Genomic DNA, 55,809 nt, shown 5'->3' with positions numbered 1-55,809 from the left:
CAGCAATGGCTGGAAGTCACCTGCTGAATTTGAAACCAACTGTCAGGAAAATATTTTTGTGGCTTAACTCACTGTCCAGAAAAGTGTGGCAGGATAACTTTTAAGATAAACGGAATCCGGTAAAAAAGTAAACAATAAAATGTATATCATTTTAATATTGAAATATAATCTTTAACCGACCTTTTTTATCTTAAATCTCAACCTTTTCCATCTGCTCCCTAACACTCTCCGCAGTAACTCTAAAAGGCAATTCAATATGCCGATTCAGCTTACCTTCTTCCGCCATTTTATATACAGTTCTAGGCTTAACATTCAAACAAAATGCAGCCTCATCAGCCCTTAACAGATGCTTGCGACTCACCATTTCATAAGGAGATAAATCATACTTCTTTTCTGACTTGATGGTCGGCAGCACAATCTGAAACCCTTCAATACTTTTAGGCGTGCAACGCTCATTGCAACCCAAACAATGCAGAATAGGCCAGTTGCAGACCCAGTAAGCACGAGCTGGGTTGGAACACCCGAGGCGTTCATAAACGTCTTGCTCAATAACTCCGTTGTACTGATCAAATCCATCAGCCAGCATTTTACGTAATGTGCGGCAAAGCGTGCTGTTCATAATTTATCCTCTTGTTTATCGCAAAGATAAAACTTTGAAAAACCGTATCCTCGAACCCATACACGCCATCTTTTATCAGGCCCTAAAATTGGATCACTGCCGATCATGCCTCGAGTCCAACCGTTTGGCCCTTTGACAGATATATGCTGTCGTGCGCGAAAAGCCGGTTTCGGCTCCGGCTTGGCCATTTCCAGATTAAGATGGCTTATTATTAATTCACTGAGCTGCTCAGGACTCAAAAAACTGTATTTCTCGCCGTCTTCACAATGCCAAATCCTATCTATACGGACTCGGTAAAATCCTTTTTTGCCTCCGGCTGTTTGCCATTGTTCAGAAGGGAAAATTTCGATCTTCTGCCCTGTATCCTGCTCTGTGTGGCATAAAATATGTGCTATTTTTTTCTGTTCCATCGGGACACTCAACTTGAGAAAATTTGTAATACTGCCGAGGCTTGGGCTTTAAACATTTTGTCACATTTATCACAGGGCACGGTTACTGCGCATCGTCTACAGGCTTCGGTTTTAATGGCCTGGAACACGTCTTCGCTTTTGTCCTGATCAGCTAGGGCCTGTTTTATGCGTTTAATCTGTCCGGCCATGTTTCCGGGGTAATTTCCGTTCAGGACCATGTAGACAGTTGAGCGGTTAAGCTGTGGACTTCTGCGGCAGAACTTATGTACCGTGCCGTATTTATCAACTATGGCCTGTCTCAGCCCGTCTAGCTCCTGCCCCATGTTTATGACTGCGGGGTAGGATCAATGCCGCGCTTCTGGCAGCGGGTAACCATGTCATTAATGAGCACTTGCATGTGGCCTTGCTTCCTGATCCACTGGAACCGCTCGACACCGAACTGAGTTTTGCAACGGGTATCAAGCCCGGACAGTTTCCAGCCAAGCATCTTGGCCAGAGCCAGCGCATACCGTTTTTGCGGTCCAAGCGGATCACGAACATCTAGCTTGATAAACTCGCCCTGATAACCTTTGCCTTTTTGCTGTGTAGGCGTTGGTTTGGCCGTCTTGGACGGGGTAGGCTTCCAGCCATATTTTTCAATATAGAGATTGAGCAGGTCTGCAAGCTGAGCAATAGATAGTTTTGTTGAGCTGCTTTTGCCAAAACGAGAACTAAGCAGTGCCCGATATGCTTCATCGTCTATACCAAGCTGCTTACGGGCAATTGCCGCTTTTTGAATAAGCTGTTTTTTGCGGTCGTATGTCATTTTGTAATCCCTATTCGGCTGCTCATCAGGCCGAAGCCGCCACGCTCCGGCGACAGCCCCGCAGGGCTGTTTCGCATTTTATACTGCCGCTATATCAAGCGGGATAGCTTGCCATTTACTTTCAATTCCTGTGCGATGGTAGAAGCGGATGTACTTTTTGCTACACAACACGCTTAAGGAATCTCTGACGGCCTTCATGGCCCGTTGCCAACGGTCATCATTAATCTCAAACTTGAGTAGAGACATGACTTTATATGTACTTATGTTACCCTCTTTATCGACATCAAAGGCGGCATTAACAATGGTCTTAACTTCTGTCCTGCCATCCTTTGTCCAGTCGATTAAACACACGTCAATGAGTGACTTTGCAACCTGCAACCGCTCGTCAAAAGTGACTGATTCGTTTACGGCAATTGCAACTTTCTTTTTGCCATCATACGAAGTGATTTGAGCATTACCTTTCTTGCCACCGACTTTTGCGTCATACTTCTCAAAGGCCATTTCCATGAGAGCATAAAAGTCTCCCATTGTTTCCGTCTTAAAATCTTTGATTTCCTGCTGTACCTGAAACGCCCGTTCCAAAATGGTATTCACCGTTTCATCTTTTAATTTGTCGTATTCAGATACATGCTCAATACGTACAAGACGGCCCATACTGTCTTCCATGTATCCTTCTGGCACTGTCATTTCTCCCATCTTAATTCTCCATCCTTGCGCCAAGCTCCGCCGCGATCTGGCCCGAGTCTATTGGTGGTGAAAACAAACTGACTGGAATATGCTGCTCAATTTCTTCCATGTGCAAAGCGCAGCCTTCCAAATTGTTTATAATCACCTTCAGTTTATTAAATTTCTCTTCCGGCATCCCTTGAGAAAGACAACGCAATTCAAAAACACAATGCCTAACTTTTGAGCCAACCGGACTTGCTGCTGGTTCAGCTTTTTTACAAGTGTTCATGCTACCTCCTGATTGTTTTCAAACCGATCCAAAATGGCTCGGCAGTTTTTGATTATTTTGTTTTGTGTTGCTGGAGCGTATGGGTCTCCAAGCATAAAAAGTTTTATAAGCTCACAAGCAGCTTTTTTCTCAGATTCAAAGGGATTATGCGGCTTACGTGGCATCAATGGGGTTTCATCAGTTTGCTGGGCTTTCGCAGTGGCTCTATACAGAATGATGTTTTTATCCCGGCCATGCTGTTTGATGTATTCATTGCCAACCAAAAAACGAAACCATTTACAGATGTGAGAATATGTAGCCCCGGATCTTCGCGCGATGTCATGGGTTGAAAAACCGGGCTTTGCTGCTTTAATAGCTCGCCAAGCAGCTTTTAATATCAGGGCATCCTTACCTGTTAGGGCATTCTCGTTGTATGAATATTCCCCGCGACCTTTCCGTATTAATTCACCCGATTTGCATAGGTCCTTGCAGCGGCCACGGATCAGATTGCGTAGCTTTTCAGTATCCACACTTAATGCTTCATAAATCATGGCATACGAAAATATCCGGCCGCCACTTCCAAGAGTCCGGCAAAGGTCTCGTAGAGCCTCCATACTAATCTCGCTCATCACCGCCTCCAGCTGAGTGTTTTGTGTGATACATCCGCAACCATTTTAACATTGACCATGTCAGTTTCACGGGCCTTTGCTGCTTTTTCCAGTCCTGAAAGAATAGTCCATACAAGCCTGAAATCACCGTCAGCTTTTTTAACAATCAGAGAACACGCTGCGGCTTCTATATCCAGTCCGGCCGCATCAGAGGCCAAAATCGCTACGTCTTCCTCAGCGACTGGGGCAAAGTCTACAACCTGCTTTACACGGCTCCATATGCGGCGACGTTCACCCAGAAGGCCATGCAGTTCACGCTCACCGATAAGCACAATGGGTGATCCTGTTTCGTCATGGATATCGCGCAAGTCTTCCACTCTATCTATGTGCAGACGATCAGCTTCATCGATAAAAAAGGTTTGAGGTTCATCCCCTAAGCGTTCGATTATTTTGCTTTTACAAGCCGCCGCTGACCGAGCCGGTGCAAGGTTCATTTTTCCGGCTAGAGCTTGCATAAATGAGTTCTGAGTCCAGCCCTGCATTACACGCAGAAATATTCCGCCGTTACGGGCCTGATATGTTAGGGTCGTTTCTGTTTTACCTCGCCCGGCCTGACCGTAGACCAGAGCAAACCCTTGTTCCCCGTTGTCTACGCTTTCCAGTGTGCCTATGGCGTTCTGAAACCGTGTAACGTTTGAGGTCTCAATGAAAACATCACGTTTCATCGTTTAAGCTCCTGTTTTAATTAGTTGCCTGTTTCCGGGCATAAAATTTCTTGCGCTGCTCACACCGGGCCGCAATATACTGATATTCATCGGTAGTTTCGTAATAGCCCATCCATTCCTGATCGGGTTCACGTAAAGTGATTCCTTTCTGGTATGAAATGGTGAAAAGGTATTCATACTTGTCTTGTTCACTTAAAATGTCGGATTTCTCAGCCGGAGGCGTATATGCCGGAGCGTTCTTTTGAGCCTCAAGAGCTTTAGCCTTTACAGCTTCAATGGAAGTAACCTTGGCTTGAGTAAGAGGCTTAATCTCGGTGACAGTGTTGGAAGTTTCTTTTTTAACTTCCAGCTCTTTCATGCGCTGCGCCTGATCATACATTGCGGATTCAAGCACCGTTTTTGTGTAGCTGGCTGCATCTTTTTCTTGTTGTTTTCTGAAAGTTACAGCCTTTTTAAATTCGTTCTGGTGGGTTTCATCACCTAGCAAATTAGCGGCAGGATGAATTTTTGCAGTTTTGGATGCGGTGCAAAGGTATTCGCCGTCACGGTAGACCATGATCTGGCTGAGGTCGTGCATGTCGTATCTGACCTGAACTTCATGAGTGCGGCTGTAAAGTTCCGGTGCATAATAACGTTCTCCGAAAAGCCGGATGCCTTCACGTGTGATTTTGCGGACCTTTTTAACCATCATCAGGTGGCGCAATTCTCGTTCATCAATTCCGGGGCCGCGTCCTGCAAGCATCAGTTCGGCGGGGCATTTTCCCTTAAGGTGTCCACGCTGAGGGCGGTTGATATATTCATCAATCCAGCGTGCAACGGCTACGTGTGTTTCTTCCATTGTCAGAGGGCGTCCGCCCACGGCTTCATATGCTTTGCGGTGCATAGCTTCACCACGATTCAGGCGCGGAGGCTTGGCGTCAATGCAGTTACCAACGTATGACGGTACCCATTGTTCTAAGTCATGGAGAGTCCCGAAGAACCGTTCAATGGTCTTGCTTTGACCATGATATGGCCATGCGAAAATAGTGTTTATTCCGAGTTCTTTAAACAGGCCACCGACTCCGGTTTGACGAAAATCAACACCGTTGAAATATTGACTCCTGAATGCGCGGCCGTTGTCGAGGTATGCGATTTTTGGGAACATGCCGAGAGTTAAACAGGCACGGCGGAAAGAGGCGGCAATTGACTGAGTGTCTTCTGTAGGCATGATCTCCCAGCCTAACGGGCAATTAGAGGCCATGTCGTACCACATAACCAGTTCCATACGCTGACCTTTGCCAGTCCACGGATTCAGAGTTTCAAAGTTCAGAACGTGGCCGTCAGCTATCATGATGTCACCGACTTCAATCAAGCTGTAATCGCGTTCAATGAAAAATGCGGCTTTGTCGTTCCAAGCTTTCTTGCCTTCTCTGGTGTACACCCAGTCACCGAAATTTGTTTCCTTCCATGACTCCAGTTTGCGGCGCATGGTTTTGTCACAAGGCACATCTGTTATTCCAGATGCTTGCATAATGGCAGTGGCTGTCCGCATCGCGCTTGATATGGTAGGATTGTTAGGAGAAAGGACCGCCCGCAATAAAATATCCATATGCTCATCTGTCATTACAGAACGCTGACGGTTTTGTTCCCCGCGCTGATCTGCCAGCACGACAACTGTTTTATTATTGCGAAGTTGAACCTTCCAGCGTTCAATCGTCTGCCAAGAAATTTTTGATCCTAAAGTCTCTAATAATCGGGGCCATGCACCACCCTTATATGCGAGGATGAAATCAGTTCTGGCTTCGGCTTTCGAACCTCTTTTGGCTTGCGATAACCAATCTGTGTAGAGCTGTAGAAGGTCCGCCTTGGCCAGAGCTTTGGTACGTTTGTTGTCGTTTAGGTCAGCAAGGGATGGCCCCGTGGTGGGGATTGATGAAACGTTACAAGTGTTAGTTGCTTCGTGCCGCAAAATTGCGGTTTTAACTGATTCAGGAAGACTATCGAAAGCATACTCTTTACCACCGCCTTTGCCGGAGCGAGCACGAGAGGCCCAGCTTTCGCGCTTGGCTCTGCGTGTAACAGTCATAACCGTTACGTCTATGCTGTCTGCTATTTCTGCGGTGGTGTAGAATTTGTTCATGATGTCTTCTTGCTAGTTATGATGTTTGTTCAGTCTTCATTTCTTCAGGTAAACTCAAAATATTTTCAGGGCATCCAAGATCTCTTAACGCCCCTAAAACCTTTTTATTATTAGCTCCGCCGTGGATTGTTCGGCTCACAACAGAATGGCCTTTGATTCCAGCCTTAATAGCAATGTCTGCTTGTCGTATTCCGTGAAAATCCATCCACTCTTTAATCGGCCAAGGATTGCGATCTCGTCCGGCCCCTACACTGGCGAAGGGGTTCGCAACTGCATTCATAAATCTGCCTCCAATTGCTTTTTCTTTTTCTGTGCTTTCTTAGTAGCGAGAACGACGGCGCCGTAATCCCTAAGTTTTTTATCTTTTTCGGTCATAATTTCCACGCCGAATGCTCGTAATAGCGGCCCTAATGGGCTTAAGTCTTCAGTTGCCATGCAGAAGGCTACAAAAGCGTTAAGGCTTGGTGGGTGTTCCCGATCTTCCGGGGCAAGCCACTTTGCAAGTGTATCCGTCTTGACGCTCTTGGCGTTCCCACGGCTCAACTTAACCCCGGAGGATCGAGAAATGTCGGTCATACGATCAGCAATTAGATCGCGGGATAGGTCGTGGTTTTCGGCGGTTCTGTTCATAGCAGAGCGGATCATGGGCATCAGACTGGCTAAAGTAGCGGCCATTTTCTGATATTCCATTTCCTGATTCTCTTCATGAAAAAGTGTAAACTGCTGCACTTTTTTCACCGTCTTTCCTGCTCCTTTTTACCGTCCAAACTGTATCGTTGACCGTTCACATTAGGGGGTGCTAATCTAGTGTTGTGTGTGACTGAATTATGTGCCGCCCATGAGTTCTTTTTAACCCCAAAATTGCGTTAAAGTTTAATTTTGTGATATTCTGTATTAATTACATTATTATCAATAGGTTATATAATTGCTCTGGGTGTTAATGTTTATGTTAAACTTAACACTAGAAACTTTAACTCTTATGAGTATTGGCGATAGAATTAAGAAAGTGAGGGGTAAAATCTCTCAAAAAGAGTTTTCTAGCACGATTGGTGTTGCTCAGAATACTTTGGGCAATTACGAAAGAAGTGAGAGGACTCCTAATGCAGATGTAATCGTCACAATAGCCAAAGAATTCAACGTTTCCTTTGATTGGTTGCTTCTGGGAGAAGGACCAATGTTCTATGATTCAAGGCATGAAGATTACTTGAAAAGTAAAACATCTCATCAGGTAGTAATTGAAGACGGACAAACCTTTTTTGACGGTTGCATTCAATGTGAACAACTCGAAGAAGAGTTGAAAGCAGAGCGAGCTTTAATACGTACTTTGTATGAGGAAAACCGAGAGCTGCTTAAAGAAAACGGAAATTTGCGGGTAGAACTGGAACGAATGAAGGCAAGAGCCACTCCAGACGAAGATAAGCCCAATGAAGCCCATCGAAATGTTGGATAAATAAAAAGATAACGGGCAAAGGTAAACTTTTACATTTGCCCGTTTAATTATAGCTATTACAATAGACTATGCAATACTCATGTGTGTGATTGGAATTTAATTTTTAGAATAAGCAATGCCTTTTGGAGGAATATATGGATGAAAAATTTTTATTAAGTCCCACTTTTTATCTTGCATGCATCGGTGCAGGGGCTTGGATTCCTCAGGGAATAAGATTATATCAGGAGTATTTAGCAAAGCCGCAATTAACATTGCGTGCTAAAAAAATAACAGTTGGGCATTGTCTTTATGGGCCAACTATAAAAATAAATACTGCATTGTTGAGTGAAAAAAACCCTACTACAATTGTAAATGTGAAAGCTATTGTAAAACATGAAAACAAACAAGAATCTATATTTGAATGGTCGACGATTTCTAATGGGGTTGAAGATAGTACTACTCACAGTTTAGGAGGAGTAACTGTAAAAAGGTCTTCTTCAGAGGCTTTAATGTTACATTTACCCTTGAATTTTACACAGGTTCAATCATTAGAATTTTTGGGCGAAGATATTCTTAAAAAAAGTGAAGAAACCATACAGCCTTTCTTTGATAAATTTGCAAGAGCTCAAAGGAATAACAGTAAATTTATTGAAGACTTTGATATAAATATTAAGAATATGCCTGAATGGTCTAATTTAGAGGATCTTGTGTCGGATATGTTTATTTGGAATGTTGGAAAGTATGAGCTGGATTTGCATATTACAGCTTTGGGTCGTAAAATAAAATATTCTCCACTAAAATATACATTCGAAATTACTAAAAGTAATGAAGAGGACTTAAAAACAAATAATATGGTGTCCTTAGATACAGTTAAAGAAAATTTGAAATTAACACTTAACCCTTCATATTTAGGGCAGTATAAAAACTTTTATTGGTCAACCCTAGCCTTAAAAGAAGATTAATCATTTGCCCTAATTTTTTTTCTCATTTTGAATGTCCAAAACAAAGGGCATTTAGTCAATTTTCTCATTTTGACTAAATGCCCTAAAATTTAATTCGTCTCATCCTAAACCCCGCATTATACCTATATTCGTCCTATATATGTCCTATTGAAACCCCGTCTTTCTTAGTTTCTCATCTTGGCTGTCCACCTACACTTGCCACCACAAAACCTTTACAAATCTTCTATTTATTCTGAATTCATGCACACTCGGACATATGCAACCTATTTCATGTCCGTAGTTATTGATAATTACTATAAAAATTTAGGAAACGAAAAACAACTTATCGGACTTGAGATGGCATTCAGGTAACTCAAGATAGCTAACTATCTCCAATTCGATCTTCTTTAGCTTTTAACTGAATCTTCTTCTTAGGACTCAGAGACATGACTTCAACGGCACAAGAATATTATCCACCAAATGGTTCTGATACCAATTATGATCGGCATCAAAAAGATGCTGATACCGATCACTTGAAAAGGCTTATGCGCCGTGACATTACCACCTTTTATAATACCCTCTCCGGAACCGGCAGGAGGATACTTGCTGCACTTATTAAATCTGCTCCAGCAATGGATGAGCCGTATTCTCTTGTCATATCCAGTCTTCAGCACACAGCAAAATGCAGTAAACTAAGTGTATTGCGGACTATACCCAAAGGTGAAAAAGCTGGACTTTTTAATAGAGAAATCAATCATTCTGGCCGTAGACACGGGTCTGTAATCATTCTTTACAAGGAACGCTGTGAATACTTTATAAGCCTGTTTAAACATGAATACGGGTTACTGACTGATACCAATCATGATTGGTATCAAAGTCCAAATGTTACCAATGCTGATCGGTATCAAACAGACTTTGGTAACAGGCAGAGCCAAAGCTCAATAATTAACACTGCTGCGCAGGCTATGCTGAATTCATCAGATAAAGCTGATGCTTTATTTTCTCGTTTATCCGATCAGGGAAAACGAGTGTTCGGTATCATCTGCTCATGCTCAAAACAAGCTGCACAAAACGAAATAAGTCTTGTAATTCAGTCTATTGCCAGAGAAGCTGCTTGCAGTGAAGTCACAGTTCGCAGGGTGATCAAACACGGCCATGACACTGGAATATACTCTAAAAATATTCACAATCGCGGCCCCCGCTTTGGTATTATTCTGCAACTTAACCATGAACCTTTTGCTCGTATTCAGGAACTCCTGAAAGCATTTCCACCGCAACCTGATACCAATGCTGATCGGTATCAGGCGAGTGTTACCACAGGTGACTGGTATCATGACCGTAATGATACCGATCTTGATACCAAAGGTGATCGGTATCATGTTACCAATGCCGGATCATGTTCAAAACAGCCTGTTATCCCTTGCCTTTCAAGCTTTAACACAAATTCAAAGAACTCATTTGATACCAAAGGTGATCGGTATCAGGATACCCTCTTATTAGATAGACAGATAAAAAATCTATCTAACTCTGAAGAATCTGAAGAGGAACGCTGGGCGCGCCGGTTATTATCAATCAGCACTGATGACTTCCAAATTCTCTGGCCCCGGCTCTACGAAAAAAGATTCGGTCCTGATCAGATCCGCCAGATCGTCGAACACCGGCTTTCATTCGGTGAAACAATCCTCGACATCGAAGAATCTTTGCACGCAGCACGCTGGGAACTAGAAAATGGAACCTTCCCGGAAGCCCGTAAAGGAATCTGCAATTATCTATTCGCAACTCTGAGATCAAAGGGAACATGGCGCAGACCTACCGGGTTTTTAACTCCAAATGAGCAAGCTCTAGCAAATGCAAAGAAGGCCGACAAAACCCGTGCTGAGCTGAAAAACATTGAAAAGCAGAAAATGGAGAAAGCCGAACAGGATCTACAAAATCAAGATTTTGAAAGCTGGCTTAACTCGCTGAGTGATTTTGAGATTGAGTCCATTGACTCAAAGTGCCACCTGAATCTCAACAGTGAAACCGCAAAACGCGGCTGGCGCAAAACTTACTGGACCAAAAACATCCAGAAGGACGCAGCTTGAAAAGTCTCGTCCTGACTCTTTTCTTCTGCCATACCGTGGCAATTATTTTCCTGATTCACAAGGCTGGCTACCGTGTTAATTTCACCGACTCCATGCCCCATGGCATTTACCAGATTGTTCCCGGCAAGCTGGCTAAAGGTGATCCGGTTACTTTCAGCCTTCGTGAAGACAATCCATATTTTCAAATTTCGCTTGATCGCAAATATCTAGGACTAAACACAAACAGTCCTCTCCTAAAAATCCTGATTGGAACCGCAGGCGACAATATAAAAATTTCAAGCACGGGCGTGTCTGTGAACAACATGTTGCTTCCATTGAGCAGACAGAAAGACTCTGCCAGATGTGGAAGAAGACTTCCCGCTCTACTTCATTCTACCATTATCCCCTCTGCAAAAGGGCTAGCGATGTCCACTTACACCGAAAATAGCTTCGACGGTCGTTACTTCGGACTGGTGGACGTGAACCAAAGGCAGAAGGTCATTCCCGTCTTCACCTTTAATCCGGAGGATAAAATTATCATGGAATACTCCTGCCCAAAATGTGGATGCAAATTAGCCTACTTAACACCAACCAGTGAAATAGAATCCCGCTGGATTTGCAACGGCTATCCAGCTTGTGACTATTGGACATCAACACCCGAAGATATGGTTGAAAACGTTACTGATGCCGCTCAAACATTTTAAAAATATAACCATTTAACCAAGGAGTAAGAAATGACCGAACAAACCGAAATCAAAAAACTCCTGAACGAACAGGCGCACCAAATCGACAAAGATTTATCGGAAAATCCAGGTGCGGCTATCGAAATTGATCAGGAATTAGCGGAACATATGGGAGCTTTTGAGGAAAACTCTATTTCCCTTGAAGAAGCCGAAGACGCTTCTTTTGATCCGTTTGACGCTGAAAAAGCCCCTGAACCGGAGGATTAAAACCATGGCAAACTCTAAAACACCATACTATCAAAAATTCGCCGAAGATATCATTGAGAAATTAAAAGAAGGCACTGCACCTTGGCAACGACCGTGGAAACCGGGCGAGTATCAGCCGGCCTTCAACCCTGTTTCCGGAACCGTCTATCGTGGCATTAATCAAGTCATGCTTGGAACAGACGGACTGAACGACCCTAGATTCATGACCTACAAACAAGCGGAATCTCAGGGCTGGCAGGTTAGCAAGGGTTCCAAATCTCGGACTATTGTCTTCTGGCAAATGTCACAGATTAATGTGGTTAAAGATGAGAAAAATAAGCCAGTTCGTGATGAAGAAGGAAAAGTACAGACTGAACAAGTTCAATTGTCAAAACCGATATTGCGCTTTTCCAATGTATTCCACGCCAGCCAGATTGACGGAATACCAGAATGGGAAGGCCGAGAAATATCATGGAATCCGGACGAACGAGCTGAATCCATTATGAAAAAATCCGGTGCGAGCATAACTCATGATCAGCGCAACCGGGCCTTTTATCGGCTATCAACCGATGATATTCACCTCCCGCCGCATTCGGCCTTTGAAAGCTCTGATAAGTATTACAGCACAGCCTTGCACGAACTCGGACACTGGACAGGCCATGAATCAAGGCTGGACCGTGAATTCGGTCCTTTCGGATCAGAAATATATGCCAAGGAAGAGTTACGCGCTGAAATCTCTAGCTGGATGCTCAGCTCAGAGCTTGGGCTGGGCCATGATCCGGATCAGCACCTCAGTTACGTGGAGAACAGGGTTAAAGTCCTTGAAAAAGATCCCTTTGAAATTGTCCTGGCCTGCCAGAGTGCGGATAAAACAAAGAACTATACTCTGGACTTTGACGGAAAACCCAACTCTAAGGATGGAACCTACAAAGGATATCTTGACGGCCACCCTGCCGGTCATCCAGAACCACAAAACCGGTCTCAAAGCGAACTGGAAAGCTGAAGGTCATACTCTTACCGATCAACAAAAAACAGAGTTAAAGGCTCAAGCCGCCCAGACAAGGCTGGAAAGGGAAAAAGCAATTAAGGAACAGTATACAAACGCTGCCGCTCTTTCAAAAGAGAAATGGGATGGAATTATTAAATCGGCAAATAAGCAGCATCCTTACCTCAGCAAAAAAGGAGTTCTGGGATACGGACTCAAAGAGGACAAGTTTGGCAATCTAGTTATTCCCGGCAAAGATACGGAGGGAAATATCCGCACTCTTCAAACGATCTCACCGAGCGGTAAATTCTTTGAAAAGAATGCTCAGAAAGCCGGAACATTCCATATCATTGATCCAGAAAATAAGCTCAAAAATGGTAGTCCAATTCTCATCGCCGAAGGCTATGCCACCGCCGCCAGCGTTCACATGGCAACTGGTTATCCAGTAGCTTCCGCCTTTGATGCCTCAAATCTTGAGCCAGTCGCAAAAGCACTGCATGAGAAGTACCCGCAAAGCAAAATCATGCTCATGGCGGACAATGATTACCATCTTATGGAAAATGTAGGTGTGAAAAAAGCTGAAGCCGCAGCAAAAGGCGTAGACGGGATCGTCTTGATTCCAAAGTTCTCGGAGCAGGAGCGCAGCCAAAAGCTAACTGACTTTAATGATCTGCATAAATCGCGCGGTTTGGATGCGGTAAAGGAACAACTATCCGGAATACTCAAAACAACTAAAAAAAATATCCAGAATAAATCATTAGCTTCGGCAATGGCAATGTAATTTAACAAGCGGGATCTGAGGGGGGCCGCTTAAACATAAGAGAGAATATTATGAAAAAAGATGAACAGAGCAACACACTTGAGAACCCTGCATTGGCAATCAAGGGCGGTCATGAATTAGTCATATGTGAAGATTGCGGAGAAGAACTTGTTTTTTCAATGCAGGATAACTACTATCAATTTACGCTAATACTTTGCACAAAGCTTAGGCCTTTATTTCACAGGTAATCTTAGTCATATAAACAGTAGTAACCAATGTTTACCGAATCAAATATACTCATATACAGATGTGTGACTCCCCTTCACTGCGGAGCAATCGAAGCTGGAGAAGGCATTGACTTTTCAGTCGCCCGCGAACAATTCACCAATTTTCCGATTATCCCGGCCACATCGTTAAAAGGAGTCTGGCGTGACATCTGCCAACGTACTGAAGAATGGAAAGACGAAGTCGCAGCGGCATTCGGCTCGGACTCACAAGAAGTGGGCAAAAATAACTCTGGCCTACTCGGCTTTGTGGATGCCCAGATTCTGTACTTACCAGTCAGATTAAGCGTGCGAACTTTCTTCCTGATAACCTGCCCTCTCCAGATAAGCAGGTTCAATGATGCCAGAGAAAAAAAAGGACTCTCTACCTATGCCATTAAAGAACAATGCGAAAACGATATAATAATCTCAGAAACACTGTGCGACATTTCAAAAATCTACCTTGAAGATATCAAACTGAATGCAAAACATAAAACCCTCACACTGCCCACAGATGGAGTTCCAGCCCATTTAACACCTAGACTGGCTCTAGTATCTGACAATAAATTCGAGTGGTTTGCTTCTAACGCTATGGCAATCCACGCTCATAACAAACTCAGTGTAACAAAAAAATCTGAAAACCTCTGGTACGAAGAATTGGTTCCTGCAGAAAGCATCTTTTTCGGTCAACTGCTGGAAAGCCCTCCATACAAAGCAAAAGAAGGTGATACTGCCGGAAAGTACTCATCTAAATTAATCACAACAGCCCCCCCCTTCTTCCAAATTGGCAGAAACTACTCCACCGGCCACGGACTGATGCAAATAACTGTTGTAACTCAGGACGAAAGCTACAAGGATGATTAGTAAAGAAAATATTTTGGAAAACACCCTCCGCCAGCGCAAGACCAATCTCAATATCGCAAACGAGTCTTATATCAAATTACAAAAAAAAAGACCTCCACCTGGAAAAGATTTAGCTGAACTTCAATTCAAAATTTGGGGGGAATATCCCTGTCTGCATTACTTTTTTAAAACGCAAGAAGGTGACAAAATACGACTGGCATCATTCAGAGATGAGAATACGGGCAAGTATAGTCGTGATCTCGAGATTGATTTTTCAGAGCCTGGAATAGAATTTAATACGTATCTTGCATGTCGAAATAAATAGCAAAGGCCGCCCAGCTTGGATATCAGCCAAAAAAACAACAGCATACTAAGTAACCAATCTTCGACATAACAACTTTAAAAATCAAAATTATTAAACATATACGAATTGTATACTCCTTAATTTTGTCGCATACATTACGCCAAACTAAAGGAGATACTATATATGAGACTAAATTACGCAATAGAAATGTTCTTACAACACTGCCAACTAGAGAGAAACCTTTCTAAGCTAACTATAAAAGCATATGGAAAAGACCTAGATCAATTTATAGATAGATCATCTAAACATCATAGTTGTGTTCAAGACATACATAAAGAATTTCTTAGAGAATTTATTAAATACCTATCATCAAAATATAAACCTAGAAGTATTAAAAGAAAAATTGCAACACTTAAGTCTTTTTTTACTTTCCTTGAGCGTGAAGATATTATTAATACAACTCCATTTAGAAAAATACATTTAAAATTGAATAGGTCAAAAGATTTACCTAAAACAATACGAAAATCATCTCTAAATAGAATCATTAAATATGCATATTTGGAAAAAAATAAATATTTATCTGAAAGTAGAGGATACAGAGAAGCAACACGAGACATAGCAGTGATAGAACTTTTATTCTCAACAGGAATAAGAGTATCTGAACTATGCAACATTACATTTAATGAAATAGATTTAACAAATAATGTGCTTAAGATACATGGAAAAGGAAAAAAAGAAAGAATAATACCACTATGTGAAAAAAAATCATTAGCCATTTTAAAAGAGTATGCTCACCTTTATGAAGAATACTTGCCTTATTCTGCATCATTTTTTCTAAATAGAGACTGTCTGCCCCTTTCAGACCAATCGGTCCGCAGAATAATCAATAAATATTGTACCATTGCAGGAGTGACCGAACATATTACACCGCATATGTTTAGACATTCCATTGCGACCATGCTTCTTGAAAACGGTGTAGACATAAGAAACATACAAACATTACTGTGACATAGTTCACTTGCTGTTACAGAAATATACACTCATGTCAGCCTTTCATCGCAACGCAGTATCCTTACTTTAAAGCATCCAAGAAAAAACATTTGCTAGTAGAGACATATCGATAACTGAGAATTATAGATGGATATTAACGAGCTTCGGTTGTTGGTCGATAAGACAAAAGCGTCTGCTGAAAAAATAAGTGTTTTACTCATTTTTTCACATATCAAAGACTGCTCTGACATCGAATCATTGACGAAAGTTAGTTTTGCTGAACGTTGCTACAACGATTTTCAAATCGATGAATTCAAAAATGCGTTAATTGAGTTCGGATTTCATGTAAAAACATATCGGTCTGAGGCTGAATTTTTGAAAGACACCGTTCTTGGATTAAAAAATCAAAATTTTCGGGAATACAAAATTGCGCTCTATCTTGGACTTGGAGGAATTGGACCTGCAAAAAGAGTAATGATCCCAAGTTATTGCAAGTTTGCTGGAATACCTTGCTGCAATACACCCGCGTCAGGAATGGTGATGAGTTGGCATAGATTCTTTCAAACACAGATACTTAAGGCTGCAGGCATACCACACCCTAACTTATGGGAATATCACTTTGCATCTGGATGGAGGACAAATTCTAACCCCGAAGATGGTACGAAAATAATCGTTAAATCCGCTTATGAATGTTGTTCAGTGGGAGTTACAGAGAACTCCGTAAGATATGTAGATAGTTCACTAGAAAAGTATGTCTATTCAATTTCCAAAGAGATATCTCAGCCAATAGTCGTTCAAGAGTTTATTTCAGGAAAAGAATGCTACCAACCAATCCTAGAGGTTCAAGAATTGCACTTACCAACTCCAATTGAGGTTCGTCCTAACATTAAGAAATTCCCAAAAAGAAACTTTTTACTCCCCACAGACCACGAAACAAGTGATGGAATTCTGTACTCTGCTCCCAACGACTTAAACATTGAAGTAATAAAACGTTTACAAAGAACAGCGCGAAAAATTCATTCCTTACTAGAACTGTCTGTCGTCTCGAGGATTGATTTTCGTATAACCGAAGATGGAACTCCGTATGTTTTTGACATTGCTGAAAATCCTGGCCTGAATAGATTTACTAGTGCTTTTCCAAAATCTTTCATGCTTGAAGGAATTGAGTATACCGACCTTTTAGGGGCGATAATTGGCGCAAACTTGTGGCGTGAAAACATTATGGCTATTCATGAATCCGCCAAAAGAATAAGTTAGGTAGATAAAAACCATACTGTAGGCTTGGCCACCTGCTATCTCCCTGAGGAGGGAAACTAAACAAATATTCGTCCCAGCGAGAGAGTAAATCCTCACATTGATATGGCTCATTCCAAAAGTCAGCTAACATTTCATGCCTGCGAAGATAAAGCTTAACGTCTGTGTAGGGAATTTTTCTGGCAAGTTTAAGCATCTCGCGCCACTCAGCTTTGGCGTCATATTCTGAGTGAAGACTAGCTTTTATCGGACAAAGTGATGATTTAAGCAAGTAGGTTGGGTAGAACTCAACTTTGTCTTTTTGCTTAAGGCGTCGTAATTCCTTTTCAATTTCATGTACTGCTTCAGTCTTCTTATTAGCTAAAGCCAAATACACGCTTAGCGCATTTACAGAAAAGGATAAATCCTCTGAATTACCTAGAGCATGAAGCATTTCTCTCTGTTCGTCTGCTGCCTCCATCGCTGAAATTTCTTTAGCTCGGAATCGTTGAGCAATATAATTGGTATCAGTCAAACTTGATGAACTGTGGATCGTGGCAGAAAATCGAACATAACTATTTCGGGCAAGCTTTGTGTGTTTTGCTGCTTCTGAGTAGTCGCCCAGTTCCGCGTAGCTTGCACCCAAATTTGACTTGCATTTAAAGTACTCAGCAGCATGCTTAGGCCAATCATCCCCCTCGTTAGGTCCAAAAAATTGACTAGCACTTTTGATATGGGTAAGGGCCGTTTTTGTTGAAAAATAAGCATCAGCTCCACCGTCTAAAATCATCATCCAATACAGCCAATATTCGTCTTTTGTTTCATCCCATTTTTGCTGAATATTTCCCGCAAGTTGATTGTGAAATTGCATAATCTTCATCCTGTCTCCAGTAAGGGCAAGGGGATATAACATGCCAAATCTTGCTCGGTTAGCCACGTCATCTTCTTGCAATTCGAGAGCTGTTTCAAGTATCTGCTCTAAATATATAAGCGCAGTTTTACGTTTATCAACTTCTCGTGATTCAACCATCCAACGTGCTTGCAAAGTAGCTAATTCAAGGGCAATGAGTCTTGGGATTTTTGTAGGTGCACTTTCTATTTTTTCAATAGCATACGAAAACTTGCCATTCTTTGCTAATCTTAACGCTTTTTCTACAATTAAAGTAATACCTTCAAGACCATATTGATATATTTCTTTTTTAAATACATTAATTGTTGAACTACTTTTCATTTGTAATTCTTCTTTTAGCCAAGCAGAAAAAAGATACGATTTGCTCAAAGAGGTATCATTGCTCTTTTGAGCGGTAACAAAGCGTAATGCATAATTATGAGGTGCGGTATTTTTTATACACAGTAAATGTTTTTCATATATATCTTGTTTTTGATGGTTGCTCTCAGGCGTAAAATATTTACGGTATACATCATGAGCAAATTTACAAAAGTCATCTTGAAATGAAATAAACCTATTTTCTTTAACTATATCACAGCACTCTTCAAACCTGTCGCAAACTTCTTCGACGATACATCTTAACTCTTTTGTTTTACACTCACCTCCCATTATTGCGATTGTATTCAAGAAATAGAATACAGAATCAGCTTCTTGGCTCATAGTGTCTATTTTATAATCTAATATACATCTGATGATTCGATTATCATTATTCTTTGATTTATTTAAATAGTTTGATTTCTGATCATCGCTTAAGCTTCCAATAAGTTTGATCAATTCAAGATGAGGACCAATAAGGTTATAAAGCTTGATAGCTTGTATATCTGTAAGACTATCCCATCCCGTAAGCTCTAGAAAAACATCCCGAAAATTATCTTTTGTGCAGGGGGCAATGGTATACTCCTGATGAACCCTTAACCTATATATTCTTTCAATAGCTTTCGGGAAAAATGGCGGAGATTGGGTTGGCCTTCGTTGAATCATCAGAAGTCTTAGATTCTTAAACATCGGTGAGACCGTTTCATACTTGCGTGACAACAAAGCCCAAACAAACTCTAAAGAACTCTCATCAAACCATTGAATATCATCAAGAACGAGTAGAACTTTACCCTTTCTTCCTTTGCGAATTAAATTGTAAACGATTGGTTGAATGTCTTCGTTAAGTGAAAACAAGTTGCGTCTTTCAGCAAAACGAAACAACTGGTAAAACCAGCTTGATAGATAATAAATGAAAGCAAATTTATTTAGGACAGAGGCTGGAGGTTTTAGGCTAAAGAATTCATCGATCCCCATCCTGATTGAGGAAGTCATATTTTTAAAGGGATAGTATTTTTCCCTAGATCTAGCAGGATTCCCAGTAAGTACAAAAACTTTTCCATGCTCTTTTTGCCAAATGTCAGCACATATTTTTCCTAATTCACTTTTACCACATCCGCTGAGGCCTTCAAGCAGAACATGTTTCTGACGATCGTTACGCCAAAGCGTCCCCATGATCCTTTTAGGTAAATGAGCATTGCCTGTCAGCGAGAGCACTTTTGAAGGTGAAGCCATCTATAATTCTCAGTTATTTTATAGTTTTAATTTGCATAAAAATCACTTTATAACCATTTTAATGAAAACAATAACTCTTATGTTATCAAAAAAACAACGTCAATAACTTTTAAAAAACTTAGTAAGAAATATTGCAAATACTATTCTTAGAGTTTTGAAGGAAAGCTACCCATCATGGACGGAGCTTTATACCGCGTTCCGGTAATTGACGGAAAACCAAACTTTAAGGATGGAACCTACAAAGGATATCTTGACGGCCACCCTGCCGGATTCATCCAGAACCACAAAACCGGTCTCAAAGCGAACTGGAAAGCTGAAGGTCATACTCTTACCGATCAACAAAAAACAGAGTTAAAGGCTCAAGCCGCCCAGACAAGGCTGGAAAGGGAAAAAGCAATTAAGGAACAGTATACAAACGCTGCCGCTCTTTCAAAAGAGAAATGGGATGGAATTATTAAATCGGCAAATAAGCAGCATCCTTACCTCAGCAAAAAAGGAGTTCCGGGATACGGACTCAAAGAGGACAAGTTTGGCAATCTAGTTATTCCCGGCAAAGATGTGGATGGAAATATCCGCACTCTTCAAACGATCTCACCAAACGGTAAATTCTTTGAAAAAAATGCGCAGAAAGCCGGAACATTCCATGTCATTGATCCAGAAAATAAACTCAAAAATGGTAGCCCGATTCTCATAGCCGAAGGATATGCCACCGCCGCCAGCGTTCACATGGCAACAGCTCATCCCGTAGCTTCCGCCTTTGATGCCTCCAACCTTGAGCCGGTCGCAAAGGCTCTGCATGAGAAGTACCCGCAAAGTAAACTCATGCTCATGGCGGACAATGATTATCATCTTATGGAAAATGTGGGTGTGAAAAAAGCTGAAGCCGCAGCAAAAGGAGTAGACGGAATAGTCTTGATTCCAAAATTCTCAGAACAGGAACGCACCCAAAAGCTAACTGACTTTAATGATCTACATAAATCCAGGGGGTTGGATGAAGTAAAGGAACAACTCTCCGGAATATTCAAAACACCTAAAAAAAATATCCAGAAAAAAGCTTCAACTCCGGCAATGGCAATGTAATTTAACAAGCGGGATCTGAGGGGGGCCGCTTGGAAATGTTATATTTGATAATCCAAATATAAAAATTTTACATTAACATTTGTTTCTCCTGTGAATGTCAGGGTAGCAACTTAACCATGTGTCCACAATCTTGTAGCAGGATCACACACTAAGAGACTTTTTTTTTAGTATAGTTCGAATCGTCAAATCTCTTTCTTCTCGTAAAGCTAATGATGAGGATGTGGAACGTTCATGGAAATAAAGATACTGTGGAATATAGACTGGTTTTTTTGCCAACTCCACTATAGGCACCATAATCGCGTAGTCTTCGCATTCGGACACCCACTCTTTACCATTTTTAAAAGAATCTTGAGGTATAGATTTAAAGAGTTTCCTAGTGAAAGATCGCAAGTGAATCCATACTTCCCCTCCGAAGTGTGAACGTGGGGCATCAAACTCTGGAGAATAAACTTTTAAAGGTTTGTCTGGGCGATACATCGCCCCCAAAATAACATCATGTCCTTGCTGTTGCTTTTCTTGAATTAACAGACTTGTATTCCTATCTATAAGTGCATCGTCTAAGTCTAATATTGCCACCAGAGTATCGTTATTGACACAAATTTGATTTATCGCAAAAATAGTATTTTGAATATGCCCAAGTCGTGCTGTGTTACAAACAAGAGTTGCTCTTTTCAATCGTGAAACTTCTCTACGCAAGTTATTTTGATGCTCTATGGGCGAAGCATCATCGATTAGAATCACTCCAAAATATTGATCCCTCTGCATTAAAAGGCTAGAAATACACCTATTCACTTTGTGTAATGGAGTGTTTCGTCCTCTTAAAAGGAAAACAAGCTTCTCACTTCTCACTGGATATTTCCAATCCTCTATGCTTCCTTTAACGTCCCATTGTCCATATTGTAACGAAGGAACAAAACCTTGTGAGATAAGATCTCGTACTTTCACATAAAAGTTATTGTCGATTTTACAATTGTTATTAGGGTGTACATAAAAGGTTCTGGGAGAACCACCACGAAGACATCTGAAGCCATCTGTTTGTTGGTAGCGTTGGATAGACCGATACCACGACAGCCTTAAATGCCCATTTTCGATATCATTTGGAAAGGGTCTATTTGCTTTCAACCGATCCAAGTCAAACAATCCACAACGGACCTCTGGCACGTAGTCTCCCGGTAAAGCATCATATATTTTATCTTGAGAATCGGGGGAGTGGGGAATATTAAAGCCAATTCCAAAAACGTCGCTCGACTGAAGTGCGTCAATCATTTCAAAAAGATAGTCGTGACAAAAATCACGTCGTCCTACCAAGATATCGACATCACACTGTAATAAATATCGGGATTTGACTTGGTCAAATCCCCAGAGTTGGGGGGTGACAGGAACCTGCATGGAGTTATGCGTTTTGTCACAGGCAAGATTGAACCATCTTTTGTTTACATCTGAAACACTGGTACAATCTTGAGGTGCAATCAAAAAACGGTCAACAATTCCAGCCCGACAGAGTCTTTTTACTTCAGATATAAGCTTGGAGTAGTTACTTTTATCATACGCTCTAAGATAAGGACCAGAAAATGGATCAATTAGTATTATTTTTTCATCAAAATTTGCAGGAATTTCAAGCTGTGAAACGATATGCGAGACTTGATTGTAAATAATATTTGCATCCATAGAGCACACTTTTATCATTAAGGTGACGTCTGTTTCTCTATTTTTATGTAGTAAATTTGTTTTTATTTTGCATTTCTTCCATATCATCTTGATATGATTTTCAATTAATTCTTTGTAAAATTCTTCAAAACCAATTAACTTACTTAAGATTTCAATTTGCCTTTCTTTTGTATAACGTCTTTTTAGTTCCCTTGAAGACAAATTCAATGCTGAAATTGCATACATTCTGGCAGCAACATCTCTAAAGTACGAAACATCCATTTCAGATATAGAAACCCCAATGTCAATGTAGATCAAACTACCATCATAAATCCTTCTAAAATTTGAACGAGATATGTTTGTGCATACAAATTTTTTATTTAAAAATTCTTTTAAAATATAAAGAGACTCTTTGATTGTTATATCAATTACTGGAAATGACTTTTGATATGTGTATATTGCAATCCATTTATTATTTTTTTTTACAAAATTAACATCGGGCAATATTTTTGATTCATGGCATTTATTACTTATGTACTCTACATCCTCATCACTTATGGACCATGGATAAAAATGCTTTTCTACTTGTGTGCCTTGGCGAACAACAACACCTTCACAGCCAAAGCCAAGAATTTCATTAACTTCGTTTTTTAAGGAGATCCACAACTTCGCAGCTTGAAACAATTGTTCCCTATATTGTTTTGCGAGCCCATTTTGCTTACATGCAATCGTCACTGAGCCTTGTAACGTATAATCCGCGTAATACCCGTCATCGACGATGCTCCCATCTTCAGGATGAAAAATCAGTAAGCTGGTAACAAGCCAATGGTCTTCTGCGCTTTTAATCTCAGGATAACGCCATCCAGCGGAAGGGGATACGAGTAAATTGCAAGAGGGAATTTCATTACTTGCTGTCCCCTGAGCCATTTTTTTAAGTAAATTTATCAAGAACGAGGATTTTTTCAAAGAATTGGTTGCAGGATTATTACACGCCAGTAATTTGCCATGTTTAACAAGCCTATTCCCACCTAAAACATACTTTGAATCATTTTTCCTTGCAGCGTCTCGCATTGCAATAAGTGAATTTTTGAAGGAAAGTCTGTCATCTGCATCAAGTCTAGCAACCCATCTAACATTAGAAAATTCAGTTTCTACATAATCTAATATAGCATTTCGAGCACTGGCAGCAGAACCACAGTGAGCACTTACGACGAGCGCATCAATTCTGTTAATTAAATCTGCACAACAATCAAACCAATCGTCAGAGGATGAATCATCCAATATAATTACTGGAAATTGCTCTGTTTGATTCAATATGCTTTGCAAACAGCGTTGAATTGAATCTGCATTATTGTGAACTGTAACTCCTACAATTAAGTCTGCATCATCAAATTTAATTTGTTGCGGACATCGGCGCACGTTAATGTTTCTTGGCGTTAGCCGTTTGCGCATAGTAATAGGCTCTTCGGGATTAAAAAGAGTCATAATAAAAATACCACATTTATTTTTTTGTTTGCCAATCCTGATATAATTTAACCCAGCTTGGAGATATCAATTCTTCGGTTAGTGGAAGCAACAGTTTTGAAGGAATATGGTGACCATCAAGAAATCGTCCGCAAAGAGAGCAAGCCCATTCTAAGATATCTTTCATATCATCATCAAATGTTGGTATTTTATTTCTTCCGCATTGTTTTTTTGCAATTCGATCAATTCCTCCAGAAATTGCACAAGGATAATATCCCATAGGAGTTAAGCCCATTCCGCATAATTTCATGATCTGACAGCCGTTTACATATGAATTGTTTGAATATTGTCCAAAGTCTCGAGGAGCCCAACTAAAAGGTCTAAATTTTAATTTTTCCTGTGGGGTTTTCTTTGAATTTTCAATGTATATATCACTGGGCAGGCTATTGAGTTGTTTCTGTACATAGCTTCCATGTCCATTCGTTACAACTTCGATACTTACATTTCCCCGTCCCATAGAATCTCTATATTTTATAATTTTCTTCACTATGCTTACAAAATGAGGATGTAATGTAGGTTCTCCACCTAAGATGCGAATGCGTTTCCAATGAATATTTTGAATCAATGAATCTGACACAAAATTATCAATCATCGCTAAGCTTATATCAAGATTTTCAGGGGCCTTATTGATAGATCTATTACAATTCAGACATCTCAAATTGCAACGGTAAGTAATGTCAATCTCTATACAATCCCTACTTCTTTTATACTGAGGTCCGAAAACAAATGTCGGATATTTTTTTACACGTAAGGACCGGTATACCTTTTTAACTTTATACCATTGATTTTCAACTTGCTTAAATCTCATTATAAAAGGCTTAGGAGGAAAACCACCGAGAGTTTGTTTTTTATTTATCATAAGTTGTTATTTCCTGTTTTGGTACCCCAAACAACTTTTCAGCTCGAGAAAAGAAATTCCTCTGAATAGTACCGCTCATATCTTCTCTGTAAATTTCCCAAAAGGATCTTAATCCACTTATTTTGTTGCTATTTCGAAATGAGCTTAGTTGATTGCCGTTTGTTGTTAAGTACCATGTAGCTGACCAAGATCCTGTATATGATATTTTGCATTGTGGATGCCGAATAACTCTAATGGCTAAATCTCTATCATTTAAACTAGCCAAACCTTCACGAAAATCACCTACTAGAAATAGTAACTCTACGCTAATAAATGTATTTGACCCCTGCCATCCTGGATTTCCAACCAAAAAGTCACTTTCATTTAGCGAAGTAATAATGTCACGCTCGACAGGAACGCCATCTTTCACAATTCTGAGACCTGAAACAATAACGTTTGAATCATTTTTTTGGGCAGAAGTGAGGTTTAAATACAGATGATTATTATCCCAGCTGTCATCATCATCTAACAATGCGACATACTCAGCATTTATGTTTTCCCTCAAGAAAAGAAGACCAGAATTCCATGCCCCTGCTACACCAACGGCCCTTGTGTTCGTTAAAAAAAACACAGGGATATTTGGGAGCAAATTTTTAATTTTTGCACAGATTTCTGGATCAAACCGTTTCCCATCACACACGATAACTACAGCTTCTGGTTTTACTGATTGGCATTGGATAGATGGTATGGCTCTTTTCAAAAGCTTATCACTTCGCCCTAACGTTGCTACTAGGACACAACACCTAATCCGAGAATTTGACAAAACCTCCCCCCCATTTTGTACAACACAACTCTTCAAGAATGGCATGTTAGCTTCATAATATAACTTTTAAACAAAAATTTAAAATATTGTGGAATTAATTATTGATTATTTTCAATAAAAACACAAACTATAACCATGAGTAATAACTTGATAAGTGAAGTACTCTATAAACAACGGACACCGTGCGATAGTTTAATATCAGATCATGCAAAAGACACTCTCATGAACAATCAAGTGAAGCTCTACCTTTTATATACAACACTACCGCCCAAACTCCTTCGCAACGACTCTCCGCCCCCGACAAATCTCATTACCCGTAACCTTAACATTCGGACCTAACACCCTTTTTGCGAGCCTTGTAGCCACCTGAGCTGCACGGGGGTCGTTCACACTGAAGAAAAGCTTATCTCCATTATCTTTGACCATGCCACCACTTTTCAATGTGTAGAGAACATTGCCAGATGAATCCACACGCCAAGTCATTTTATCCAGAAGGCGTTTATCAGTCTCGGGAGTCCTCTTCTTTTCCTCAGCTTGAAGCTGAAGCATCTTAGCTATGGAAATCAACTTGCGCTTATCCTTCCAAGCTAAACTGGAATCCACACGGAACTGACTTTGTTTCAATTTCCAATTTGGTGCTGAAGGATCTGCTTTTACAAACTCAGCCTGCGGTGTGCTTTCAATAGGTTCCTTCTTGGAACGTAAGACCTGCAAAGCAACTTCATCTCCGTTTTCGGCCTTCCATTTCAAAAAATCATTCCAACGATTAAAAGGAGTTTGTTTTCGAAGTTCTGCCCTTCTTTCAGCAATCTCTGTCTTAATCCCCGCAAGATTTTCAGCTTTTTTGCCGGTAGCTATGGCCAACAACTTACTCCGGTCCTTAAGGGTCAGTTTGCGGTCGTTCTTAATAGCTTTAATCTTGTTACCCCAAAAGTCTGCTGCGCGGTTCCAACGTTCATCCTGTTCGAGCTTGATTTCCTCATAAGCCTTCTTTCTGCCGTCTATGGCCTCACAATACTGAGAATAAAGCTCTCCCCGCTTTTTATGAAGCGGACGCGACACATACCTTTCCTTCTCATCTTTGCTCTGGATAGTTGCAATAGGCTTTTGATATTGACCGAGCTTAGCTTCAAGCTTTCCCTTGGTAAAATTCCGATCCAATCTACTGGCTTTAACGGCAGTGCTGGAATGCCTATCTTTTATGATACAACCATTACCTCTAGCTTTGACCTCAATTCCGATCTGCGCCAAAGATTTATGGAAATTATGCCAGTTCTGCGCGTTATCCAATGACTCAAGAATAAACTCTTTACGCTCCTTCACATAGGAATCAAAAGACTGCTGTCCGGAATGCGCTTCATATGTTTCAGCCCTATCATTATTACGTTTTGGCTCCAGATTTTTTTGCCGGCCATTATCAAACTTCAAACCGAATTTCAGTTCCAACTCACGGTGCAACCGGTCACGTTTGAAATAGTCCCGGTAAGGCTCATGCCTAGTGAGAGTTTCAGGATGAATCATATTGTAAGCAATGTGCATGTGAAGATTGTTAGTATTTTTATGAACTCCACAATGGCGCTGGTGTTCTTCGAATCCTAGAACCTTAGCAAATTCCTTTTCAATTTCCTTACACTTCTCTGGAGTTAATAAAGCCTCATCTTCCGGCCTAAAGGACACAATCAGGTGATAAGTCTTTTCTTTCCTCGTGCGCTGATTCAAATCCTGAGTATCCAAAACTTCCTGAATGGCCAGTTGATAATTCTCTCCTGCCCAGCAGCCATCATTCCAAGAATAAAGAGTCTTCTCCCCTTTGTTCTTGGCATCAGCAATATAATCGGCCAATCGCCGATAATTATCATTCTGAGGTTTACAGGAAATCCTTCGGCTAATCATAAACTCATCACCTTCTCGCACAATTCCTTCTGTCGCTGCCGTAGATCTTTAAGCAACTTCTCAACATCAAGCCGATGTTTGTCATCATCAAGAATCCACATCTTGAGCAGCCCACCCAAACGAGCAAGGTCTGCATTAATTTTTAACAATTCCCGGCGTGCCTGCTGATCCTCACGGCTCTTGATTTCGTGGCCTAAGGTCAGACGTTTTATGAGTTCAGAGGCAGAAAGACTGCATTGTTGGGATTTCGCCTTAATCTCGCAGTATTCCGATTCTGAAACATATGATTTAATAACTCTCTTTTTGGACGGCATTGTACTTCCCGGATTCAGAATTGATACCCTTCCAAAGTAAGTTTACCGCATGAGTAATATATGATTTAGGAAGCTGAACCAAAGAATCGATGTTCATCTGCTGGCAAAGATTGCCCAGTAGTTCAATACGCGAAGATTTACCGCAATGAGCCCAGTAATCAAGCAGCCCGTTAACGGGAGATAGATCCTTTTCTGAACACACATCAACGCCAACAAATCTAGTAGGTACGACTGTTGTGCAAAGGATGACGTAAGACCAGGCACTCTCCAAAGCCAAAACATCCATTTCATAAAAATCAGGAACCCTGACGGCAGCTTCAACCAGCCTTTTGCCGTCCTCCCAACTTATATTTTCAAGATAACACCAGTAACGGACAAAACCTTCTAACGATTTCAAGGCTTCCGGCTTTGCCTTAAAAATTTTAAGTTTCGCCTCCACCTGTGGAATTTTCAATCTAGACTCCATAGAATTAAAGGCATCTAGAAATTTAATTTTCCACTCCATCGCTTTATTCCCGGTGAAGCCCATAGCGAGCAAAGAAAAACCATCACGAGTCATGTTAAAGGCAGGCTCTTTTCGTATGGCTCCATTAGGTCCAGGAACATCGCGGAACGTAGGCTCAAAATTGAGCTCACGATAATCATCTGGGATTTCCAACTCATTAATATCTCGAAGAACTTTCTTGTGCTGCTTTCCAAAAAGTTCAGCCACTACAATAGAAGAAACCATAGGCTGACTATCTTTCAAAACCAATTCAACAACCACTCTTAATTCTCTGTTTTCACTACTCTTTTTATTCATCACTTATACTCCGTGTTAAAATTTTTGATACAGGTCCAATTTATGGACTGTCCTTAATTTCAGCAGAATCTTACGTTGAGCCGCAGGTGAATAAGTCAACCTCAGCCACAGGCTGGGCAGGACGTAAGGTCGTCCACTTTGAAAAAGTGGAGCTACCTTACCTGTCCTGCCTCCGGACTCCGCAAGAGTATAAGCGATTTATAGAGATTTTTGCAATTTATTTAATTATTCTCGTTAGTTCTCGTTAAGACTTGTAGATTCTTGTAAAGTCTCGTTAATTCTTGTTGAGTCTTTAAAAGTCATGAAAAATCTCGCTAGCTCGAGTATTTTTTATTAAAAAAAACAAAGTCAAATAAATATCAGGGAACAGAGTTTAAAGGCTATTCTAAACAAGACATATACAAAAAGGCAAAAGAGGAGTAACTTTGCGGCAATGATGAAGTGAATCAAAAAAGGTAAGAATATCAGCCATAATATATTCTATAAACACACAATTTACAAGTAAATTTTATATGTAATGCATGGAACCATCCCCCGGATTGTCAGTGTGGGTGGGGAGGAGAAGGACATTTAGGACGTAACTATTCAGGGACCTACGATAAAGATTTAACGCATCCCCCTATTTATACCAAGTTTTATGAAGCCTTCATTTATCCAAATTCCAAATGCCCTGTTTGTGGAGCTCTCGTATTTTATTATAAGTCTCCATGTGGTGGCACGGTCTTATTCGATGAACTGGGACCGCCTTGGCCAAAACATCCGTGTTCAATACAGCCTTCTGAATTTAATAAAAAACCTTTTCCTGTTAGTACACTCGAAAGATGCACCAGCAAAGAATCATGGTCTTCGGAAGGCTGGGAGCCTTTTATTGATATTAAATGCGATAAAAGAGTCCAGTATTATAGTTTAACAGGATTTTTCAAAAACCGTGAAGTTAGCTTTTGTGTTCCGCAAAACATTGTGGGGGAATTCAGTCATGAAGAGCTCAAAAAAGGACTGTGATTTATAAAACCAGTAAAGACTACTCTGTACAAAGTTGCTATTAATTGTGGCTTTAACGACATAGAAATAGGTGTTGACACGACCTACACCGGTCCCCATGACAAAACCAAAAACCGTTTTTTTGAACAAAGTCTTAAAGTCGCGCATATTAAAAATATTACTTTAAAAACAACATGCCTATCTTGCGGAAAAAAAGTTAACTACAGTGAAAAAAAATTAAAAAAACTATTCACAGAATCAACAAAAATTCATGTAATTTTTAGTACATTAAAAAAGCGACAATGCTCCAAATGTAAAAAATGCAATTTAAAAGTTAATTTTTAAAAAAACGATCAAATAATAAAAAGTAGCCTAAGATGATAACATACTTCTAGGATTCTTAAATATAAACACATATAGTTATATAAACCAACGTTCTAAAACAAGTCATCTTTTACACCAATACTTTGAAGCAAAGCCGAATACTGATCAGGGTCTTCTTGAATTTTTGTGATAATCTGCCGAGCTACGGTAATCATTTCTGGAACGTCAACAGGTGAAGCTCCACGTTCAAAAACCCCACATAAATGTGAATATTCATTATTTACGCGATCCATAAAAAGAGTAGGAAGCCTATCGTCTCCAAAAAATTTCAACAGCTTATCATCTCCTTCTACTCCGTTAGGATATTTATAGTAGAGATAAATTTCCAAAAACTTTCTAGCGTTATTCCCAAAGTTATAAAAATCTTGAAAATTACTATCGCTTACAGATTCAACAACTGCACAGTTATAAATTTTATGAAATAGATAATTAAATTCAGTGACATACCTCTTTAAATAACCTGGCATTGGTGACAATATACTAGAATTTCCCCAGCGTTCAATCAGGAAGAATTCCCGTATTTTTATTCTATTGGGTTTCTTTCCTTGATAATCCTGCGAAATTCTTTTTAAATATTTCAAAAAATCAAGACTATGAGTAGATATAAACAACTGCTTGTAGTTTTTGGACTTAACAATTTCAGAATTAATCAAAATGTACACAAAAAAAATGTGATTTGCATCCAGACTGGAGATGGGATCGTCCACCCAGATGATGGGATGGTTACCCTTAGTTTCAATATCCTCAAGTTTTGCCATAAAATAACAAAAAGCAATCAGACTACATTCCCCCTCGCTCAGGTGAAACGCTTTTTTGTTGTTACGCGTTATTTCAAATCTATACCCAGAAGACGCATCCTCAGAAGTATCTTCAATAGCCTTAAGAGAAAGAGATTGGTGTCCGAAAAAACTGTTTAAATAATAGTTTACTCGATCGGCACCTTTACTTTCATCTTTTAATTGAGCTTTAAGTTCATTAATTTTTCCCCGCTTAACATTCATTTCTGTTTGACCGATACTCTTGTTTGTCTCCGCCTTATCTTTTGCCTTTTTTAGCTCCTCAAGAGTTATACACTCATCGGCATATTTTATATCTGTAACGAATTTAAAAACATCATGAAGGCGGAGAGCGATGCGAGCTTCTGACTGCTTTTTCCCTAACTCTGAAGTAATAAGATCCGACTCCTTTCTCATCTCTTCGTAGGAATCTCGAATCGCGTTCAAATCTTGTTCAATTGATATCGTATTATCAAATATTAACGGCGTAAAAATATCTTTTTTGCGTTTTTCAAGCTGAAGCTTCATAGAATCAAAAGTCGCACAGTAAGTAGCAGAACAGGTCGCAAATTGTTCTAACAGTCTATTCAGCCCATCAGCAAAACTGGTATAAAAAAATGTGTTCCTGATCTTAAGTAGGTTGGGAGCTCGCCTTTTTTCGTTTTCAATAGCTAAAAGAACTTCATCAATTTCATTATCCAACTCTTTTGATTCTTGGTTAAAATGTTTATCTAATTTACCCCAAAGTCCTTCCCAATGCTCGGCGGGGTGTACGCTACCACAAAAAGCACATTGATCTCTTTCGCCTTCATGATACTTTCGTCCCGAATCAATCCATTTTGCGAGATCAATGTCCTCTAACCATTCTTGAACTTGATCAGATGCCTGTATCTTTTTTTCGACTAATTCCTTGGCCTTTAAAGCGATATCTGAATATTTAAGTTTAAAAGCTGCAGATTCTTTGATCTCATCTTTAGGTTCTTCTTTAAGAAGATCATGGTATTTATTGGCCTCATCATCAGAAAGAGGGATATATGAATCCTTGTTTACTGCAGCAATATCCGTTTCCAGCTTTGGCGTATTATAATTAGCAGAACCGTAAATTTTATTATGTTTAATTCCAGTGCCGTCTTTGACGGCCTTATCTCGCAGCTTACCCTTTAACTCTTTAGACTTATTATCATATGCTTTTTTCGCACATTCAAAAGTATTTTTTGTGACAATAAATTGACCGGCCAATCCTGATTTTTTATCTTCACTTCCAAGTTCAACCTCAATTTTTCCAATATCTTCCTCAAGTTTAGCATTATCCTCACCTAAAATAGCAAATGAACTGATGGCCTGAGTTCATCAACAATGAAACGAAGATTATCTTTCACAAAATCTTCGTTAAAAACACGAACAACATGATCATGCCCGTTCAACGAATCTTGTGTAACACTGCTGCCATCATCAAAGCTTAACTGAAATTGGGGAGAATTATATTTGTCCGAAATCGAACCTGTTTCTAAAGCTCGAATTATTCGTGACAAAGTCGTCTTGCCCGAATAATTGCGCCCATACAAAATATTGATCTCTTTAAACTCAGCAATGTTATTGCCATCATCTCTCACAGATGATGCCCAACAGAAATCTTGGAAGACCGCCATACTTTTTATCGTATCAATTCTCTTTATCGCCCCACTCATATCAGCTCCCGGTATTTATCGAATACCGACTACATCCATTAATTTGCTGTAACTATTCACGACATCATACTTTACGTTTTTAGGATTAATTGTCCGATTAATTTCCTCAAAAAACTTGCGGGCGCATTTGATTCTTGTTTTCTCTATTTCCCGTAATTCCATAGTGGACATTGAACCTTTCGTTTCAGCCACAAAGTAGACATGCTTTACAGCCCCTTCCTTAAATGAAATAGCCCAGTCTGGGTTATAATTTCCTACAGGGGTTGGAATTGAAAAACCATTAGGCAATTTTGCGTAAACAACAACTTCTTTACTGGTATCCAGCTCATTTACAAAATCTCGCTCTACCTTAGAATCAGTTATAGCGTAATCATAAATGTGATGTTTAAGCGGAGTTCCAGCTTTGCTGAAATCCTGGTTACTTTGTCCGAGAGTAAAAATGTCCATATCATGAGTTTCAGAAGTAGCATCATAGCTTAACCGTTCAATAACTGCGGTTGCCTTTTGTTCGCGGATGAGCCGGGTGGACTCCGCAATAAAACTTTCAGGATTAACTTTGAATAAATCAAAAACTGGCTTTCTGATTTTGCCCAAAATATTTGCCACAGTTCCTCTGGTCAGTTGCGCATTTTCAGAGATTTTACCAATCAAGTCATACTTTACAGCAGAATGAATAGACTTCGTATTTTGTTCCGTTGCCGTTTCACTAATTTTGAAACTTTCACCTGATTTAATTTTATCAGAGCTAACTTCCTCAATCTGTTCCCCCTTCTGTATGACATACTGCAAAGGAGCAACTTGTAGAGTTTCATTCAAAACATTTACGCACTTATCCACCAATTCAGAACTGTCAAAATGAACACTGTACACAGCTTTTCGGTTAATCCTGTTCCAAAGCTCTTTAAACTCTTTTTTATCAAAATTAGCATTCAAAGAATTTGTTTTAGGAGCTCGACCATTTTCTGGTTGCGGCACCCCTGCATCACTGAAAACACTATCTATTAATTGGAAAATTTGATCGCTAAATGGCTGCAAATCTTCGGGTAAATGGGCAAACTCGTTGCGGTTCACTGAATCACGGTATTTCTGCGAAATTTGTTTTTTACGGTCAACATAACCATTTTGAATCAAATAAAATTCAATACCTTCTGCCATATCTTGCGTCACTTCAACCTCGCCTGAAGGGGTTAGCATGATTTTACCGGTGAAGTATTTTATATCAGCAACACGTGGTCTTTCCGAAAGAGAATCGCTAATATCTTTTTGTAGTGCAGTTACAAAATCCTTATAGCTTTCACTAGCCACAACCGTCAGGACGTTGGTTTGATGCACTGTCTCCGGCGCATCCTGTCTCTCACCAAACTGATTGACTGCAATACGAAGTCCGCGCCCAACTTCTTGCCGGCGAGAAATAGTATTATCACTATGCTTGAGGGTACAGATGACAAATACATTTGGATTATCCCAACCTTCTCGAAGGGCAGAATGGGAAAAAATAAATCGCGTTGGCTCTGGAAAAGACAAAAGCCTTTCTTTATCCTTAAGTATTAAATCATATGCGCTTTTATCTGTACTTTCATTTTTCTCGACCTTCGAAGCTTTTAAAGCATCAACCATTTTTCCGTTATTATCTTTAGAAAAATAGCCCTTATGAGTGCTTTCTACGAAAATATTATCAAGATATTCTTTATAGTCATCGCGCATCAACAAATCACATTTTAATTCTGCAACCGCCTCTGCGTATTCCTCCTCAAAAACTTTCGCATATTCGCCACCTTCATGCCCTGCCTCAGTGTATAATCTATACTTTGCTACTTCATCGATAAAAAATAGCGTTAGAACCTTAATCCCTTGTTGGAAAAGAACTTGCTCTTTTTCCAAATGGGCTCTGATAGCTTCCCTTATCTGGATACGACGACGCATTGCTTCATCGACATCACCGGTAGCTTCTCCCGCATACAATTTATGCCCGTTTGTGAATTCAACCATATCTGTAATGGCATCAATGTCAGCTATAACAAAATCCTTATACTGTTCAAGGCCGCCTGAAATATCATGGAGGTTGCTTCCTTTGACCAATCGCTGCATCGACCGCTTAATTCCGGAGTTGTGCTTTATCTCCACGTCAATTCTGGCAACAGGAGTTTGCTTGGAAATTTCAATCGACTCCAAATAGAGATAGGCATTTGTTCCAGGCAGTCCTTTTACAGAGATACCACGAACAGAAATCTTTTTTACAAGCTTTTGATTATAAGCATCCAAAGCATCCAGACGGTGAATCCTATTGTGCTGGGCCTTATGTGTAGCGGAGTAGCGAAGAACAAAAAGTGGAGCGAACTCTTTTAGTGAATCTAAAGTCTTTTCCCCTCCCATCTTTTGAGGTTCATCAAGGATTAAAATGGGTTTGTTGGCTTTAATTACATCAATAGGTTTGCGACTCTGAAAACCATCCAGCTCTTCATAAATGCGGCGATTATCTTTTCCGCGAGCATTAAATGCCTGCACATTAATCACCATCACGTTAATTCCAGCATCTGAAGAATAACTTTCGAGCTTCTCTAGTTGTTTAGAATCATAAATAAAGAATTTAGCTTTTTTGTGGTAGCTTTCTTGAAAGTGATCTGCTGTGATATCAAAAGATTTGAGCACACCTTCACGGATAGCAATACTTGGAACGACTATAATAAATTTGGTCCAGCCGAACCTTTTATTCATCTCAAAAATAGTTTTAATATAGCAGTATGTCTTTCCGGTTCCGGTTTCCATTTCGATATCTAAATGATATTTGCAAATGGCCAGAGCTTTTTTGGTATATGCAGGATCTATCTTTAGCGCATTTTTCTTTAAGGTTTTAAACTCCTTTAAAGAATTACTCTGTGGCAAATTTTGAGAACGCTGAACAGCTTGAATATTTTCCAAAAACTGGTTTTCAGTTAAGACTAAATCATCATTTTTAAATCCTGTTTCACCGATATCAAGCTGATGCCCAGGGTCAATCCGGTAATTCAATCCCATAGCGTAAGGTTGCCCTTTAAAGCAATCTACAACGGCTTCTACTGCCCGCGTCTGGTAAGCCTGTTTTTTAAATTTCAACTTCATGATGAGCCTCCCAGTCCTGCTGTGCTTCTTCCAGTTGTTTTTTCAGTTCTTCTTTGGAAGGAAGATAAAGCTGATACTGTGATGCATAAATATTGGATTCTTTCGGTAATGTGAGTTCAACTAATCCGTCGCTCTTACTATGACAAAGTAAAATTCCAATAGTTGGTTTTTCATCAGCAAGCTTCACATGGCGATCAAAATAATTCACGTACATCTGCATCTGTCCCAAGTCTTGATGAGTCAATCTTTCACGTTTTAAGTCAATCACGACATAACAACGCAATAGGCGATTGTAGAACACCAAATCAACATAGAAATGATCGTCATCAAAGGTAAACCTCTTCTGCCGGGCTTCAAAAAGAAATCCTTTTCCCAGCTCTAAGAGAAAATGCTCGATCTTATTAATAATTGCTGTTTCCAAATCATGTTCGGAATAACTAAAATTTTCTTCTAGTCCTAAAAATTCCAACACATATGGACTTTTTAAAACATCTTTAGGAGAGCTTACAAGCTGGCCTTCTTCTGAAAGCTCTCTAACTTTTTCTTTATCTCTACTCAAAGCTAATCTCTCATAAAAACTAGAATTGATTTGCCGCTTCAGCTCTCGGAGACTCCAGCTATTTTCAATTGCTTCAATTTCATAAAATTTTCGTTCATCGCTGGATTTAATAGTCAAAAGCACAACATAGTGGGACCAGCTTAAATGGAAACTCATTGATAATGTTTGCCAAAGATTACAACCATCAACCCCATCTATAGAAAACAACCCATACAAAGTTTGGGTTGTTTGAGATTTAGCAGACTCTGTCTGTTGAATCTTTTCTGAAGAGCTAAGAGATGTAACAGACAGCGTCTGTTGAATCTTTGCATAGGCCTGATAAAATTCTCTGAATTTTCGTAAATTGGTAGGGGACATACCCTTAATACCTAATTTAACAAGTCTTTCAGATAAAGACTCAATCAATCTCTTTCCATACAAATCAGCCCGTTCTGCACCACCGTTTTCAAATTCCACAATATACCAGCCGAACAACCAATTGCGCACGACCAACGCAATATCAACGGAACGCGCGACCTGACTCTGCATAGCGGATTGAGTTTTCTCAAACAGCCCAACCACATCATCAAAGCCAACTTTCATAATTGTTTTATTTTCTGTGGTGTTACCCGGTTTATTATTTTCATGCTTTTCGAGGGTCATATAGTCTTCACTTCTGTATGGGGCGACATAAGTTTAAAAATCTGCTCCACATTAATCTTAACGCTATCACCTTTAAAACCAGAATCACGGAACACAATTCGTAAAGGTTTATATTCCGCCAACTCCTTGCAAAAGTCTTCGGTAATTTCGCCATTATTCGCAAAGCATGCTGCTAAAGAATTTTCATCCACAAAAAACACGTCCAGCCCGGCAACAATTTCTTTTTTAATCGGCAGAGAAAGATCAACACCCCAATCAAGAAGCACCTGAAAAAGTAAGTCTTCCTCGCTACGTCCAGCTTTAATGTTGTCAGTCATTGCTGCAATTAAATCTTGCCTCATTGCATCAGGAGAATAATAGACATCAGCCATATTGCTGCTGTCTACTTTCAAAACACGAAAGCCAATATCAAGATCAGTTGCGTCTGGATTTTCGTCTTTTATCTTTGCTCCGGCACGGCGAATACGTTCTTTGGAAATTTCGGCAATTGTTTCATAACCAGCTTTAAAAGCTTCAGATTTTTCATCACACTCTTCGGGGAGCTGGACCATAACGAATTTACGGTTGCCCTTGTCTTCTGCGTTTAGTTGCATAACAGCTTGAGCAGTTACACTAGAGCCTGCAAAAAAATCAAGAATAAGATCGTCGCCATTACAAACTTGAGGAATAAGAACCGTTAATAATGAAAGAGGTTTCGAATAGTCAAAAATATTACCTCCCAGAACTTGCTGTATCTGCCTTGTCGCTTCTGTGTTTAGCCCAACTTTGTCACTCATCAATGTTGAAAACGGATTGTGCGTACTTTTAAGTTCATTTTTAAACCGCTTTTGCATTGGCCTTCTGGATATATCTTCTGGAAAAATGACTCTACCTTCTGCAATCATTTTCTCCATTGATTTTGGGATAAAAGCCCAAACTCGATTAGGATTGTATGGGTAAATGCTTCCAGTTGAAGGGTCTACTAAATTGTAAGCTTGATTCGGACGCATTGATGCGGTCATTCCAACAGTTAAATTGTCCGGAATCCATGGACCTCGGGGGTCATTATCTGGGTTTGAATATTTTTTAAAATCTTTCTCGTTACCAGTAAAACCTTCCAACTGTCCTTTTTGGTAGCAAATGACATAGTCTTGATCTGATGACACATTATTATCAGCCATTGCAGAAGAAACTCGCCTTTTCCAAACGAATTCAGCTATAAAATTAGTTATCCCAAAAATTTCATCACAAATTTTACGCAAATTATGCACTTCATTATCATCAATACTAATAAAAATGGCCCCATCATCTTTCAGTAAATTCTTAGCAAGCTTAAGCCGTGAATACATCATACTCAGCCAATCAGAATGAAACCGCCCATTGCTTTCCGTATTGGCAATTAAGTGATTACCTTCTTCATCTTTTTGTTCAGATTCAAGCAAATATTCTTCAGCAGATTCTGTAAAATTGTCGCTATATATGAAATCCTTCCCAGTATTATACGGAGGGTCAATATAGATCATTTTTACCTTGCCGAGATAGTTCTCCTGCAAAAGCTTAAGAGCATCAAGGTTGTCTCCCTCAATGAACAAATTCTCAGTGGTATCAAAATTAACACTCTCATCACGACAAGGGCGTAGCGTTTTGGCAATAGGGGCATTGGCGGCAAGCAAAGCTTCACGCTTGCCCGGCCAATTGAGTTGATACCGCTCTTTCGGACCTTCAACGATAGAATCTGAAAGCTCTTGGCGAAGTAGATCAAAATCAATGGACTTTTTTATACTACCATCTTTAGATCGAGACTCAGTTATGCAATTAGGGAACTGCAGAGCAATCTTTGAAATATTATCATCTATCAGATCGGGGGTATGCATTTTTAGTTTATCCATTTATATATATTCCTATTAGATTAGGCCGTTATCATATTTTTATTTCAAATATATTGAAAGATATTCTAGTCGTCCTGAATTTTCTAGTTCTGTCTCTTTTCCATCAATTATATTTATAACTATTAAAGCAACATAGCTTTCGTTAAAAAAAACTCTCAACAATGTTCATCACTGAACCAAAATACTACTCAAGTCCCCGAATCTGCTGCTCCAGAACTTTCAATTCAGAATTAAGCTCTACTTTGCGATTAAACTGCTTTTCTTTTCTTATCCGAGACTCAAGCTTACTAGCGTCTCGCTTTATACTCCGCAACTGATCCATTCGCAAAAAAAGTTTATTTATAGGCTCATTTTTACGAGCAGGTAAGGGGATAATGTTTTTAAGAAGAGCATGATAAAGAGCACCCATGTTCAGCACAACGGGGAATTCTTTACGCTCGGAACCGTCATTAATCCATTCTGTTTCGCTATACCCGCTAACAACCCATTTGCTTCTATCAACTTCACTAGGACGCTTATAAGCCGCGACATACTTACTTTTATTCCCATATCCTAAGAAAAAAAAAAGAGGTGAAGGTATGGCCTTATCAATGGTTTCCAAAACTTCATAATTTAGTTTTTCAGTCCTGAGGGCAACCGTGAAAATTTGTATCTCCTGCACGCTCTCACTTGCCGGCAAATTTATCGTTTCAGGAGCCAATTTATAGGACCATGTGATTTTCTCAACTTCTCGCACAAACATTTTTTGAACTTTTGAACTAACGCCTGCAAGTTTGTATATCTTGCTTTTGGGAAGAGGGCTTCCAAAGAAAGTTTGCTTAGGGAAATTATATAAAAAAGCCATGTTTATCTACCCTGCAACAACTAAAAAGGAAATTATTTCAAAATCATCAAGCCCCTGTATTGTATCAAGAAGTGCGCTGGTCTTCGTACCTGAAAAAAGGCTATCAATATCAGTATCTTCTTTAACTTCAACAATAGATTGAATAGCTTGCCCTAACAGATCGGAATAATGCTTCATATCCCGACCATCATTTGTATTGTCATTAAAAATTTTGCAAGCTTTAAAAATTGGAGAATCTAATCCTTTGCAGCCATTCCTGACCATATCCAATATTTTCTTAACTTGAGTATGCTCAGTAAAAATTTCACCGTCATTACTGATATATACGAGATAATATGGGTGTAGCCTATTATGCTGATTAATATTTACAGCACTGCTGCGGTTACGCAGAGTAAAAATAACTCCAGGACGCAATCCTTTTTCCGGGGCTGCCGAAATCACAGCATGTAAACCATTAGGAAGGTGGGCAAGATCCCTTTTATCTTTCATATAATTCAACAAATCCATCCGAAAATCATTGAGACCTAAATCAGTGATGTTTACACCTGTTTTTAAATCTTCAAGCTCGATAACTTCATCCTGCAATCGGCGTAGCTGCTCTTTCCGATATCCAACATCATTTGCCTGCGCAGAAAGAACATTGTCATCACCTGTTCCTGTGAGGTCGACAATATGCATTCTGTTTTCCACACGCTCTTTCAGATTAATATATTCATCTAATGAGATATCAGGCCAGTAATTCACTAGCTGAATAAATTCGTTTGAAGAACCAATTCGGTCAACTCGTCCAAAACGTTGAATAACACGAACGGGATTCCAATGTATGTCATAGTTAATAAGGTAGTCACAGTCCTGCAAATTCTGCCCTTCAGAAATACAGTCCGTACCAATTAACAAATCAATTTCACCGGGTTCATCCGGAAAAATCAAATCCTTCTCTTTGGAACGAGGAGAAAATAAAGTTAGAATTGACTGGAAATCATATCCCTTTTTCAAAGAATTTTTAGGGCTGTTCTTGCCTGTAACAAGTCCTGAATGGATACCCTCTTTAGCCATTTGCTTAGATAAATTTTCGTAAAGATAGTTGGCGGTATCTGCAAAAGCAGTAAAAATTATTATTTTTTTGTTACCCGCATTTATTGGATTTTCAATTTTATTCTTGATGTGTGTTTTAATATGTTGAAGCTTTGAATCATCTTCAACCGTTACCTTTCTCATCTCGCCCAGCAAGGCTGATATGACATGAATATCTGCACTCAAATCATGTTCCCAAGACAGAAGATCCATATCAGCAAGGTTAACCTGAACCTTCCCCCCGATCAAAAACTCTTCTAGATCCGCAATATCTTCATCGTCACTCTCAACTGAACCGAACTGTTCAGCTAAACTAATTTTTGCCGAATCTGATTTTGATTTCTTAAATTGTTCAATCTTATCCAGCATATCAATATGCTTTTCTTCCAAAGACCCAAGAGTAAGCCGAAAAGACTCTACAGAACTTTCAAGACGCTTAAGCAAGTTTGTTGTCATAAGCGACTGAAGACTTGTTTCTCGATCCACCTGACGCAACTTTCCTTTACCCCCATCAACGGCAGTATCATATAATTCTTCGTATTTTTTTAGCCGGCTCGGCAAAATGTAACTGACAGGCGCATAGACTGAAAGTTTCAGTAAAGACAGTTGAGCATAGATCTCATTAAAACTTGGAATGTTTGGAAGATCCGTCAAGGGGCTACGAAACGACAAAGGCTTACACCTCACGGGAAAATTGCCGATATCAGTAGTGTCATAAAAAGTCTCTATATGTTTCCTGGAACGAGCAATTGTAACTTTATCAAGGAGCTCGAAAAAATCAAAATCCAAAGCGTTTAAAATAGCACTGGCAGTGCGTTCTTCACAAGGAAGCTTTGACCAGCTATTAAAGGCAGTCTGAGCCTGTCTAAAAATTTCTTCAATCCCTTTTTTTACATTAATTTTGTCACTGAGTTTTTCAGACTCACCTTCGTAGGCAAGCGCAAGCTGATTTCTAAGATCATTGAATTTGTTATTTACGGGGGTAGCAGACAGCATCAAAACTTTAGTTTTTACACCATCCCGAATAACGGAATCCATTAATTTTTTATATCTGGTTTCTTTCTCTTTATAAGTGTCATTGTTACGAAAATTATGAGACTCATCTATTACGACAAGATCATAATTCCCCCAATTAACCTTATTCAACGGAATACCAAAAGATTCCCCACTTGTTCGCTGTAAATCCGTATGACACAAAACATCATAGCTAAAACGATCTTTAGCAAAGATATTTGTTTTAAGATTACTATTATAATTCAGCCAGTTGTCAGCCAATTTTTTAGGACAAAGAACCAATACGGAGCGATTTCTAAGCTCGTAATATTTGATAACGGCAAGGGCGGTAAAGGTTTTACCAAGACCAACACTGTCGGCAAGAATACACCCATTATAACTTTCAAGTTTATTGATGATTCCAGTGGCCGCATCACTTTGAAAATTAAAAAGTTTATTCCAAACAACACTATCTTTATACCCAGTCAAATCATTAGGCAAAACGTCTTCATTCAAGTCTTCAAGAAACTCATTAAAGATATTGTAAAGCATCAAAAAATATACTTTTTCAGGAGAGTTTTCCTGATAAACAGATTCTATATGTGCGCAAATACTCTCGGTAACATTCTTAAGCTGCCCACTATCGTTCCATATCTGATCAAAAAGATGAATATAAGTTGCTGTAAGCGGTGCTTCATCGATTTTATTTATAAGATTAGAAACAGCATCACCTTGCTGGTAACCAAGGTCTACAGCCGTAAAACCATGCAATGGCATATAAGTTACATCAGTATGTCCTGTCTCTAAACAAGCAAATTGCTGCATTGGGGACTTTGTAGCATTTGAACGAAAGGTGGCTTTACGCCGTATCCAGTCCGCACACTCCTTCGCAATTGCACGCTGAGTAAGCTTATTTTTCAACTGAAGTTCAAACTCACTTCCATATAAGTTCTTTTCTCGTTGCAACTTCGGTATATGAAATTCTCTGCGCTCCCTCGACATTTTGTCCGCAACATCATTTGGAACAAAGGCTGGAGCAGTGAAAATAAACTCAAGAGAGTCAATTTTATCTAATTCCTTTTTTAAAGCTTCATAGCCATAAATAGAAAAACAAGTCGCCGCAATTTTCAACTTTACACCAGGCTCAAGTGTTTGCTTTAAGTCATCGCCCCAGAGAGAGTTTATATTATCTAGTATTTGCATATGGTGCTTTTTTTATAAATATTAAAAAATTAAATAAATGAGAATTTTTCAACATGGAACTTTGAAAATTTCTATACCAATAGCAAAGGATAAATAGGACAAACTACAAAAAACATGGAAACGCACTCTCCCACTCTCCTTTCACTAGTTCCCTTTTTTCAAGATCAAAAGGAACCGCCCATAGAGTAAGGTTCTCATCAAATTCAAATTTAGGTAGTGGTGAAGAAAACGATGCATAGCTTGGATAAATCAACATAATTTCACCATGACCTTCCAGGTAGGTGTGCCCATAAGCAAACATCTGATAAAAATCAGCTTGACTCAGATTATACTTATCCTTGCCATTATCCTTGCTTACATCCAACAACTTCCACTTTGCATCAAGCACAGCTTTATATGATTCTGACGTTACAAATAAGTCAGGCTTAAGTTGAAACCATTCTTGCTTACGCGCTCCTTCGGGCCGATGCTTAACCATATGGCAGTACTGTGGTTGTGGAGATAATAACATATCTGCTGCAAGGGAAGGACGCAAAGAACTTTCAACATAGGATTCAAACAAACGCTCCATAGGAAAAAGTAATGCTATGCCTTGGAAGTCACCTGCCTGAAAATTTGGATTCATTTTTTTAATAATCAGTTCGCACCAAGGCTTAACAGCAGAATAATACTGCATCAATTTACCATGCTGCCAAAAAACGAATTCCTGAACAGGATTTGAAGAAGGTTCTAACTCGATAAGTTGATGGCTCAACGCATTGGCAAGACGCCAGTTCTCTGAACTTTTGGATAGAACAAGCACAATATCAAGAGCACTTTTCAAAATATGATTCTCAACCCTGTTCGAATTGAAAACATCATGCCTAACATTAAACCACCCCGCTTTATCTGGAGTTTGTCTACTCTGTTTTGCAATATCTAATTGTCCTCGGATAAAACGAGTCTCTTCCTCCACTCGATGGTAGTCGCAACACAAACCTCGCCGAACAAGACTTGTTAATTCTATAAGAAATTGAGTAATTATCCATTCATGTAGTGGAGTATTCATACATTTGAGGCTAGCCATATCAGTTTCACGAGGCTTAATATTTAACGCCTCCTTCAACATATTTTGAAGAAGATGACGATCTTTGACAACATCCTCTTCGCATGGAGATGTGCGTCTTGTTTTGGGAAGAACTTCAATAGTTTGTCCTGTTGGGCTTTGCAAAAACCCAACATAACTATTGACGCTGATTGAGTTTGCATTGGCAAAACTAAAAGGTTTTGTACTACTTCTCCATTGTTGATTCAATTTAGCCAACCAACCAAACGTTTCAGGGGTAACAACCCCATAATCCATGCTTTGAGAAAAAGAATTATCAGTCGTTAACGTCGCATACTCACGCACCTTAATTCCTGCAGGAACATTAGAAAGATTTTCACTCATCCTCACCAGCCCCTAATATTCCCCGATAAGCTTCTGGATTATTAAAAGCACCATCATTAATTCTATAACGCCGATCACTTAGTTGTTTGCTTATTTCTGCCCCAAACAATGTTAAAAGGGATTCTTGTCCACCGCGGGTAACAAAACAGGCATCAGATTCTTTATTTTGGTCATTCAGAACCCAGCGGATACGTTCCCAATCATCGAAAAAATATTCTTGGAGAAGTGGAATTATTTTGTGCTTAAATATACCAGCCAAAGCCGACTCTAACTCATCCACATCAGAATCTTTTAGAGTAATAAAATAACTATGACCGATCATATACTCCCTGCCAAGCAATGCTTCTATACGCTGGTTAATTATATCAAGTAGTTCTGATATAGACACGCCATGAACATATATTTCATCTAAAAGTTCAGGGATAGGAGCCATTTCTATAAAATTAAACCTCCGGCGTAACGCAAGATCCATTTGAGCTAATGATCTGTCAGCACTATTCATGGTACCAAGAATAAAGACATTGTCAGGAACGGAAAAGATACGCTTTGAATAGGGCAACATAGTACTCAAAGCATTTTCAGCTCCTTTTCGTTTATCAGGTTCTAAAAGAGTAATTAATTCACCAAAAATCCTTGAAATATTACCACGATTTATCTCATCTATAATTACAACATAAGGGAGATCTTCTTGCTCTGAATCAATTTGTGGAGCCAACAATATTGCTAATTTTTCAAGATCAATACTATGTGGACGCAATTCATAGATGGACTGTTGTGATAATGACTTTTTGAATAACTGCTCCTTAGGCAAGCTTGGTTCATAAATCCTAAGCCATTTAACTCCTCTTTTTTGCTGATAACCAACCCGCTCATCCGTCTCTAATAGTTTATAGTCCTCCATAACTTCAGCAATTGCTCTAAATTTATAATTTCCATCTGAAACAACAATCAAATCACCCTTCTGCACCGAATTTACAAAAATATTTACCGAAGTAGTTTCATAATCATTTGCAGAGATTTTATCATTAATATGAGATTCAAGTTTAGCTTGTACAGCATGTCGTGACTTACAGGCAGCAAAATCTATATCCCTTCCATAACCCAAAAGGACATAATTATTTTCCAAGCATTCTTGATAGTATACGTCTTCATCGAAAAGAGTATTTCCCAGTGACATCTTCCAAATCTGACGACCTTCGAGGTCAATTTCATCTTCGGATTGATAAATTACTTTTGCTTCAGCTGAATTACAAATTTTATAGAAAACTCCATCCATAACCTCATAGCTCAGCCCTTCTTTTCCACTCTCAGTGGTAGCTCTAATCCCCTCAATAAAGTCCTCATATGCAAAACTTTGATGAAATGTTGTGAAAACAACGCGATTTTGCTCCACAAGCTCATCATAGCGTTCTTTAACAGCTTCAAAAAAATCACTCCAAGCCAGCTCATTGTATTTCTCACTATACCAATCATTATCAGCAATCTTTACAGCAATAGCCGCAGTAGCAAATGTCTTGCCTGTCCCAGGAGGGCCGCATAAAATTTGATTCAATTCTAAGACTGATTCAGGATTAAAAACATCAAACTCTTCAAGAGCATCATAGTTTAAATCTATTCCTTCATCTTCTTCATCAGTCTCATCTTGCATTTCTTCCCATGCAATATATGACAATTCATAGAACGGTCTATCATCATTTTGTTTTAAATCTCTAAGCAAAGCCTGATAGCTAATAAAATCATTGGGGACGCTATACCTATTATCTTCTAACCAAGGTCTTGTTTGTTTATCAACCGGAAAATATTTTTCTGGAAAAGCCCAAAACAAAGCTTGAGTCATTTTAGCCATTCCATTTTGTGGAACATTCAAAGCTCTAGTAAACTGATCTTCTGTTAGTGCCCCCTTTTTTGCAGCATTAAAAGCAGCCCAGAGCGAAGAAATCATCCAATTTTCGCGTTTATCGACAAAAGGGAATAGCATAGCATTCATCCGCATGGCATTGGGAACTCCGTCAAAATCTTCTGGAATAGTATTGATAAAACCTTGACTATTAATAAGAGCCCCTAAAAAATTCTTCCTTTTCGAATATCCAAACCTAAGAATTGCAGCAAAAAAACTAAATGGATCAATTTCACTAAGTGAAATAGTTTTCCCCAATGAATCCTTATCATTAATATTCTCAATTCCAATATCACGCAAAATAGTAACCAACTCTTCTTGCCTATCGGAATATCCCGAAATCCAATCCGTTATTTCTTTAAAAAGTGGAACCCAAGAATAAGCCATGTTATCTCCATAGGATATATATTTAAAATGTATATAATATTTATAAATAACTACTACGTTCTAAGCACTTTCAAGAATAGAGAAGATACATATGTCCAATCTTTTAATATTGCTTCCCACTCTTTCTAAATGCACATTCAACCCAAAATCATAACATTGACTTAATCCTTAACTTAACGCAAAAAGAAAGACAATATCATATGGTAATTATAGGAAAAGGACAGGCTAAATAAACATTTCCCGCGCTAGCTTTTCTGCCCTTCAGATAACCGGAAAAATTGAACCCCAAATACACACAAAATTATGACTGACAATATTACTAAATATACTAAATACTTTCAGGATACACTTGAAGATGAACTCATTACCGCCAGTGCTGTCAAAGGAGAATTCAAATTTGAACTTTCTCTTGATGAATTGCGCAGCGGTAAACTGACTGAAGTAAACACAAAGAAATTATTTCAGAAAAAGCCAAAGAATACTTCTCTAATAGGTATTACCATTGCACCTGTACAGCTTCAGCGCAAAATAAACAGAGCTAACAGTTACTCAAATGCACCGGCAACTATCATCCCAATGCAAGTTCCTTGCAGACTAACTAAGGATGGATACCTTTCTCCTAACAAGTTTAGAATGCCATGGTTGGTCCGAGACTATCTAAAACCTATTGTATCATCTTCAGAGTACACATTGGCCCACACAGATGATGTAGAAGATTATTTTGCACGCAACCGCAAAGATTTTAACTCGCTACCATGGAATGAGCTTTACAATTTTTTCATGACTGCACTGGAAGAACTGACGGGAATATCAAGAGGTGGAAATCTAAATATTTCAGGAATAGATTATGCTGTTGTTGCAAAGCCCTATGTTAACCCTAATGAAACACAAAGCGGGGCGGCAGCAAATATAAAACGTCTTTATGATAAGCTGTTAAACTCTAAAGACTTTCCTCCACTATATTCTTCACTTTTCAATACTTCCGCACAGAATCGCCCCTTGCTATCACTTGAAGAAGAATCTCACATTTCTGAGGAACACCATTTAGGACAAATGAGCAACAGTTTCGGCCTTAGCCCAAGCCAACGACAGACAATTCATCATTTTTTTTCAACTCACGAAGGAGAAGTTTTAGCCGTAAATGGCCCGCCAGGAACAGGTAAAACCACACTGCTGCAAAGTGCCATTGCATCATTATGGATAAAATCAATTTTGGATGCCCCTGATGGAAAAGCGATTCCTCCAATCATTGTGGCTACCTCCTCCAACAATCAGGCTGTAACTAATGTTATTCGGGACTTCGGAACAATCATGAAACCCGAGTCCGAAAACATACTAGAACGGAGGTGGTTACCCGAAGAAATTAAGAGCCTTGGTACATATGCTTTATCTGAAGGAAAATACAATAAACCAGGTAGCGACCTCAATGACTCATATCTTTCTATTGCAATAAAATATGTAGACAGCCATTATAGATTAGTAGGTTACTTTACTCACATAGAAGAAAAAGATTTTCTAGACAAAGGGTATAAAACTTTTATTAAAGCGTATACTCAGTACAGTGGACGCATTCCGAAGCAGACTTCTAAGAAACAAACTTTGCAAACAATACAATCTCGCTTACGCGAGAAGATTTTAGATAAATCGGGAGAAATGACAAAACTTATAGAACTCTGGAGAATATGCGTAAAAGACTGCAACTCTCTTCCAGAGTTGAAGAAAGATATTATCGAAATAGGTAATTATATTTCCGAAACGGAACAAGTTCTTACCGAACACCAAAAAACAGCTCAAGCAACGGCTACCTATTTGAATATCGTAAAAAATCAAATACAACTTGCAGCTGAGGAATTAACATCAGAACCTTTTTGGTACGGCATGCTTGGCTTCCTATCTTTTATAAAAACTAAAAAAAGAGCGAAGGCAAACGCATTTCTGATTAAAAATGACATTTCGTTTGAAAAACATCCCGAAAATTTTCAGGAAGTGTATGATAACCTGACTGCGAAATTAAGTGAAGTGCAGCAAACTTATGCTATCGACATGAACCTCGTCAGCGCAACTGAAAATAGAGTTACAGACTCCCGTAGAAAAAAATGTGAGCTGAATGCACGCCTTGATGAAATCAATACAAATATTTCCCTATTTGAATCTAAACTTCCAGAAGGCATGACTCCCGCTTTTGATCGGGATGGTCTGTACGCACTTCTTGAGCGTATCGACACAAAGCACCGCTTTGAAATATTCCTACTTGCAGTGCACTACTATGAGGCAAGATGGCTTGAGGAAGCACTCGGAAGTGTACAAAGTGATAAACCGCTGGACACAAAGGATCGATTAAAGCGGATATCAATGCTCACGCCCTGCATTGTTTCAACATTATTCATGACACCAAAGTTTTTTAGTTCCTATGGGCAACCATTATATGAATTCATTGACTTGCTCATTTTAGATGAGGCTGGACAATCCAGTTCTGATAAAGCTGCTGCTGTTTTTGCGCTAGCGAAGAAAGCTCTCGTTGTTGGAGATATTCATCAAATCGAGCCGGTATTTGGCATCACAGAAGCAATAGATCGCGGCAACTTATTACATAATAAGATCATCTCAAGTAGAAATGAAGATCTCCCCAAGCACCTTGCGGCTTCATGTAGCAATGCTATGCTCATGGCCCAACAGGTGACCCCCTACCAATGCATGATTGCAGGAGAGCCAGTAAAAGAACGTGGCATGCACCTTCTTGAACACCGCAGATGCCATAAAACCATTATCAGCTACTGCAAAGAACTCGCATATCCACATATGAAAACGCTTACCTGTCATGAGCCTGATGATTTTTATCTATTCCCACAGCTTGGATATGCGCATATTCCGTCCACAGGACAAAAGCGTAATGGTAGTTGGTATAATCCCTATGAAGCCCAAAATATTTCGCAATGGATGGCGAACAATCGCAGCAAAATTCTAGAACGGTATCAAGCTAATGCCCTATCAGATGTTTTGGCCATTGTGACCCCGTTCACTATGCAGGCAACGACACTGCGAAAATATGTGCAAGACATGCTCCCTTCCGAAGAAGCAAAGAGTATGACCATTGGAACAGTTCACAAGCTACAAGGAGCTGAGAAACCGATAATACTGTTCTCTCCTGTATATGGCCCCGGCAATGTTTCAACGCCGTTCTTTGATAGAGGCTTGAATATGCTAAACGTCGCAGTCTCGCGCGCAAAGCACTCTTTCCTTGTCTTCGGTAACATGAGTATGTTTCAGCCTGGTGATTGTAAGCCTTCCATGATTCTAGGAAAGCATTTAAATTTCACCAAAGGTCTAAATGAATTAGAAGGATTCAAGCTCGTAGAACGCCAAACAAATGGTCCTGTTCAACATTTGACAACCTTAGAACAGCATCAAGATATTCTTTCACAGGCCTTCACGACTGCTCAGAAAGAACTGCTCATAGTATCACCTTTCTTGAGCCAGAAAGCTCTGCAAGCAGACAGTATTTTATCTAAAATTAAAGAAGCCACACAGCGCGGAGTAAGTATAAAAATATATGCAGACGAGATGCTTGCACTATCCGGCGCACAGTACAAAAAAGAAAGACTAGAAAAAGTATCTGAACTCCTTAGCCAAGCTGGAGCAAAACTCCATTTCGCCAGGGGGTTACACAACAAGACACTCATTATCGATAATCACACACTCGTTGAAGGTTCTTTCAACTGGCTCTCTGCCCGCCGAGATAAATTAGCGAGATTGGAACATTCAATTTTATATAGGGATGATAGTGTGACGGACATTCTAGAAGAAATAAAGGAAAGTTTACAATTACTTAGCAATAAGTATATTTCACAACCGTCTAAGCCCTGTATATAATATAATCATGACCATAATACAAACAAGGAAGACCTCAAACGACCATGAACTTACTGAAATTATTTTATCTTTTATCCCCCACATGGGTTTTAGCTGACTACCTTAAAAGGCACCTTAATAGAACAAGAGTCATTACGAATCTTAACACTTTTTATACTGTAATCTCAGTAGTAAGCACTGCCACAGCCCTTATATATCAAGCTACTTGGCAAAACCAGCCCAACAACTCTCTATATAATTCGTTACCCATACATGCGATTATCATATGGTCCTATTTTTTAATTTCAAGATGTAATGAAATTTTTTGGGCATTTCTTAGAGATGCCTTTGATACTATAAACGACTGCTACATTCAAAACAGTAAGCTAACAGCTCAAGACCGTATAAGATTATCTTTAAAAAGTTACCTAGAACTAATTTTTAATTTTTCATTACTTTATGCACTCCTTCCTGCAAACAAAACATATTGGAACAAAAATGATCTGACAGAAATATTTGACTTTATCTACTTTAGTGGAGTTACAATAACAACGCTTGGATATGGTGATATAAGCCCTGTTCATTGGTATCCTAAGTTACTAACTATATATGAAGTATTTTGCGGATTTATACTCTTAATCGTTTGCTTTACAATCTACACAGGAAAAATTGGCCCTACTACAGATAATTCTAACTAGGTAAAAGCATACTTCTATTTATTTGGACCATTGGTGCCTTAAATACAGCCTGAGAAGCGTGCCCCTTGCACAGTTACCTAGTAACCCTGTTTTTCATTAAAGCAAGGTTACTAGGTAAACTAAAACCAATTAGCATTACCCCTTACGACATTCTTTGCAATGACTCTGATTTGTTATTCCTTCATTTTTGGTTCTATAACCAAATTTATCTTCTAATTCTTTTTGCGTCTTTGCAACTTTACCACATTTTGGACATTTATGTGGAAGATCAATTTTACCACTCATGAACATCTCCATTTGATATCTATTTTTAAAAAATACAAGAACTCATACACCTGCCAACCAGAATTACATATTTTTCCCCCACCCACTCCTTTACTCCATACAATTAGAAACAATTGTCAGCACTATTTATGTGTTATTTAATAGCGCACATAACTATATCCATACCAGTTACAAATCACTTCAGGTATCATTTTGATTACGAATCTTCCCTATTACAAATGAACCATATTCTTAAACTCAACCCAAAAAAACAATAACAAAAATCACACCGTTTTCAGTCAAAAAAATTGACCCACATACCTTTAAAGTATGCAGGCCAATCAGATTTACGTTCTATCCATTCGCGGCTTGATCGGCATCGGTTCTGGATTGTTGTGTTTTTTCGGCCAGAATTTCGCCTTCAATGACGGCTTTCATAGCCTCCAGTTTGGCAAAACTTGTGGCCTTATCCATTGATTTTTCAACGACAAGCAGCTTTTGTGTAACTAAAGGCAGACTCTGCTCTATGGACTCTTCTGAATCACGAAACATCTTACCCTCTCCAGTCAAAAGCCATGTTCCATCGACTCCAAATTTCTTGCATACATTCGCCAAGAAAATAGCCTTAGGAACACCCTTTCCATTGAAGTAGTTATCAAAGGTAGCGACAGAAACCTCTACATCCTTACAAAACTTAGATTTTGTAAGACCTAGGTTATCTTTAACAGCTAGAAATCTTTGAACAATATCTGACATTAAAATTAATACCGTATTTTTGTGTAAAAATTAGTTGACTAACACATAAAATTTACATTATTTCTAAACTCAACAGCACACAGTTAATAAACAAAACCTTCAACTGATTGAGGTTACATTGATGATTAACCAAACTAGCGATTCAGCGCAAGCCCCCTTTACTGCTGAAACTATCCCAACACACTTCTTGAGGCGTGCATGGATGGAAAATATTGGGCTTACAAATGTGAAGCTTGCAAAACGATTTGACCTAACTCCAGCCAGAGTTTCCTCGATTATCCGTGGTGGAGAATGTCCCCAAAAATATATTGATATCCTCCGTAAGGAATACGAAATGCCTGAAGATCTTCTTCCTGACCGTAGCATAGAAAAACCCGGACCTAAGCCTAAGACTAAATAAATATAAACAGCCGAATGTAGAATACGTTCTCTTTGGTTCATGGTCACGTTAATAGCGGCGTAAATTTCAGGAGTAATCACATGAGCTTCATAGATATAGTTCGGAAAATGGTTCTTGATTCAGATATCGGAGCTCGTGCTGTAGCGGAGATGGTTAGCAAAAAATATCATGTTCTCATGAATGAATTGAACTCTGAGAATACTAGTCACAAGCTTGGAGCAGACCTTCTTGAACCATTGATGAAGGCTTGCCGTTCAGATGCTCCTATGCACCATCTTGCCGCAAGTATGGGCGGACTTTTCATAAGAATACCTAAAGAGAACTGCTCCAACACAAGTCTTGTTAAAGCCGTTAAAGAATTCGGCGAACTCATAGCTGTCTACGGACAGACAATTGAAGACGGAAAACTAAGTAGCAATGATAAAAAGAAAATCCGTAAAGAAGGCCAAGAAGCTTTGACAGCAATTCAAGAACTTCTATGCGGATTAGATGGAACTGCTGAGCATAATTCTCATGTTTAGTGTGCAACAACAGAAACTAGCTTCTAATGGAGTAGCCACATGACAAAAGAAGAACTCAAGGAACACCTGTTAAACACATTACCCCCAGTTCTTTGCAGACAGGGTGTAGAAAAATATACAGGTGGACTCATCAAGGCCCAAACAATGCGCAGGATGGATTGCCAAGGAACTGGACCTTTAGAAGGACGATTTAAACGTAATCGTAAAGTTTTCTACACCCGCGAACCGTTTGTTGACTGGTTCATAGAGGAATCTAGCCCGCTGGTTTAAACCAGCAGTTGAGCCGCATTCCGGCACTGATCATCATGAGTATGAGTGTAGCGCATAGTGGTCTGAATAGTAGCATGGCCCATCATTTTTTGAACAACAGGAAGAGGAACACCCTTGGCGACAAGACGGGAAGCAAAAGTATGACGAAAACAATGAGCACAAAAACGCAACCGGCGATCAGTAACGCCTTCATTCCATCCAAGAGGCTTCATCAGAGTTGCGAAGTTTTCTCCGATTTCTTTCCGCATATCACCAGAAGGACTGGGAAACAACAAGGACTCCATATTGAGCAGATCGGGGATTCTAGTTGCCAGCATCGGCAGTATTTTTTCAGTGATGTACGCAACTCTGCTTCTTCCGGACTTGGGTCCATCGTCAGCACCGGATTCTCCTTTAATAATGATTCTGTTCTCAACAAGATCGATGTCCTGTCTGGTAAGAGCAAAAATTTCTCCCATCCGCATACCAGTATAAAGACTGAGCAAGCAGATATCATGGCAATCAAGGTATCTCCTTTGAATAGCCATCTCAAAAAAAGCAATTTCCTCGTCAAGAGAACAATAGCGGAGCCTTTGGTTATTGAGTCTGGGAAACTTAACTCCCTTAACCGGATTAGCTCCGTTCAGCCATCCTCTTTGAATGGAGTAATTACAGATTTGCCGAGCAAGGGCGAGACATTGCACAACCGTTGCTTTAGAAAGTCCCTTCCCAGCCACGGTGCTCTTAAGAACTTCGATATGCTGAAAGGTCAGATAATCAAGGCTGATTTTTCCAATGACCGGCGCGAGGTGAAGTTTGAAGCGGGTGCGGTCATGCTTCCAACTCTTCTTATTGTTTCTGGCGTACTCTTCAATGTATGTTTCCCCTGCTTCGGAGAAAGGTTTACGAGCCTTGCTGGCAACGATTTTAACTCTCTGCTCTTCGGCTTTGATCTCTCTGAATTCTCCGAGAGATTGCGGACCGACACCGAGCTTGATATTCGCAGTGACTTCGGATCTGATCTTATGAGCTTTGGCCGGAGACCATCCCTGCGATGCCCAACCTAGACCTTCTTCACGCAATTTACCGTTGACCTTATATCTGATCACAAAGTACTTATCGAGAAGCACTCCATGCCTGCGTGTTTTATGACTGCGAAATCTAACTCCGATATACTTAGTAGCTTCAAAACTATTACTGCTCATATCTGTCCCACTCCTGTTCCACTTTTATTTAATACACCTACAGACTTTACTGGCTGTGTAGACAGGACTTTAACCGATGAATCGTTTGTATTCAAAGCGGTTATGGACATTAATGAATAAATGACAAAATCATTTTCTACGGACTTAAAATCCCTCGGACTTCGGTCTGTACGAGTTCAAGTCTCGTTCTGGGTACCACGGTTAAATCAAGGGTTTACATGCAATTTAACGATTGCTTGTGGACCCTTTTTTTATGGTCTGTCCCACTTTTGTGCCTCAATAGAGCCACCTATTGTCAATAAAATGCCACCCCAAACAACTGCGACAGCTCTAACTGCCGCACTCTTTTTAAGTTCACCCAAAAACTTTTTACCGCTCATATCTCAATTCCCCCTGGCCATTTTCTCCAGATGTTCACGCAAAATAGCCCCTTTAAGATACTTTGTTGCTGAATGACGCCAAGCGCCCCAACTATTCTCTTTAATATCGACAATCACTTTATTTCCGTTCTTTTTAAAATCATCTGAAAGTCGAGCATCTAACTTTGAAACGAGATCACCTGAATCATAAATATTAACCCAATCGCCCTTCACTTTTCCCGGAAAACCATTTTCACGATTCCACGACAATTTATCTTGAACTTCATCGATCCCAAGAGGACTACCAAAAGTCATAAAACTATCAATTTCAGGGCAATCTAGAGACTCACAAGTCAACACATCATAAGCAATAATTGACCCTTGACTATGCCCAACTAGCACAACCCGGCCATCTGATTTTGCATTATTAAGAGCAGAAACAACCCGACTTCTAATTGTCTTCCGAACCCCTCCAACATTAAACAAATAATCATGAACCTCTTTTAATAATCTTTTAATAATTATCTTTTTAACAACCCACGGCAACGGAATACGTTTATACCCCTCCACACCACTTTTGACTGTAACGGCATCAAAAGTATCTTCGTCAGTGATTGGAAAATGCTCTAACATTTTCTGTGTCCACGGATCATCGTCTAGCTCTAAATTAGAAGACAAACCATCAGAAAAATCATCACTAGTACTTTCATAGTCACCTGGAGACAAAGGTGTATCATAAAACAAATCAGCCCAATAAATAAAAGTGCTTTTCACGCCAGCAGCAGCCAAATCAAAGCCTGAGCTGTCTTCGCGAAGTTCTGAAAGAGCCTCGAGCCAGATGCGTTTTAGTTCATTAGGAGCAGGCTTATTTGAAATACCATGAATAAAAATTACATGAGAAATTGGTGACATCATTGATACCTCATTTTTTGGGTGGAATTAGATCTACTGTAACAATAAAATTACATAAAAAAACTTCCAATACACCACACTCCCATACGCGCACCTTTCAATGATACCTCATATAACAACGCAACACAAACGCTGAATATATAATTATGAACAACCCAATATGAGTAATGTGAACTGCTCTATAGATGACGGACACAACCCGAGAGGTTAAGGTCAGCTCATGCAGGAGAAACGCTCATGAGTAATCAAAAGTATTCAGAAGAATTTAAGAAGTCTGCCGTTAAACTAATTATTAATCTTGATCCTGCTATAGATTTGCGGACACACGGTTAAGTAACTATCCTGACTTTTACAGGAGAAGTAAATGACCAAGCCCAAACGTCGAACTTATGAT

The 55,809-nt window shown here is 39.5% G+C and carries 50 protein-coding genes and 1 other RNA gene; 18 read left to right on the top strand and 33 right to left on the bottom strand.

Annotation, left to right across the window (positions count from 1 at the left end; genetic code table 11):
- Positions 1–190 precede the first annotated feature (190 nt).
- From B9N78_RS17775 to B9N78_RS17720, 12 genes are all read right to left on the bottom strand, one after another.
- Complete coding sequence (locus B9N78_RS17775; RefSeq protein WP_085104802.1) at positions 191–619, bottom strand: helix-turn-helix domain-containing protein; 429 nt, start codon at positions 617–619, stop codon at positions 191–193.
- The gene (locus B9N78_RS17770) at positions 616–1,029 is read right to left on the bottom strand and encodes a hypothetical protein (protein WP_085104800.1); all 414 of its coding nucleotides are present in this window, start codon (positions 1,027–1,029) and stop codon (positions 616–618) included. The genes B9N78_RS17775 and B9N78_RS17770 overlap by 4 nt, the downstream gene beginning before the upstream one ends.
- A gap of 8 nt (positions 1,030–1,037) precedes the next feature.
- On the bottom strand, positions 1,038–1,352 hold the full coding sequence (locus tag B9N78_RS17765) for a hypothetical protein (RefSeq protein WP_085104798.1): 315 nt from the start codon (positions 1,350–1,352) through the stop codon (positions 1,038–1,040).
- A 2-nt stretch (positions 1,353–1,354) separates the two neighbouring features.
- Positions 1,355–1,834, bottom strand: a complete 480-nt coding sequence (locus tag B9N78_RS17760; RefSeq protein ID WP_085104797.1) for a regulatory protein GemA — start codon at positions 1,832–1,834, stop codon at positions 1,355–1,357.
- A gap of 12 nt (positions 1,835–1,846) precedes the next feature.
- Positions 1,847–1,911, bottom strand: an RNA gene (locus tag B9N78_RS17755) — hammerhead ribozyme type II.
- Position 1,912: 1 nt separating this feature from the next.
- The gene (locus tag B9N78_RS17750) at positions 1,913–2,521 is read right to left on the bottom strand and encodes a DUF3164 family protein (RefSeq protein ID WP_170921467.1); all 609 of its coding nucleotides are present in this window, start codon (positions 2,519–2,521) and stop codon (positions 1,913–1,915) included.
- Positions 2,522–2,531: 10 nt separating this feature from the next.
- A complete protein-coding gene (locus B9N78_RS17745) occupies positions 2,532–2,789 on the bottom strand; it encodes a hypothetical protein (protein ID WP_085104793.1) in 258 nt (85 codons plus the stop codon).
- Positions 2,786–3,397: a hypothetical protein gene (locus tag B9N78_RS17740; RefSeq protein ID WP_085104791.1), complete on the bottom strand. Its 612-nt coding sequence runs from the start codon at positions 3,395–3,397 to the stop codon at positions 2,786–2,788. Before B9N78_RS17740 ends, B9N78_RS17745 begins: the two co-directional genes overlap by 4 nt.
- Positions 3,397–4,101 carry an AAA family ATPase gene (locus B9N78_RS17735; RefSeq protein WP_085104789.1) on the bottom strand — a complete coding sequence of 235 codons (705 nt, stop codon included), beginning with the start codon at positions 4,099–4,101 and terminating at the stop codon, positions 3,397–3,399. The genes B9N78_RS17740 and B9N78_RS17735 overlap by 1 nt, the downstream gene beginning before the upstream one ends.
- 16 nt (positions 4,102–4,117) lie before the next feature.
- Positions 4,118–6,220, bottom strand: coding sequence for a Mu transposase C-terminal domain-containing protein (locus B9N78_RS17730; protein WP_085104787.1), 2,103 nt, complete (start codon positions 6,218–6,220; stop codon positions 4,118–4,120).
- A gap of 16 nt (positions 6,221–6,236) precedes the next feature.
- On the bottom strand, positions 6,237–6,500 hold the full coding sequence (locus tag B9N78_RS17725; protein ID WP_085104785.1) for a hypothetical protein: 264 nt from the start codon (positions 6,498–6,500) through the stop codon (positions 6,237–6,239).
- The gene (locus tag B9N78_RS17720; protein WP_245805592.1) at positions 6,497–6,958 is read right to left on the bottom strand and encodes a hypothetical protein; all 462 of its coding nucleotides are present in this window, start codon (positions 6,956–6,958) and stop codon (positions 6,497–6,499) included. Before B9N78_RS17720 ends, B9N78_RS17725 begins: the two co-directional genes overlap by 4 nt.
- A 208-nt stretch (positions 6,959–7,166) precedes the next feature.
- On the opposite strand from B9N78_RS17720, the gene B9N78_RS17715 reads away from it, so the two are divergent.
- From B9N78_RS17715 to B9N78_RS17670, 12 genes are all read left to right on the top strand, one after another.
- Positions 7,167–7,670 carry a helix-turn-helix domain-containing protein gene (locus B9N78_RS17715; RefSeq protein ID WP_170921466.1) on the top strand — a complete coding sequence of 168 codons (504 nt, stop codon included), beginning with the start codon at positions 7,167–7,169 and terminating at the stop codon, positions 7,668–7,670.
- Between the two features lie 134 nt (positions 7,671–7,804).
- Positions 7,805–8,611: a hypothetical protein gene (locus tag B9N78_RS17710; protein WP_085104781.1), complete on the top strand. Its 807-nt coding sequence runs from the start codon at positions 7,805–7,807 to the stop codon at positions 8,609–8,611.
- Positions 8,612–9,036: 425 nt separating this feature from the next.
- Positions 9,037–10,674 (top strand): hypothetical protein, encoded by a 1,638-nt coding sequence (locus tag B9N78_RS17705; RefSeq protein WP_085104779.1) that lies wholly within the window; start codon positions 9,037–9,039, stop codon positions 10,672–10,674.
- Positions 10,671–11,357, top strand: a complete 687-nt coding sequence (locus B9N78_RS17700) for a S26 family signal peptidase (RefSeq protein WP_085104777.1) — start codon at positions 10,671–10,673, stop codon at positions 11,355–11,357. The genes B9N78_RS17705 and B9N78_RS17700 overlap by 4 nt, the downstream gene beginning before the upstream one ends.
- Positions 11,358–11,387: 30 nt before the next feature.
- Entirely contained in the window at positions 11,388–11,603 is a 216-nt protein-coding gene (locus B9N78_RS17695) for a hypothetical protein (protein ID WP_085104775.1), read from the top strand.
- A 4-nt stretch (positions 11,604–11,607) separates the two neighbouring features.
- A complete protein-coding gene (locus tag B9N78_RS18415; RefSeq protein WP_245805591.1) occupies positions 11,608–12,585 on the top strand; it encodes an ArdC family protein in 978 nt (325 codons plus the stop codon).
- Positions 12,500–13,348, top strand: a complete 849-nt coding sequence (locus tag B9N78_RS18410) for a toprim domain-containing protein (RefSeq protein ID WP_245805590.1) — start codon at positions 12,500–12,502, stop codon at positions 13,346–13,348. The genes B9N78_RS18415 and B9N78_RS18410 overlap by 86 nt, the downstream gene beginning before the upstream one ends.
- Before the next feature lie 50 nt (positions 13,349–13,398).
- Positions 13,399–13,575, top strand: coding sequence for a hypothetical protein (locus B9N78_RS18045; protein WP_212637036.1), 177 nt, complete (start codon positions 13,399–13,401; stop codon positions 13,573–13,575).
- Positions 13,576–13,602: 27 nt separating this feature from the next.
- Entirely contained in the window at positions 13,603–14,454 is an 852-nt protein-coding gene (gene cmr4, locus B9N78_RS17685) for a type III-B CRISPR module RAMP protein Cmr4 (RefSeq protein WP_085104773.1), read from the top strand.
- The gene (locus tag B9N78_RS17680; protein ID WP_085104771.1) at positions 14,447–14,758 is read left to right on the top strand and encodes a hypothetical protein; all 312 of its coding nucleotides are present in this window, start codon (positions 14,447–14,449) and stop codon (positions 14,756–14,758) included. The genes cmr4 and B9N78_RS17680 overlap by 8 nt, the downstream gene beginning before the upstream one ends.
- Before the next feature lie 162 nt (positions 14,759–14,920).
- Complete coding sequence (locus B9N78_RS17675) at positions 14,921–15,745, top strand: tyrosine-type recombinase/integrase (protein ID WP_245805589.1); 825 nt, start codon at positions 14,921–14,923, stop codon at positions 15,743–15,745.
- Between the two features lie 129 nt (positions 15,746–15,874).
- Positions 15,875–16,984, top strand: coding sequence for a D-alanine--D-alanine ligase family protein (locus B9N78_RS17670; protein WP_085104770.1), 1,110 nt, complete (start codon positions 15,875–15,877; stop codon positions 16,982–16,984).
- Here the strand turns inward: B9N78_RS17670 and B9N78_RS17665 are convergent.
- Entirely contained in the window at positions 16,953–19,457 is a 2,505-nt protein-coding gene (locus B9N78_RS17665; RefSeq protein ID WP_085104768.1) for an ATP-binding protein, read from the bottom strand. The genes B9N78_RS17670 and B9N78_RS17665 overlap by 32 nt on opposite strands.
- Before the next feature lie 174 nt (positions 19,458–19,631).
- Here B9N78_RS17665 and B9N78_RS17660 point away from each other — a divergent pair, with 174 nt between their 5' ends.
- The gene (locus B9N78_RS17660; RefSeq protein ID WP_085104766.1) at positions 19,632–20,537 is read left to right on the top strand and encodes a toprim domain-containing protein; all 906 of its coding nucleotides are present in this window, start codon (positions 19,632–19,634) and stop codon (positions 20,535–20,537) included.
- Positions 20,538–20,678: 141 nt separating this feature from the next.
- Here the strand turns inward: B9N78_RS17660 and B9N78_RS17655 are convergent, their stop codons facing one another.
- From B9N78_RS17655 to B9N78_RS17585, 15 genes are all read right to left on the bottom strand, one after another.
- On the bottom strand, positions 20,679–23,669 hold the full coding sequence (locus B9N78_RS17655) for a glycosyltransferase family A protein (RefSeq protein WP_085104764.1): 2,991 nt from the start codon (positions 23,667–23,669) through the stop codon (positions 20,679–20,681).
- A 16-nt stretch (positions 23,670–23,685) separates the two neighbouring features.
- The gene (locus tag B9N78_RS17650; protein WP_085104762.1) at positions 23,686–24,567 is read right to left on the bottom strand and encodes a radical SAM protein; all 882 of its coding nucleotides are present in this window, start codon (positions 24,565–24,567) and stop codon (positions 23,686–23,688) included.
- A complete protein-coding gene (locus B9N78_RS17645; RefSeq protein ID WP_085104760.1) occupies positions 24,557–25,414 on the bottom strand; it encodes a glycosyltransferase family 2 protein in 858 nt (285 codons plus the stop codon). Before B9N78_RS17645 ends, B9N78_RS17650 begins: the two co-directional genes overlap by 11 nt.
- A gap of 216 nt (positions 25,415–25,630) precedes the next feature.
- The gene (traI, locus tag B9N78_RS18405) at positions 25,631–27,262 is read right to left on the bottom strand and encodes a TraI/MobA(P) family conjugative relaxase (protein WP_245805588.1); all 1,632 of its coding nucleotides are present in this window, start codon (positions 27,260–27,262) and stop codon (positions 25,631–25,633) included.
- Positions 27,259–27,576, bottom strand: a complete 318-nt coding sequence (locus B9N78_RS17630) for a plasmid mobilization protein (RefSeq protein ID WP_085104758.1) — start codon at positions 27,574–27,576, stop codon at positions 27,259–27,261. Before B9N78_RS17630 ends, traI begins: the two co-directional genes overlap by 4 nt.
- Positions 27,551–28,378, bottom strand: coding sequence for a Rha family transcriptional regulator (locus B9N78_RS17625; protein WP_085104756.1), 828 nt, complete (start codon positions 28,376–28,378; stop codon positions 27,551–27,553). Before B9N78_RS17625 ends, B9N78_RS17630 begins: the two co-directional genes overlap by 26 nt.
- Positions 28,379–29,796: 1,418 nt before the next feature.
- Positions 29,797–31,806: an AAA family ATPase gene (locus B9N78_RS17620; RefSeq protein ID WP_342743624.1), complete on the bottom strand. Its 2,010-nt coding sequence runs from the start codon at positions 31,804–31,806 to the stop codon at positions 29,797–29,799.
- 29 nt (positions 31,807–31,835) lie between these two features.
- Positions 31,836–32,207, bottom strand: a complete 372-nt coding sequence (locus tag B9N78_RS18485) for an AAA family ATPase (RefSeq protein ID WP_212637035.1) — start codon at positions 32,205–32,207, stop codon at positions 31,836–31,838.
- A 15-nt stretch (positions 32,208–32,222) separates the two neighbouring features.
- Positions 32,223–35,306 (bottom strand): type III restriction-modification system endonuclease, encoded by a 3,084-nt coding sequence (locus B9N78_RS17615; protein ID WP_085104754.1) that lies wholly within the window; start codon positions 35,304–35,306, stop codon positions 32,223–32,225.
- On the bottom strand, positions 35,290–36,507 hold the full coding sequence (locus B9N78_RS17610; protein ID WP_085104752.1) for a PDDEXK nuclease domain-containing protein: 1,218 nt from the start codon (positions 36,505–36,507) through the stop codon (positions 35,290–35,292). The genes B9N78_RS17615 and B9N78_RS17610 overlap by 17 nt, the downstream gene beginning before the upstream one ends.
- Complete coding sequence (locus B9N78_RS17605; protein ID WP_085104750.1) at positions 36,504–38,375, bottom strand: site-specific DNA-methyltransferase; 1,872 nt, start codon at positions 38,373–38,375, stop codon at positions 36,504–36,506. Before B9N78_RS17605 ends, B9N78_RS17610 begins: the two co-directional genes overlap by 4 nt.
- 184 nt (positions 38,376–38,559) lie before the next feature.
- A complete protein-coding gene (locus tag B9N78_RS17600; RefSeq protein ID WP_085104748.1) occupies positions 38,560–39,219 on the bottom strand; it encodes a DUF4391 domain-containing protein in 660 nt (219 codons plus the stop codon).
- A gap of 6 nt (positions 39,220–39,225) precedes the next feature.
- Positions 39,226–42,489, bottom strand: coding sequence for a helicase-related protein (locus B9N78_RS17595; protein ID WP_085104746.1), 3,264 nt, complete (start codon positions 42,487–42,489; stop codon positions 39,226–39,228).
- A gap of 103 nt (positions 42,490–42,592) precedes the next feature.
- Complete coding sequence (locus B9N78_RS17590; RefSeq protein WP_085104744.1) at positions 42,593–43,918, bottom strand: McrC family protein; 1,326 nt, start codon at positions 43,916–43,918, stop codon at positions 42,593–42,595.
- The gene (locus B9N78_RS17585) at positions 43,911–46,202 is read right to left on the bottom strand and encodes an AAA family ATPase (RefSeq protein WP_085104742.1); all 2,292 of its coding nucleotides are present in this window, start codon (positions 46,200–46,202) and stop codon (positions 43,911–43,913) included. The genes B9N78_RS17590 and B9N78_RS17585 overlap by 8 nt, the downstream gene beginning before the upstream one ends.
- A gap of 303 nt (positions 46,203–46,505) precedes the next feature.
- Here B9N78_RS17585 and B9N78_RS17580 point away from each other — a divergent pair, with 303 nt between their 5' ends.
- Both B9N78_RS17580 and B9N78_RS17575 read left to right on the top strand, forming a co-directional pair.
- A complete protein-coding gene (locus B9N78_RS17580) occupies positions 46,506–50,072 on the top strand; it encodes an AAA domain-containing protein (protein ID WP_085104740.1) in 3,567 nt (1,188 codons plus the stop codon).
- A 44-nt stretch (positions 50,073–50,116) separates the two neighbouring features.
- The gene (locus B9N78_RS17575; protein WP_085104738.1) at positions 50,117–50,749 is read left to right on the top strand and encodes a potassium channel family protein; all 633 of its coding nucleotides are present in this window, start codon (positions 50,117–50,119) and stop codon (positions 50,747–50,749) included.
- 135 nt (positions 50,750–50,884) lie between these two features.
- Here the strand turns inward: B9N78_RS17575 and B9N78_RS18230 are convergent, their stop codons facing one another.
- Positions 50,885–51,034 (bottom strand): hypothetical protein, encoded by a 150-nt coding sequence (locus tag B9N78_RS18230; RefSeq protein ID WP_170921464.1) that lies wholly within the window; start codon positions 51,032–51,034, stop codon positions 50,885–50,887.
- Between the two features lie 333 nt (positions 51,035–51,367).
- Positions 51,368–51,769: a helix-turn-helix domain-containing protein gene (locus tag B9N78_RS17570; RefSeq protein WP_085104736.1), complete on the bottom strand. Its 402-nt coding sequence runs from the start codon at positions 51,767–51,769 to the stop codon at positions 51,368–51,370.
- Between the two features lie 121 nt (positions 51,770–51,890).
- On the opposite strand from B9N78_RS17570, the gene B9N78_RS17565 reads away from it, so the two are divergent.
- From B9N78_RS17565 to B9N78_RS17555, 3 genes are all read left to right on the top strand, one after another.
- On the top strand, positions 51,891–52,169 hold the full coding sequence (locus B9N78_RS17565; RefSeq protein ID WP_085104734.1) for a helix-turn-helix domain-containing protein: 279 nt from the start codon (positions 51,891–51,893) through the stop codon (positions 52,167–52,169).
- Positions 52,170–52,249: 80 nt separating this feature from the next.
- Positions 52,250–52,690, top strand: a complete 441-nt coding sequence (locus tag B9N78_RS17560) for a phage regulatory CII family protein (RefSeq protein ID WP_085104732.1) — start codon at positions 52,250–52,252, stop codon at positions 52,688–52,690.
- A gap of 39 nt (positions 52,691–52,729) precedes the next feature.
- On the top strand, positions 52,730–52,960 hold the full coding sequence (locus B9N78_RS17555) for a hypothetical protein (RefSeq protein WP_085104730.1): 231 nt from the start codon (positions 52,730–52,732) through the stop codon (positions 52,958–52,960).
- Here B9N78_RS17555 and B9N78_RS17550 read toward each other — a convergent pair.
- The 3 genes from B9N78_RS17550 to B9N78_RS17545 form a co-directional block, all read right to left on the bottom strand.
- Entirely contained in the window at positions 52,957–54,144 is a 1,188-nt protein-coding gene (locus B9N78_RS17550) for a tyrosine-type recombinase/integrase (RefSeq protein WP_085104729.1), read from the bottom strand. The two genes, B9N78_RS17555 and B9N78_RS17550, sit on opposite strands and share 4 nt — an antisense overlap.
- 251 nt (positions 54,145–54,395) lie before the next feature.
- Positions 54,396–54,524 carry a hypothetical protein gene (locus B9N78_RS18480; RefSeq protein WP_281248198.1) on the bottom strand — a complete coding sequence of 43 codons (129 nt, stop codon included), beginning with the start codon at positions 54,522–54,524 and terminating at the stop codon, positions 54,396–54,398.
- A gap of 3 nt (positions 54,525–54,527) precedes the next feature.
- Positions 54,528–55,418 (bottom strand): lipase family protein, encoded by an 891-nt coding sequence (locus B9N78_RS17545; RefSeq protein WP_085104727.1) that lies wholly within the window; start codon positions 55,416–55,418, stop codon positions 54,528–54,530.
- Positions 55,419–55,809 lie beyond the last annotated feature (391 nt).

Source organism: Desulfovibrio gilichinskyi (assembly GCF_900177375.1).
Lineage (GTDB): Bacteria > Desulfobacterota > Desulfovibrionia > Desulfovibrionales > Desulfovibrionaceae > Maridesulfovibrio > Maridesulfovibrio gilichinskyi.
The sequence above is the reverse complement of the archived record's forward strand: the minus strand, read 5'-3'. Positions and strand labels throughout refer to the sequence as shown.

Bases quoted from the DNA above. Each gene is read 5' to 3' on its own strand.
- B9N78_RS18230 (WP_170921464.1), bottom strand. From the start codon at position 51,034: ATGAGTGGTAAAATTGATCTTCCACATAAATGTCCAAAATGTGGTAAA.
- B9N78_RS17705 (WP_085104779.1), top strand. From the start codon at position 9,037: ATGACTTCAACGGCACAAGAATATTATCCACCAAATGGTTCTGATACC.
- B9N78_RS17735 (WP_085104789.1), bottom strand. From the start codon at position 4,101: ATGAAACGTGATGTTTTCATTGAGACCTCAAACGTTACACGGTTTCAG.
- B9N78_RS17760 (WP_085104797.1), bottom strand. From the start codon at position 1,834: ATGACATACGACCGCAAAAAACAGCTTATTCAAAAAGCGGCAATTGCC.
- B9N78_RS18410 (WP_245805590.1), top strand. From the start codon at position 12,500: ATGGAACCTACAAAGGATATCTTGACGGCCACCCTGCCGGTCATCCAG.
- B9N78_RS17605 (WP_085104750.1), bottom strand. From the start codon at position 38,375: ATGGATAAACTAAAAATGCATACCCCCGATCTGATAGATGATAATATT.
- B9N78_RS17675 (WP_245805589.1), top strand. From the start codon at position 14,921: ATGAGACTAAATTACGCAATAGAAATGTTCTTACAACACTGCCAACTA.
- B9N78_RS17565 (WP_085104734.1), top strand. From the start codon at position 51,891: ATGATTAACCAAACTAGCGATTCAGCGCAAGCCCCCTTTACTGCTGAA.
- B9N78_RS17615 (WP_085104754.1), bottom strand. From the start codon at position 35,306: ATGAAGTTGAAATTTAAAAAACAGGCTTACCAGACGCGGGCAGTAGAA.
- B9N78_RS17710 (WP_085104781.1), top strand. From the start codon at position 7,805: ATGGATGAAAAATTTTTATTAAGTCCCACTTTTTATCTTGCATGCATC.
- B9N78_RS18485 (WP_212637035.1), bottom strand. From the start codon at position 32,207: ATGAGTGGGGCGATAAAGAGAATTGATACGATAAAAAGTATGGCGGTC.
- B9N78_RS17595 (WP_085104746.1), bottom strand. From the start codon at position 42,489: ATGCAAATACTAGATAATATAAACTCTCTCTGGGGCGATGACTTAAAG.
- B9N78_RS17625 (WP_085104756.1), bottom strand. From the start codon at position 28,378: ATGAATAAAAAGAGTAGTGAAAACAGAGAATTAAGAGTGGTTGTTGAA.
- B9N78_RS17585 (WP_085104742.1), bottom strand. From the start codon at position 46,202: ATGGCTTATTCTTGGGTTCCACTTTTTAAAGAAATAACGGATTGGATT.
- B9N78_RS17765 (WP_085104798.1), bottom strand. From the start codon at position 1,352: ATGGGGCAGGAGCTAGACGGGCTGAGACAGGCCATAGTTGATAAATAC.
- B9N78_RS17560 (WP_085104732.1), top strand. From the start codon at position 52,250: ATGAGCTTCATAGATATAGTTCGGAAAATGGTTCTTGATTCAGATATC.
- B9N78_RS17580 (WP_085104740.1), top strand. From the start codon at position 46,506: ATGACTGACAATATTACTAAATATACTAAATACTTTCAGGATACACTT.
- B9N78_RS17660 (WP_085104766.1), top strand. From the start codon at position 19,632: ATGGACGGAGCTTTATACCGCGTTCCGGTAATTGACGGAAAACCAAAC.
- B9N78_RS17775 (WP_085104802.1), bottom strand. From the start codon at position 619: ATGAACAGCACGCTTTGCCGCACATTACGTAAAATGCTGGCTGATGGA.
- cmr4 (WP_085104773.1), top strand. From the start codon at position 13,603: ATGTTTACCGAATCAAATATACTCATATACAGATGTGTGACTCCCCTT.
- B9N78_RS17630 (WP_085104758.1), bottom strand. From the start codon at position 27,576: ATGCCGTCCAAAAAGAGAGTTATTAAATCATATGTTTCAGAATCGGAA.
- B9N78_RS17730 (WP_085104787.1), bottom strand. From the start codon at position 6,220: ATGAACAAATTCTACACCACCGCAGAAATAGCAGACAGCATAGACGTA.
- B9N78_RS17715 (WP_170921466.1), top strand. From the start codon at position 7,167: ATGTTAAACTTAACACTAGAAACTTTAACTCTTATGAGTATTGGCGAT.
- B9N78_RS17740 (WP_085104791.1), bottom strand. From the start codon at position 3,397: ATGAGCGAGATTAGTATGGAGGCTCTACGAGACCTTTGCCGGACTCTT.
- B9N78_RS17680 (WP_085104771.1), top strand. From the start codon at position 14,447: ATGATTAGTAAAGAAAATATTTTGGAAAACACCCTCCGCCAGCGCAAG.
- B9N78_RS17750 (WP_170921467.1), bottom strand. From the start codon at position 2,521: ATGACAGTGCCAGAAGGATACATGGAAGACAGTATGGGCCGTCTTGTA.
- B9N78_RS17600 (WP_085104748.1), bottom strand. From the start codon at position 39,219: ATGGCTTTTTTATATAATTTCCCTAAGCAAACTTTCTTTGGAAGCCCT.
- B9N78_RS17725 (WP_085104785.1), bottom strand. From the start codon at position 6,500: ATGAATGCAGTTGCGAACCCCTTCGCCAGTGTAGGGGCCGGACGAGAT.
- B9N78_RS18415 (WP_245805591.1), top strand. From the start codon at position 11,608: ATGGCAAACTCTAAAACACCATACTATCAAAAATTCGCCGAAGATATC.
- B9N78_RS17570 (WP_085104736.1), bottom strand. From the start codon at position 51,769: ATGTCAGATATTGTTCAAAGATTTCTAGCTGTTAAAGATAACCTAGGT.
- traI (WP_245805588.1), bottom strand. From the start codon at position 27,262: ATGATTAGCCGAAGGATTTCCTGTAAACCTCAGAATGATAATTATCGG.
- B9N78_RS17670 (WP_085104770.1), top strand. From the start codon at position 15,875: ATGGATATTAACGAGCTTCGGTTGTTGGTCGATAAGACAAAAGCGTCT.
- B9N78_RS17745 (WP_085104793.1), bottom strand. From the start codon at position 2,789: ATGAACACTTGTAAAAAAGCTGAACCAGCAGCAAGTCCGGTTGGCTCA.
- B9N78_RS17695 (WP_085104775.1), top strand. From the start codon at position 11,388: ATGACCGAACAAACCGAAATCAAAAAACTCCTGAACGAACAGGCGCAC.
- B9N78_RS17655 (WP_085104764.1), bottom strand. From the start codon at position 23,669: ATGACTCTTTTTAATCCCGAAGAGCCTATTACTATGCGCAAACGGCTA.
- B9N78_RS17650 (WP_085104762.1), bottom strand. From the start codon at position 24,567: ATGATAAATAAAAAACAAACTCTCGGTGGTTTTCCTCCTAAGCCTTTT.
- B9N78_RS17610 (WP_085104752.1), bottom strand. From the start codon at position 36,507: ATGACCCTCGAAAAGCATGAAAATAATAAACCGGGTAACACCACAGAA.
- B9N78_RS18480 (WP_281248198.1), bottom strand. From the start codon at position 54,524: ATGAGCGGTAAAAAGTTTTTGGGTGAACTTAAAAAGAGTGCGGCAGTT.
- B9N78_RS17575 (WP_085104738.1), top strand. From the start codon at position 50,117: ATGAACTTACTGAAATTATTTTATCTTTTATCCCCCACATGGGTTTTA.
- B9N78_RS17770 (WP_085104800.1), bottom strand. From the start codon at position 1,029: ATGGAACAGAAAAAAATAGCACATATTTTATGCCACACAGAGCAGGAT.
- B9N78_RS17555 (WP_085104730.1), top strand. From the start codon at position 52,730: ATGACAAAAGAAGAACTCAAGGAACACCTGTTAAACACATTACCCCCA.
- B9N78_RS17645 (WP_085104760.1), bottom strand. From the start codon at position 25,414: ATGCCATTCTTGAAGAGTTGTGTTGTACAAAATGGGGGGGAGGTTTTG.
- B9N78_RS17665 (WP_085104768.1), bottom strand. From the start codon at position 19,457: ATGGCTTCACCTTCAAAAGTGCTCTCGCTGACAGGCAATGCTCATTTA.
- B9N78_RS17550 (WP_085104729.1), bottom strand. From the start codon at position 54,144: ATGAGCAGTAATAGTTTTGAAGCTACTAAGTATATCGGAGTTAGATTT.
- B9N78_RS18045 (WP_212637036.1), top strand. From the start codon at position 13,399: ATGAAAAAAGATGAACAGAGCAACACACTTGAGAACCCTGCATTGGCA.
- B9N78_RS17545 (WP_085104727.1), bottom strand. From the start codon at position 55,418: ATGATGTCACCAATTTCTCATGTAATTTTTATTCATGGTATTTCAAAT.
- B9N78_RS17590 (WP_085104744.1), bottom strand. From the start codon at position 43,918: ATGAGTGAAAATCTTTCTAATGTTCCTGCAGGAATTAAGGTGCGTGAG.